Source organism: Allobosea sp. 05T439 (assembly GCF_056396005.1).
The window spans coordinates 1-56814 of sequence record NZ_JBFTKP010000039.1 but is presented as its reverse complement, the minus strand read 5'-3'; the positions used below and the strand labels follow the sequence as shown (position 1 = coordinate 56814).

Here is a 56814-nt window from a genome sequence, read left to right as displayed (position 1 = left end):
GTCGCGGAGCTCGAGGTCGGCACCGTCAACCTCTGGKAGGTTCCCGGCTACCGCATCGAGATGTCGCCCTTCGGCGGCATCAAGGATTCAGGCCTCGGCTACAAGGAGGGCGTCGTCGAAGCCATGAAGAGCTTCACCAACGTCAAGACATGGTCCCTGCCCTGGTCGAGTTGATCTCCGCCGCCGCAACGCGCGCGGATCGTCCCGTGCGCGTCCGGAACAGACCGCCTGTGCGTGGATTTAGCCGGCTCGCCAGCCATGCCGTCCACAATCCAGCTTCATCCCCCGCTAGCGGACGCCCCAGGTCTCTCTGTATGGTTGCGTTAGGTCAGGGGAGACTGTCGTGGCTATCGCGTTCGGGCAATTCATCGGCGCCTTTCTGTTGGCCGTCATTCTGACGACGATCATCTCCGCGCTCATTCGCAGATTCACCACCACCTCCCGCGTGTTCATCGCCAATGGGCTCTCACTGACCATCGCAACGTTGCTGGGCGGTCTGGGAATGGCCGATGGCGGCGATCCAGATTTTTTCAACTCCTTTGGAACATACGTCCTTCCCCAACTGGCGGTATTTGCCATCGACTTCCTGCGTAGCCGTGGCGCGGCTGCACGCGGGCGGACAAAGCCCAAATCGATGGCCCTCAATCGGGCTGATCCGCCCATGCGCGGTGCTGCGCGCGATATCGCCGCGCCTGCTGCGCCTTCGTCCGCTGCGGCGGCATCCGGCCCCGAGGCCGATCGGCAGGCGCGCCTCCTGCCACCACCGATCGAGCCGGCTGGCCCCACCAATCCCCGGAAGAACTTCATCGTCCGGCACTGGCGCGGCGAGCTGAGTCTCGGCTGGTCCTTCTGGGGCATCGCCGTCCTGGGCAACATCGTCGCGCTGATCACGATCCTGGTGCTCAACCTGATCTTCTCCACCGACACGGGATACGATCCGGCACCGCTCTTTTGGCTCAATGTTCTGACCTGGCTTGTCGTGACGCTCATCGCGGTCTGGCAGGTCGTCGGCACCTGGAGGTCAGCGACACATCACGCGGAGCGGCGTGCGGCCTTGAGCCTGGGCGCTTTCTGGTCCAGGGCCGCCAAGGTCAGTCTCGGTCTCGGCGTTCTCAGGTTCCTGAGCGATCTGGTCAACGGGGCAGCGCCTCAGCTCGCCGAGCTCTACGACATGGCCTGGAGAGGCGACCCTCGGCTTCCAGCCTATTCCTTGCGGGTCATGCGAGATGGGACGGAGATCGAGATCACAGGCGGGATCAAATTCGGACTGGCTGCGGATTTCGAGCGCGTGATCAAGGCCTCGCCTCGGATCAAGGTCGTCCATCTGCACAGTTTTGGAGGGCGCCTCGGAGAGGCCGAGAAGCTGCGACAGAACATCGAGGCGCGCGGACTGATCACTTATGTTTCCGCGCGGTGCGAGTCCGCCTGCACGCTTATCTTTGCAGGCGGCCGCGAGCGATGGGCGCCCCGGTCCGGTGGCCTCGGCTATCACGGCCCAGCCTTTCCCGGCATGACAGCGGCGGATCTGGCTCCGTCCGTATTGGCCTGGAAGGCCGCCTATGTTGAAGCTGGACTGTCCACCAGTTTTGTCGACCGCGGACTCGCCGTGCCCAGCGACAAGATGTGGCGGCCGACCATCCAGGAGCTTGTCGCCGCAAACGCGGTCACGCACCAAGCGACTGGGAGTGAGTTTGCGATATCGGGCTATGGTGCCAACCCTACGCCTGACCAGCTGCTATCACCGTACCGAAAGGGCTGGCCGGCTCTGGCAGCGATCCAGGCGCGCCTTCCTGACGACTACGAGCGCATCAGGCGCGTCTTCGCCGATGGGTTCACAGCCGGAGCCACCGAGGGCCAGATCATCGCGGACTACAGGGCTGTGCTGGCACGATTGTTGGCAGTCCACAGATCAAAGGCCGACGATCAGGTGCTGATCGATCAGGCGAATCTCCTGATCGATCAGTATCGGGCGCTTKGGCGCTCGGATCCTACGCTGTGCTATCAATATGCTGCCTTTGGTGGCGGCAAAGTGAACACAGCGGGAGCGCTCTCCGATGAGCTCACTCAGCGCGATCTGATGCTGCAGGAACGCATGATCATGACCTCCGGCCCGCATCCGCCGATTCCCGAAGCAGTCTCGGACGTCTTGCTGAGCAAAGTCCGGCAGTCGCTGATCCGTCGCTATGGCGCTGACCGGATTGCGATTTTTGCTGCAGAGACGGTCGCGCCTGCGCAGCATGCCGATTACTGCGCGATATCGACCGCGTTCTATCAGGAGATTGTCGCGATGCCCCCAGCGATGGCCAGCACGCTGCTCAGGGCGCTTGAAGCGCAATAGATCGTGCGGTCCCCTTTTGCAGGGCCGGTACGACGATCCCGTTCTACGAATACGCCGCGCGGGGCCGAGCGCAGATCCCGCTATTCCTCGGCAAAGCGCCGGGTTACTCTGGCCCGATGGAAGCCCCGCATCGCGCCTTTGGCCGGGTCGGCAACAGGGTACAGCCCTCGCGGCTGGCGCCGACCGCCTTTGCCGTCGCTGTGCTTGGCCTGTGCTTCCTTGCCGGCGAAATGATCGCAGGCGATCTCGCGCGCCTCGACATGGCGGTGCTGGCTGCTTTCAGAAGCGCCGGTGATCTGGGGCAGCCGCTTGGCCCGGCATGGCTGAAGGAGGCGGGCCGCGATATCACGGCATTGGGCAGCTTTGCCATTCTCGGCATTCTGTTCGCTGCGACGGTCGGCTATCTCATCCTGATCGGCAGGCGGGATGCGGCGAAGCTCGTGAGCGTGACCGTGATGGGCGGAGCTGTGGTCAGCGCCGCGCTCCAGCTCTGGCTCGACCGGCCGGGCCCCGACGGGCCCTATATCGTCTTCACCGCGAGCTTTCCGAGCGAGCATGCGACACTGTCCGCGATGACATTCCTGACGCTTGGCGCCTTGCTATCCCAGCTGGCGACCGACAAGCGGGTCAGGGTCTATCTGATGTCCCTTGCGATCATCCTGACTTTGGCGGTCGGCCTCAGCCGCATCTATCTCGGCGTGCATTATCCCAGCGATGTCCTGGCAGGATGGTGCATCGGCAGTGTCTGGGCCGCGCTCTGCTGGACTCTTGGACTTCGTCTCCAGCAACGCCGCGACGATCAAGAGCCGGCGGCGGTGCCGGCTGAATCATAGCCCTGCCTCGGCGTTCGACAGACGGCCTCGCGCTTCCACGTCCAATGGCGCCGACATTCGCTGCCTGGGCGCGCTGAAGCGCCGGCTATTCAGGCACCGCCCTTGCGGCCGGCAACGGGCAGGTCGAGCAATAGCTGCGCTCGGGAACGAGATAGCGGATGCAGCAGATCCGGCGCCGCCGGCCGCTTCCCTCATCCGGATCGGTATAGGACACGGGCTTGAAGAGCGGGTTGGGCTTGCCATTCGGCAAGCGTGCGCTCTCCAGAAAGCTCAAGGCCTCGGCGACGGCGTCATTGACGCCCATGGCGCGTTCGATGCGCCGCACGACGAATTCGAACATGTTGCCGGCATTGCTCCAGAGCACTTTTCGCGAGACGCCGGCAGCCGCCGACAGCGCCAGGACCATGGGCTCGATATGTCCCTGGATCAGCGGCATGAAGCGCGGGCCTTCATCAGCCGGGGCCGCATTGCTCCCGATGCCGCGCAGGTGGATGTGGCGTGTCGCGCCATCGGGACCGAAGGTGCAGCCAATGGCGGCCAGGTCGATATCGACCGCCCTTTGCGCCATCAGCGCGAGCGCCAGATAGGGCGGCAGCAGCGTGGCGAAATGCTGTTTCGACCAGAGCGAGGCGATCGCGCGGCGGTCGCCTCCAGGGCATTGCTGGGAATAGAGCGCGAGCAACTCGGCCAGCCGCGCGGCATCGCCGAGATCGCTGCCCGGCGAAGGGGCCGGCGCATCCGCCGCCAGGACGAAACGGTCGCCATAGGCCGCCAGTTCGCCAGAAAAGAGCGGCGCAAACGCCGGAATGGTCATTGTGCCGCTTCGGATGCTAGGTCGGTATCACCTGGCGCGCGGGCGGGTCATAGGCCTGGATCGGCGGCAGATTGCCGTCGAAACGCTCGACCTGGACGGTCGTCAGCTGCCCCGTGCAGCCCTGCGCCAGCGCCGAGGTTCCGACATCCCGGGTCAGGACATTGGGGTTGCCGTGGACGCAGAGCGATTTGTCCTCGCTCGGGTCGGCGGGATCATACCAGGCACCGGTCGGGAGCTGGATCACGCCCTGGCGGATGCCACCGGTGACGCGTATGCCGGCAAGGCAGGCGCCCCGCTCGTTCGAGATCCGAATGATGTCGCCATCGGCGATGCCGCGCGCGGCCGCGTCCGCGGGATGCATGCTGGCGACCTCGCGGCCGCGGTGCTTGGCCTCGCTGCTATGGCCGCCGAAGTCGAACTGGCTGTGCAGCCGCGTGCGCGGCTGGTTCGCGACCAGCACATAGGGCGAGGCCTTGTCCGGCACATTGGTCGGCCCGAGCCAGGTCGGGTGGCCCGGGCAATCCGCCTCGCCAAAGCTCGCGATCGTCTCCGAATAGATCTCCAGCTTGCCGGTCGGCGTCGGCAGCGGATGCCCCGCGGGGTCCTCGCGGAATTTCCGCAGGCGGCCGCCATCATCGGGCAGTTGTGGCAGCTCAAAACCCTCGCCCGCCCAGAATTCCTGGAAGCTCGGTGCCGGCAGGCCCTGGGCCGCGAGTTCGACGCGCGTCGGCTCGTAGAGATGCTCCAGCCATTGCCGCACCGTACGGCCCTCGGTGAAGGCCTGGCGTGTGCCGAGCCGCTCGGCGAGATCGGCGAAGATCGCGTAGTCGTCGCGCGCTTCCCCATAGGGCTCGACGACGGGCTGCATCGGGACGAGCAGCGGGTCGTTGGAACTGCCGCCGATATCCTCGCGCTCGAGCGTCATCGTGCAGGGCAGCACGATGTCGGCATGGCGCGCCGTCGCCGTCCAGGCCAGCTCGTGCACGACCAGTGTGTCGAGCCGGGCGAAGGCCTGGCGCAGGCGGTTCAGGTCCTGATGGTGGTGGAACGGATTGCCGCCGGCCCAGTAGACCAGCTTGATCTCGGGATAGGTTCGGGTCTGGCCGTTATAGCGATAGCTGGTCCCCGGGTTCAGCAGCATGTCGGCGATGCGGGCGACCGGAATGAAGTCGGACACCCCATTCCGACCCTGCGCGAAGGTCGGCACCGGCACGGCATTGTAGCGCCGCCCGTAATAGGCGATTGCGCCCAGCCCATAGCCATAACCGCCGCCCGGCAGGCCGATCTGGCCGAGCGCAGCCGCCAGCACCATGCCCATCCAGACCGGCTGCTCGCCGTGCTCGGCGCGCTGCAGCGCATGGGCGACGACGATCAGCGCGCGCCGGCCATGCAGCCGTGTCGCCAGCGCCGTGATCGCATCGGCCGGAACGCCGGCAATCGCCGCGGCCCAGGCCGCATCCTTGGGCTGGCCGTCGGTCTCGCCCAGGAGATAGCGCTCGAAGATCGGCCAGCCGACCGTGCAACGCGCGAGGAATTCGCGATCATGCAGGCCATTGACGACGAGGGTGTGGACCAGCGCCATCATCAACGCCGTGTCGCTGCCGGGATTGGAGGAGACCCACTCCGCACCTGCCTCCTCCGGCAGGTCGCCCCGGAGCGGCCCGACCAGCACGAACTGGCAACCGCGTGCCCTCGCCCGGTCCATGGCGCCGCGCTCGACATGCTTGCTGATGCTGCCGCCGGCCACCATGCTGTTCTTCAGGGCCATGCCGCCAAAGGCGAGCACGATCTCGCTGTGATCGGCGATCTGCTCCCAGGAGACGTTGCGCTTCACCAGGTCCTCGTAGTCGCCGATGACATGGGGCACCAGGACCGAGGACGCGCCCGAGGAATAGCTATTGACCGAGCGGACATAGCCGCCGACCGAGGTATTCAGGAAACGGTGGATCTGGCTCTGGGCGTGGTGGAAGCGCCCTGCGCTTGCCCAGCCATAGGAGCCACCGAAGATCGCACCCGGGCCGTGATCGTCGCGGATGCGCGCGAGCTCGCCCCCGAGCAGATCGAGCACGGCCCCCCAGGACATCGGCAGGTACTCGTCGCGTCCGCGCCGATCGTCCGGCCCCGGGCCGCGCTCGAGCCAGCCGCGGCGGACCATGGGCTGTGCGATCCGCGCGCGATGGCGCAAGGCGGCCGGGAAGTTCTGGATGATTTCGTTCGGATCGGGATCGCCCGGGTGGGGCCGGACTTCGAGCCGGCCATCCTGCATGCGGGCCGAGAACACGCCCCAATGCGAGGTATGCGGGCGAAAGGCGTCATCCGCCGCAGAAGGCTCGGTGATCTGGTCGTTCGAATGGGTCATCACATGTCTTCCCAGGCGCCAAAGCCGCCACAGCGATCATGGCATCCGGCATAGTGCCCCTGGATCGCAAGAGATTTCTGCGGCCCTCCCCGATGAGTGCCGCCTCAAGCCGAACTGACGCGCCGGCCCGAAGGCCGGCACGCGTCATCCGGCGGCCTCAAACCGCCACAACATATCCATCGCGGCGCGGGTCGGCTGCGCCGGTCATCACGCCGGTTGCGGGGTCGATCGCCACGGCCTGCATGCCGCCGCATCGCATCGTCCAGCCGGCATCAAAGGCCTCGATCTCGTGGCCGCGCCGCCGCAGCTCTTCAATCGTCCCGGCTGCGATACGGTTCTCGGCCTGGATGAAGCGCCCGTCCCAGAGCCGTGCCCGCGGCGCCTCGATCGCCTCCTGCAGCGGCAGGCCGAAATCGAGATGCTGCACCATAGCCTGGGTCTGGGTCTGCATGATGCCGTAGCTGCCGGGCGTGCCGAGCGCGAGCACCGGCTTTCCGGCGCGCGTCGTGATGCTGGGCGACATGCACATCGGCAATTCGTCGCCCGGCTTCGAGCGGTTCGGACTGCCGGGCTGGACATCGGCCCAGTACAGGAAATTGTTGAGGCAGAGCCCGGTGCCCGGCACGACGATGCCGCTGCCGAAGGGGCTGCCGAGGCTGTTGGTGATGCAGACCAGATTGCCCTCGGCATCAGCGGCCGAGAACGAGGTGGTATGGGCGGGATCCTCCTTGTCCTGCGGCGTCCATTGCTCGGTCGGGCCTTCGATCGGCTCCCCGTCGCCGATGCGCTGGCGCAGGCCCGCGATCGCGGCATCGGAGAAGATCTCGGCCAGGATCTCGGCGGAGGGATTGTTGCTGGCGATCCTGAGGCCGGCCGCGAGCCTGATGGCCCGATAGACCAGGTCGAGATGCTCCGGCCCATCCTTGCTCAGGCCTCCCAGATCGAAACCTTCGAGGATCTTGAGGCTCAGCAGGAACTGGAATGCCTCGCAGGGCGGCGGCGGAACATGGATATCGAGGCCGCGATAGCTCACGGCATGCGGCTCGCGCCAGCGCGGTTGCACGGCCGCGAGATCGGCCATGTTCATCTTGCCGCCGAGCCCGCTCAGATGTCCGACGATCCTTTCGCCCAGCGCGCCGCGATAAAGATGGTCCGGTCCCTTGGCCGCGATCTCCGCGAATGTGCCCGCGAGATCGGCCTGGCGCAGTACCTGGCCGAGCTTCACCGGTCCGCCATCCGGCAGGTAATTGGCGCTGAAGGCGGGATAAAGCTCCGGCGAGGCCGCGAGGAGCGGCGCCTGCTCGTTGAACTCCTCCACACCGAATTCGGAGAGCGCGAATCCGTCCCGGGCGAGCGCGATCGCCGGCGCCAGGATCTCACTGAGGGGCTTCCTGCCATAGCGCGCCGCCAGCTCGCACCAGCCCGCGAGATTGCCGGGAACCGCGACCGCATGCGGGCCGCGCTCCAGTTCGGCCCGCTTGGTGAAGCGTTCGKCCAGGAAGCTCGCCTGGATCGGCGGTACGAAGTCGAGCACGCGGACGCGTTGCTCGGCGGCGCTCCAGAGCGTCGCCGAGCCCATGCCGGTCAGGCTCGACATGAAGGGCTCGACCACGGTCAGGGCGGCAGCGGTTGCTGCAATCGCGTCGAAAGCGTTGCCTCCCTGGATCAGGAGCCTGGCGCCGGCCTGGGCGGCGAGCGGGTGCGCCGCGGCAACCATGCCGTGGCGAGAAAACAACGTGGGGCGGCGGCCATGCATCGTCAGTCGTCCTTGCGTCCCTGTCCTCAGGCTGGATGCGATCAGAGCACAGTTCGCCGGCAAGGACAGGCCGCCAGCCCACGCTTTTCGAGGGGGTGCCGCCGGAGCTACATGCATGGCTGGGGCGATGATCGCCTCAGCCATGCGCTTCTGGAAGGAAGCAGGAATTGGAGGGGGAGCCGATCGTCGTCGGGGCTGATAACGGCGCTTCTGTCGGCTCGTCATCCTCTCCTGGTGAGAAAAGCCTCGAAAKGAAGCGGTTCCCGCTGGTGCTACCGAGATAGGTTGCCTGCCCGGCCGCTACGGTTCAGAGCGAACAGGCGTGATCACCGCTGTTCGCCGCTCCTCCTCCCGCTCTTCATCGAGTGCGCCCGCCCGCTGCCTGGTTCAGGACGCAAAGAGGGCTCGCGCTGCAGCGAGGATTTCCGCCGTCGAGGGGAATTTTCCGATACCGGCGAGCCCTTCGGAGCCGCATTCGATGTTCGCCCAGCGGATGACTCCATGCGGATCGATCAGGAACTGGCCCTTGAGCTGGGGCCATTGCTTCTCCATGTCGGAGTGGTCGGTCGGGCTCTCCCTATAGCCGTCGAGCCTGGTCAGACTGTCAGCGGCCTCCCTGATCGGCACGGGCTGCGGGAACTCATCATTCGGATTGATCCGCAGCGTCGCAAAAGCCTCCAGTAACTCCGGGGTCGCAGGCGGCTTCGGCACACCATAGGCGCGATGGGTGGAGAGCTCCGGATCGACCGCCAGGCGCAGGTTGCTCGGGCGGAATTTGAAGTAGAGCTGCGCGTTCTCCAGCGGCGTTGCCACAATCCCAAGCGTTTCCACACCGATGGCCTTGAGCTCGCGATCGGTCGCCGCCATGTGCGCGATCGCCCGCCGGCAGAACGGGCACCACAGCCCCACGAACAGCGCAAGAAACACCGAATGCCTTTCGCGGTAATCGGAGAGCGACGCGATCCCGCTTCCGTCGACCGTAGGGAGGACAAAATCAGGCGCCAATTCGCCTGGCGAGGCCGGGGGCCGGAATCCATTTGCCATACGAAGACTCTCCGCCTGACGAACTGGATCAGTTGAGAACCGGCAGGATCATGCCGGGGCCTCGGCCGGCAGGCAGGAACCTATTCCGGCCGTTCAAGTATAACTCTGCCGCAGCCCGGTTCCCAGCCTTACGGTGCAGTGCGGCGGGATTCCGTACGCGTCGGCGCGGCCCGGAGTCTGCTCCGCCCCGCTTCGCCGCTCACTGCAGATGCGGCTTCTTCAGAAAGCTGCCCCTGTCGGCCGACCGGATGCGAAGCCATGTCTCGCGGCCGTCGCGGACGACCCTGATCGGGACCTCGGCGCCTGCCGGGCCGCTCGCCCAGAGCTTCCGATAGAAATCGGCCAGGCCGTCGATCTCGCCATCGCGAACATCCGAGATGATGTCGCCGGGACGCAGGCCCGCCTGGGCTGCCGGCCCGCCTTCGGCCACGMTCATCACCACGACCTTGCCATTGCTCTCGGCCGAGAAGGCGCCGAGCCAGGGGCGTGGCGGCTTGTCGACCCGGCCCCGGGCGAGCAGATCGTCGAGGATCGGCGGAAGCAGATCGATCGGCACGACCATATTGACGTCAAAGATCTCGCCGGCCCGGCCCATCCGCAGGTGCAGCGAGCCGATGCCCAGGAGCTTTCCATCCGGTCCGAACAGCGCCGCACCACCCCAGGACGGGTGCGCCGGGGCGGTGAAGATGGCTTCGTCCAGCAGATATTCCCAGTAGCCGGCGAATTCCTGCTTGGCCACGATATTGGCCTCCACGACTTGCCCGATGCCGTCTGCAAGCAGGACGGACTCGCCGATTTCGGCATCAGTGGCGGCGCCGAACGCGACCGCCGGCAGGTCGAGCCGCTCAAGCGCCTGGACCAGGCCAAAGCCGGTCTCCTGATCATAGGCCAGCGCATGCGCTGGCACCACGCGACCAGTCCACGTCGTCAGCCAGACGTCCTCAGCTTCGGTAATCAGATAGCCGATGGTGAGCACCAGCCCATTGTCCCGAATGACGACACCGCTGCCTTCCCGCCTTGTACCCAGCGCGGAGGCCGTAAAGGCATCGGCAGGAATGGACGAGCGAACGCCCACGACGGACTGCAAGATCGGGCCGATGCTCATCGTTACATCCTGAAAGGGCGCGGCGCTGAGATCGAGGCGGTGCGCCGGCCGGCAGAAACTGGATAGCTCTCTCAAAAGGTATGAACCGGCCTGATCGACACAAGGCCCCGACGGTGATTGAGCGGTCGGTTACCCGAATGTGATCGACACAGACCGGCCGCTTGGAGACGCCTCCGCCCTTCTCGTCCAGGTTGTATTCCTCTAAATTGCGGATGGACACGGGAGACAACAAGGGATCGGGGCCCTGTCCGGACAAAGCTCGACATGCGGAACAGGGCGAGAGTGGACCACAACCMATTTCTCAGGAAACAGCTCTAAGGCACTCATCATGCGAATCTATGTGAGCAGCGTTTTCGTCGACGACCAGGCCAAGGCCCTGGACTTCTATACCGGCACGCTTGGCTTCATCGAGAAGAACGATGTTCCCGTCGGCGACTACCGTTGACTGACGGTCGTATCACCGGAGGAACCAGGAGGAACCAGGAGGAACCGAACTGCTGCTGGAACCCAGCGCGCATCCGGCGGTCAAGCCCTACAAGGACGCTCTCGTCAAGGACGGCATTCCCGCAACCTCGTTCCAGGTCCAGGATCTGAATGGAGAATTTGCAAGGCTTAGCGAGCGCGGGGTCGTGTTCACGCAGGAGCCGACGGATGCAGGCCCTGTGCGGATGGCGATCCTGGACGACACCTGCGGCAATCTCATCCAGCTGATCCAAATGAAACAGGGCTGAACGCCATTAATCTTCCCGAAATCCGGCATCCGCCTTTACGACAGATGCCTAGCTTGTCGGTGATCATGCGCCGGGGCACACCCTGTCGCAGGCACGGCCGCATGGGCCAACAGGCGCACCGACGACAACAGTGCTCTCCCCCAGTCCAAGCTCGGTTGGCACAGGCCCACGTGACGTTGCCCCTCGGTCCCAATCCAGTTTGACGTTMGTTCGGTACGCAAACAGAGGCGCCAAAGCGTCTTAGCCGCTACGGTCAACAAGTGGTAGGAACGACCGGTTACCGGGGCATGGCGGCGTGATGACGAAGCTTGGTCTTGATTGCAGAATGTCGGAAGCAAGCTGCCGCTCGCAAAGAACCTGGCTCCATCGAAAGAGAGGTCCTGTGGCCCGCTCGGTGCTGATCACGATCGCCGTTGCGTTCGCCGGTGCGGCCCTGTCCGCCGAACCGCAGCCGAGCAAGGCTCTTCCGCCTGCATCGGCAACGGCCGCCTGCCTTGAGCAGAACAGCCTGCCAAACGACGTTTTCGGCTTCAATTCGGGAAGTGACGTCAATGATCTCGGACAGTTTTCTCTCTCGGGAGCATATGGCGGTTCGTTCGGAGCGCGCAGCGGCCCACTCGCGTCGCACAACCTCAATGTCCAGGCGACCTACTCGCCATGGCGCTGTGTCGAGCTCGATCCCTTCGCCTTTGCGGGGGTGACCAATTCGAAGACGTTCGGTGCGAAGGCCAACGGCTCCACCGTCGGCGGCGGTATCGAGATGAAGTACAAGCTGCTCGGGCGCGATACAAATGGCGTCGGCCTGACCTTCGACGCCGTGCTCCAGGGCGCGGCAACCGATGGCGCGTTCTACACGCTCACCGGACGATCGCGCAGTGTCTATGACGGCGTCTTCTCKGTGTTCCTCGACAAGGAACTGGTCGCCGGCAAGCTCTACGGGGCTCTCAACGTCAGCTACGACTGGAACTATCAGGACCTCGGCTCGCCAAGCGGCGGCTATGCCAGAACCTCGATAGCTCGCATTGGCGGCGCGCTGACCTATCAGCTTGCGGACAGTTTCTTCATCGGTGCCGAGGCAAGCCATTTCCGGCGTTACGATAACCTTGCCTTCGGTCATGTCCTCGGTCAGGCGACGTTCGCGGGGCCGAACTTCTATTGGGCCTTCACGAAAGATTGGGCACTCTCCGGTGCCTGGAGTATCCAGGTGGCCGGTCGCGCCACCGGTGTTGGCGGCAATGTCGATCTGACCAATTTCTCCCACCACATCGCCAAGCTGAAGCTCAACCATGATTTCTGACGTGGTTCACGCCGCTTTGGCTTGCGGGGCGGATGGCTCGCACCCAGAGCCGATGACGACGGCTCATAGCGGATGATGGCGAAGCCCTCGGAAGCGCGCCGCGCTGCTCGGCGAGGTCGAGGGCTTGAAGGCCAGGATACAGCCGATCGACGGTCAGGTTTCGGCAATCGAGCAGCTAGCTGACGAGGCCGAGATAGCCCGCAAGTTCGCGCGCCGCGGCAGCGCCCGCCCGGTTGGCGCCGATCGTCGAGGCCGAGGGGCCATAGCCGACCAGATGGATGCGCGGGTCCTTGGCGACCTGGGTCGCGAGCCGGCCTGTCATGACGATGCCGCCCTTCTCGTCCCGGATCTGCAGCGGCGCCAGATGGTCGAGCGAGCTGCGAAAACCGGTGCACCAGAGAATGACATCGGCCCTTTGCTCGGCTCCGTCGGCCCAGCGCACACCCTGTTCGGTGATCTCGCTGAACATCGGCACACGCTTCAGCACGCCGCGCTCGCGGGCGGCAAGCAAGGCCGGTGTCAGTGGAATCCCGGTCACCGACACGACGGAGCCGGGGATCAGGCCCTGCCTGACCCGGTCTTCGACCATGGCGACGGCGGCGCGCCCATCTTCTGCCGTGAAGGGACGGTCCCGAAACTGCGGCTCCCGCCTGGTGACCCAGGTGGTCGAGGTGACGCGGGAAATCTCATCGAGCAATTGCAGAGCGGAGATGCCGCCGCCGACCACGATGACATGCTTCCCGGCGAACGCGTCGGCTGTGCGGTAATCGCGGGTGTGAAGCTGCCGGCCCAGGAAGCGGTCGGCTCCCGGATAACTCGGAATATAGGGTGTCTCCCAGGTGCCGGTGGCATTGATGATGCTGCGGGCCGAGAAGGTTTCGCGATCGGTCTCGATCCTGAAGCGGTCGCCGCGGTCGCAGACGACCTTGACCGCCACCGGGCGATAGACCGGCAGCTGAAACTTGCGTTCATAGGCCGCGAAATACCGGGGAACAGCCTCGGACGCCCTCACCTCGGTCAGGCCGGGTTCGATCACATCGGAGAACTGCATGCCCGGCAGGTCATGGATCCGGTTGACCGTGCTGAGCGTCAGCGACGGCCAGCGATATTGCCAGGCGCCGCCGGCTTCCGGGGACTTGTCGAGAACGAGATAGTTCCTGCCGGCCAGAAGACCGAGATTCTGCAGGTGATAGGCGCTGGACAGCCCCGCCTGGCCGGCGCCGATGACCATGATATCGACCTTGATCACGGCTCGGACATCGCCCCTCAGTGGGGACGACTCGGTCGTATCGGGCGGGTCGGAAGGCTCGAGATCGGCGCTCATTCCCAAAGCCATGAGACAGGAAGCGCGCGAACTCAAGCCATCCTCCCAAAGCGCAGGCACGACACCTGCCGCGGCGCGGTCGACGCCGCTTGCCGCGAAGGGTCACCCGAATTCCGGATCATCCCGGGTGCGTTCCAGGATGAGGGGGATAATCAGATCCTCTTCATCCCAGAGATGCCGCAGCAGGGTTCGGTCGAAGCCCTCGATCTCTCCGGCGATCCGCTCGGCCACGCGCAACGCGTCCCCGTCGCGCCCCGAGACCTCGCCCGACAGCGCTGCGATGAGCTCGCGGCTGGCGCTTCCGAGCCGGTCGATCGCGCCATGGATCACATCGTGGTCATTGTCGAGGATATCGAACCCCTTCTGCAGCCTCGGTGCCGCTGCGGCAAAGGACGGGAAGTAGTGCTCATCCTCGACGCGGTGATGTCCATCGAGCTCGCCGAGCAAAAGGCCCATCCGGCGCTGGAAGAGCGGTAAGAACGCGGCTGGGGACGTGCGACCTTCCCTGAGATCGGTTGTCATGCCGCCGATCAGCACCGAGAGCTCCCGAAACAGATCATGCCTCTGGAGCCAGCCTTCGGCCAGCCCGTGCAGGCTCGGATCATTCGCCCACTGGTCGCGCGGGAACTTGCGCAGCAATGCGAGTAGCTMATCCGGCAGGCCGCCCCTCACCTCGACATTGAGTGCCCTGTCGATGTCCTTCATTTCGTCGCTCTCCTTTCCGCATTGGGGCGCTGGGCCGGCCGTGGCCGAGAACCACGGCCGGCCCAGGCCTATCAGCGCGTGCCTTCCTTCAGGCCGAGCAGCTGCCATTCCCAGCGCAGCCCCTGTCCGAAGCCACCGCCATGTTCGGCGAAAAGCTTGGCGACCTCGTCAGCCGTCGGGCGCGCCCAGTCGCGCTGCAGCTCGGAGACATAGGCAATGGTGGTGAGCGGCTGCGCGCCGGCCTGGACCATGCGCTGCACGCCGCGCTCATGGCCCTCGGTGCTGCCTCCGCCGGATGCATCGGTGACGATGTAGACCTCGTAGCCGTCGGCAAGCGCGTCGATCACCGGCATGCTCAGGCACACTTCGGTCCACAGACCCGCCATCACCAGCTTCTTCTTGCCGGATTTCTTGACCCAATCGAGGACGCGCTGATCATCCCAGGAATTCAGCCCGGTCCGGTCGACCGGCGTCTGATCCGGGAAGACGGCCTGGACCTCCTCGAACAGCGCCTGGCGCTCGGCGAAGGCCGTGGTGAGCAGGGTCGGCACCTTGAACAGCTTCGCCGCCTTGGCGAGGAAGGTCGTGTTGTTGACGACCGCTTCGCTGGTGTGGGAGCGCAGCGCCAGCAGCTGCAGATACTGGTGATCGATCAGCAAGAGCGCGTGATCATCGGGGGTGAGCAGAGAACTCTTGGCCATATCGATATCTCCGTAGGGTTCGATCGAGGCCGCGGCCCCGATGCCTCAAGAAATATTCGTGGAACGAATTTGCCTGTAGTCGGCCATAACGGTACTGTCCGTTCCAAAAATGGAACGACGCGATGCAGGATCTCAATGACCTCTTCTATTTCGCCCGTGTCGTCGAGCATGGCGGATTCGCACCAGCCGGGCGCGCGCTCGGCATGCCTAAATCGACGCTGAGCCGCCGCATCGCGCTGCTCGAGGACAGGTTGGGGAGCCGGCTCCTGCAACGTTCGACGCGGCATTTCGGGATGACCGAAGTCGGCGAAGTCTATTACCGGCACTGCGTGGCGATGATCGCCGAGGCAGAAGCCGCCCAGGAGGCGATCGACAACACCAGCGCCGAACCACGCGGGATGATCCGCGTGACATGCCCGATCTCGCTGATGCTGAGCTTTGTTTCCCCGGTCATGTCGCGTTTCCTGATCGCCCACCCGCAGGTGCGCGTGCAGCTCTCTGCAACGAACCGCCGCGTCGACGTGATCGAGGAAGGGGTCGACATCGCCCTGCGCGTCCGGTTTCCTCCGCTCGAGAATGAGGGGCTGGTGATGAAGCGGCTCGCAGAGAGCCGGCAGCTCCTGGTCGGAAGCCCGGCTCTGCTCGACCGGTTCGGCCGGCCGGAAACGCCTACGCAGTTGAGCCGGCTGCCAGGGCTGGATCTGATCCGGTCCCCCCCCAGACATGCCTGGGAGCTTCGCAACGCTGCGGGCGAACCTGTCAGCATCGCGTTCGAGCCGCGATACGCCACCGACGACATGGACGCCCTGCGGCAGGCGGCCGAGGACGGCGTCGGCATCGCTCAGCTCGCGGACTATCTCGTCATGGACAAGGTCGCCTCCAGCGCGCTGGAAATCATCCTGCCGGATTGGACGCTGCCGAGCGGAATCGTGCATGCGGTCTTTCCCTCGCGCCGCGGGCTGTCACCGGCTGTGCGCGGCTTCATCGACTTTCTCGCGGCGGAATTCCAGGCGAGATGACCCCGGCCAGCCTGCGGCAGCGCCCCTGACGCGCACTGCCTTGCCATTCCCGAGGGCCGGACGATCCCGCCTTCCCTTGACTGCATCGGGCTGCGACTGTGCAGCCATGCCTGCACCAATACGCTCCCTTGCACGCTTCCTCGCACGCCCCCTGCGCCTGGGTCTCCTCGCCATCGCGCTCCTCGGCAGCGGCTGGGGGAGCGGCGCCCATGGTCAAGCCAGAACGGGCGTGCCGGCAACTGCGGATGTCGCTGCCCCCTACGGACCGGGCGGCGTCTATGCGCGGATTCCGGCTGTCGATGAATACGGACGGGATCAACTGGCGATGTTCCGCGCCTGGAACCCCGATCCGGTCGGACATCACGATGCCAATCTCCGGGCGATCCAGCCGGCGCTCGCCAGGGTGGTGCGCCGGGCCCGGGCCGACAATCCCGATCTGCGCTTCGTGATCGGCTCAGGCCGGCGCGACCGCACACTGCAACGCCAGGCGGTCGCCTGGGGCTGGTCCAGGGTGCATGCGAGCTCACACCGTTCGGGTAATGCCGTGGATCTGTGGCCGCTCGATGCGGAGGGCCGGGTGATCTTCGATCCGAATGCCCAGAACCGGATCGCAGTTGCACTCAAGCGTGCCGCCACCGAACTGGGCGTATCGCTGCGCTGGGGCGGCCGTTTCCGCGGCTACAAGCACATGGACCGCTCGCATTTCGAGCTGTCGCTCGGGGCAAGGGCGTCACGGAAGGTGGGTTCCGCCTCCCGGTGATGATCCGCTGGCCGGACAGAGTGCAGGCGGGCAAAGCCGAGAATGGCAACCGCTTCATTGACCAACCCCGGTGGCTGGCTGTGCGAGAAGGCCAAGGTCCACGTTCGCCTCGGCCCCGTTCGAGCGTACGGGTTGGCCCGACAGCGGAACCAAGTATGGTGCGCGGCAATACCTCTCTTGGTTCATATCTGAATTCTGGCGCTTCGTCTTCGTTCAGCAGCAGGTCGAGAAACCTGTCACGAGGACGTTTGAATTTTCACCGATGCAGAAGGGCGCGGGCTTCAACCTCGATGCGGTGAAGGCGAAAATCGACGTCGCCCGAACCGACATGGTCAAGTAAGGGCCAAGCCTACGGCCAAAGCCATATCACGGCAGGCGGATCAAAGCTGCCCGACGTGACTTATCCGCAGATCGCGACGCTTTCTGGAAGGGCGCCATGAAACCCAAATACGCTGCAGCCCCACTCGCGCCCCTAAGGGCCCCGCAGGGCCGTCACGCCCCGCACGTCAAGCAGACGCAGCGGGCACGGTGAAACGGTGCTTTCCGAGCTGCCCTCCGTCAATCACCTGTCGCTGGTCATAACCCAGGCAGCGGCCCCCGCCTTCCTCCTTGGCGCGGTGGTCGGCCTCATCTCGGTCTTGATCAACCGCCTCGAGCGCATTCTCGACCGGTCGCGAACATTGAACGCGCTGGATCGTTCGATCGCCCCGGATCTCAAGGCGGACTTGCCCCGCCTCGAACGGCGAGCAGGCTTGATCAACAGCGCCATCGTGTTCGCGATTTCCAGCGGGGTGACGACGATCCTGCTGATGGTTGTTGCCTTCGCCCTCGCCTTCCTGGGCTTAGCTCACGAGCGCGGCGTAGCGTTTCTCTTCGTCCTGTCCGTTGGACTGTTCGGCGCCTCGCTCACTCAATTCCTGCGCGAGGTCCAGATGGCGCTTCAGAAGATCGATCTCATCAGTTGACCGAACGCCCGGGCCAGATCATCGGACCGGATGCGGATCCGGTCCGATGATCCAATCTTTCTTAATGGGCATCAGCTTTCCCGAAATCCGCAATCCACTTTTCGGGCCCATGCTTCAGGTCCTCACCGCCTCCGAAGAGACTGTAGCCCCTGCGCTATCGGCCCGGCCCGAACAGCCGACCGCGTCGTGCGCGTTCGACGCCTCCAAGGCATTCTATTTGAGATGTCACAAAGCACTTGTGAAATCTCAGAATCTGATCCAGCATGCCTGCCATGCTCGATACCTCGCCTGCGTTCGCGCCATCCTCGTCGCTCCCGGTTGCGGAGACGCAGCTCGATGTCGCAAGCCGGCGGCTGCGCAAGGCGGTCGTCTCCTGCGAGCTTGCGCCGGGCGAATTCGTCCATGAGGCCGCCCTGGCCGAACGCTTCGCACTGGGCCGCGCCGGTATCCGCGTCGCGCTGACCGAGCTCACCGCGGCCTGCTTCGTCGACCGGCACGCCCGCCAGGGTTGGCAGATCGCACCCGTCGACGGCGCCCTGATCGCGAGCGTACTGGACGGCCGCCGCAGGCTGGAGCCGTCGCTGGCGACGCTGCAGCCGAGCGGGCAGACCCAGGCTGCACTGGCCGCGCTGCTTGGCGTGATGGACTCTGTCCGGGGCCGGACCGAGCCGGTGGCGCTTTCGACCGCGCGCTCCGCCGAACGGCAGCTGCGCAACCTGCTGGCCGCGGCGACCGGGACGCTTGCCCGCCGCTGGCTCGGCGACATCTGGGACCATGCCGATCGGATCGTGCGCATGCTMGACCTCGCCGGCCATCCGATTGCGCCGGCTGAGCTCGGCGATCTCGTGAGCGCACTTGCCGCTGGCGATGCCGAGGCGGCGAGCCTCGCCATCGCCGCGGAGCACCGGCGCTTCACCGAGGCACTCGCCCAGGGCCTGATGCTGGCGGCATCGCGGCCCGCGCCACCACCGGCCCGCTCGGCAAGGCGCTCGCGACGGACGACGACCATCACCACCGACCAGCCCCGCCCCCTCTCGAAGGAGCAGCAGCGATGACCCCTCTCTCACGGAATGCTCGTCTTGCTGCGCTGGCCGCAGCGCTCGCTTTCTCTGCCGCCCCCGCCCATGCATCGAAGGAGCGCTTCGTCGTCGACCTCGTCAACGAGCCGTCCTCGCTTGATCCGCAGGTGCAGTGGAACCCCGACAGCTACTATGTCTACCGCAACATCTTCGACAATCTCGTCACCCGCGACGACAAGGGCGAGATCGTCCCGCAGGTCGCGACGAGCTGGAAATACCTCTCCGACACCGAGATCGAATTCGAACTGCGCTCCGATATCCTCTTCCACGACGGTTCGAAGCTGACCGCCGAGGATGTCGCCTACAGCGTCAAGCGCATCACCGACCCGAAATTCGGCAGCCCGCAGCTCGGCCAGTTCGACAAGATCACCGATGCCGTCGCGCTCTCGCCGACCAAGGTGAAGCTCACCACCAACGGCGCCTATCCCGCCCTGCTGGCCCAGCTGGTCAAGCTCTCGATCGTGCCGAAGGCGGTTGTCGAGGCCGTCGGCAAGGATGCGTTCAACCTGAAGCCCATCGGCAGTGGCCCCTATAAATTCGAAGGCTGGCAGCGCGGCGTCCAGGTCTCGCTCACCCGCAACGATGCCTATTGGGGCGACAAGGGTCCGTTTCCGGCGGTGATCTTCCGCGCCGTGCCGGACGGAGCGACCCGGGTCGCCAATCTCCAGGCCGGCACCAGCGATCTCGGCGTGACGCTCGACAGCGATCAGGCGGCCCAGCTCAAGTCGTCGGCCAAGGCCAAGGCCCTGATCGGCCTGACCGAGCGCGTCGCCTATCTGCGCCTCAACACCACCAAGCCGCCGTTCGACAACGTCAAGCTGCGCGTGGCGGCGGCCCATGCCATCGACAAGGAAGGCATGGTTGACGGCCTGCTCGGTGGCTTCGACAAGCCCGTCTCGCAATTGCTGACGCCTGCGAGTTTTGGCTGGATCGAGGGCATGAGCGGCCCTGGCTTCGACCTCGCCAAGGCCAAGGCCCTAGTCGCGGAGGCCGGCCCGGCGGCAAAGGCCGAGATCGAGCTTGCGACCGCACCGGTCTTCGATCAGCGCATCGTCCAGGCGATCCAGCAGCAGCTCGTCGATGCCGGCTTCACCGTCAAGATCGCGATGACCGACATGGCGACCTATCTCAAGCGCTCGCAGGCCGGCCCCGAGGCCACCTCGACGCTGAGCTTCGGGCGCTGGTCCTGCGCCTGCCAGGATGCCGATGGCGTGCTCTTCCCGCTGGTCCACAAGAGCAGCGGCTGGTCGGCCTATCGCAACCCGAAGGCCGACAGCCTGCTCGAGGAGGCGCGCCAGACGCTCGACAAGGACAAGCGGCTTGCCGCCTACAAGCAGGTTCACGAGATCATCGCGACGGAAGCCCCGCTCGTGCCGCTCTATCAGGCGGCCGTGCTCTACGGCGCGACCAAGAACCTGCAGTTCAAGCCGACGCCGAATGAAAGCATGTTCCTGAACCGCATGAGCTGGGTGGACTGAGGCTTCGTGCAGGGCTTTCTTCTCAGGCGTGCCGGACAGGCGCTCGTCACCATCCTCGGGGTGGTGACGCTGATCTTCTTCGTCCAGCGCCTGACCGGCGATCCGACCTATCTGCTGGTGCCGGAGACCGCGACCAAGGCCGATGTCGAGGCGCTGCGCCATGCGCTCGGCTTCGACCGGCCGCTTCTGCTGCAATATCTCGACTTCCTGGCTGATCTCGCCCGTTTCGATCTCGGCCAGTCCGTGGTGCAGCGCGTGCCGGTGCTGACGATCATCGCCTCGCGCCTGCCCTACACGCTGATGCTGGCGGCGGGCGCGCTCGTCGTCGCCTGCGGCATCGGCGTGCCGATKGGCATCCTGCTCGCGGTGTTTCGCGACAGGCCGATCGCCAAGGCTGCTTCCGGCATCGTGCTGGCGGCCCAGAGCATGCCGACCTTCTGGAGCGGCATCCTGATGATCCTGGTCTTCTCGGTGCTGCTCGGCTGGCTGCCACCCTCCTCCACCGGCGATTTTTCGCATCTCATCATGCCCTCCTTCGCGCTCGGCCTGCTCAGCATGGCGACCTTTGCGCGGATCACCCGCTCGGCCCTGCTCGACGAGCTCTCGAAGGACTATGCCCGCACCGCCCGCTCGCGCGGGGTCCGCACCGGCCGGCTGCTGCTGCGCCATGTCGCCCGCAACGCCTCGATCCCGCTGATCACAGTCGCGGCGCTGGAAATCTCGAACCTGCTCGCCGGTGCGGTGATCGTCGAGACGGTGTTCGCCTGGCCCGGCATCGGCCAGGTGACTGTGCAGGCGATCCTGGCCCGCGATTTCATGATCGTGCAGGGCGTCGTGCTGATGGGGGCCTTCGTCACCGTGCTGCTCAACCTGCTCTCCGACGTACTCTACAGCATCATCGATCCGCGCATCGTGCTGGACGGGGCGCGATGAGCGCGATCGCTGCCTCCAGCCCTGGCCCGCGCCGCCGCCTCGCGCTTGGCCGCTGGTGGCCGGTCGCGATCATCGCGCTCGTGGTGCTGGTCGCGATCCTGGCGCCCTGGCTCGCGCCCTATGACCCCAATGCCCAGAACCTCGCCGGCCGGCTGAAGCCACCAGGCACCGTCTCGCGCAGCTTCCATTACTGGCTGGGCAGTGACGAGCTCGGCCGCGACCTGCTCAGCCGGATCATCCATGGTTCGCGGGTCTCGCTGATCGTCGCCTTCGCCTCGGTCATCCTGTCGGGGACCGTCGGCACGGTCCTGGGCATGATTGCCGGCTATCGGCGCGGGTTCGTCGAGGTCGCGGTGATGCGCGTCGTCGATGTCTTCCTCTCGATCCCGGCCGTGCTGCTCGCGATCATCACCGTCGCGGTGCTGGGGCCGAGCCTCGTCAACGTCATCATGGTGCTCGCGCTGACGCGCTGGCCGCGATACGCCCGCGTGGCCTATAGCCAGACACTCACGGTCGCGACGATGCCCTATGTCCGGCTGGCCGCGCTGATGGGCGCCGGCGCCGGGCGCATCCTCTTCCGCCATATCCTGCCCAACATCATCGGCGCGGTCAGCGTCGTCGCGACGCTCGAATTCGGGCTGATGGTGCTGTTCGAGGCGGGCCTTTCCTTCCTGGGGCTCGGCGTGCAGCCGCCGACCGCGAGCTGGGGGGCGATGCTCTCGACCGGCCGCAACTATGTCGCGACCGCCTGGTGGGCTGCGACCCTCCCCGGGCTTTGCCTCTTTGTGCTCGTGCTGGCCGTCAATCTGACGGGCGATGCCGTGCGCGACCGCCTCGACCCCCGTTTCCGCTAGGGATCATGACCATGTTCGACGACATCAAGGGAAGACGCGCGCTCGTCACCGGCGCCTGCGGCGTGATCGGACGCTGGATCGCGGAAACGCTGCACGAGGCCGGCGCGGTGCTGGCGCTGACCGATGCGCGCGAAGACGAGCTTGCGGCCCTAGCGGCTTCGCTCGGGCTCGGCGGCGAGAGCTTCACCAAGGCGGCCGACCTGACCGACGAAACCTCGATCAAGGCGCTTGCGGCCGAGATCGGTACGCGCTGGGGCGCGGTCGACATCCTCGTCAACAATGCCGGCATCTATCCCAGCGGCTTCCTGCTCGACACCTCGACGGAAGAGTTCGACCGGATCTTCTCGGTCAACCTGCGCGCACCCTTCATCCTGACCCGGGAGATCGCGACGCAGATGGTGCGCCAGGGCGTCAAGGGCTCGATCATCAACATCTCGTCGGGCGCCTCGCGCAAGATGCGGCGCACCGTCGTGCCCTATTGCACCTCCAAGACGGCGCTCGACCGGCTGACCAAGGGCTTTGGCGTCGAGCTCGCCGAATTCGGCATCCGCGTGAATGCGCTCGAGCCCGGCTTTGCCGCCGGCAGCAAGGTCAGCGACCTGACCGAGGCGCATATCCAGAGCACGATCTCCCAGATCCCGCTCGGCCGCCCCTCCTCGCGCGAGGATGTCGGCAATGGCCTGCTTTATCTCGCCAGCAGCGCCTCGGCCTATGTCACCGGCGCGACCCTGACGATCGACGGAGGCAACTCCATCGGCTCGCTCGCCGTCCATCAGGACAAGAAGAACCCGCTCTAGTGGAGGGCACGATGACAACCTCCCTTGCGCCTGCGCGCTTTCCCGTCTCGGATTACGAATGGCCGGCCGGCAAGAGCAGCGCCTTCTGCTTCAGCGTCGATGTCGATGCCGAGAGCCCCTATCTCTGGAACCTGTCCGAGGGCGCGCCCGCCACGCTCGGACAGATCGAGCAGCGGCTGTTCGGCCCGCGCATCGGCATCTGGCGCATCCTCGACCTGCTCGACCGCTACGGCATCAAGGCGACGATGTTCGTGCCGGGGCTGGTGGCGAAGAACCATCCGGAATTGCTGCCGGCCTTCGTCGAGCGCGGCCACGAGATCGGCCTGCACGGCTATTTCCACGAGATCGCGACCGAAGCCGGTCCCGAGGAATTCGCCCGCGCGCTCGATGAATCGCTGGCGCTGTTCAAAGCCCAGGCCGGAATCGTGCCGAAGGGGTTCCGCTCGCCGGCCTGGGAGATGACGCCGGCCATGCTGGCGGAGGTGAAGCGGCGCGGCCTCTATGACAGCTCGCTGATGGGCTTCGACCATCCCTACACGATCGACGGCATTACCCAGGTTCCGGTGCTCTGGGCGGTCGATGACGCGATCTATTTCCGCTTCACCGGCAGCCCGACGGACCGCGCCCCGCCCTCGCCGCAGGGCGGCATCCTCGAAGCCTGGCTCGACGAGTGGCACATGCTGCATCGCGAGGGCCGGATGATGATGCTGACGATCCATGACTGGATTTCCGGCCGGGCCGGGCGGATCAGGATGCTGGAGCGGCTGCTCGACGCGGTGACCTCTTCGCCCGGCGTCTGGATCGCGACCGTAGGCGAACTCGCGGCCCATCATGCCGCAAGCGCCAATGCCCAGCGCTTCAGCGTGCCGTTGCGCCTGGCCGAGCCAAGCGCGCCACGACGCTTCAAGACGCCGTGCTGATGCAGACCTTCACCGTCCGCCGGCCTGCCGTCCATTCGGCCCATGGCCTCGTCGCCGCACAGAACCGGCACGCAGCCGAGGCCGGCGCGGCCGTGCTCTCTCGCGGCGGCAATGCGATGGATGCGGCCATCGTCACCGCATTGGTGCTCAGCACGGTCGAGCCCTGGCTCTCCGGCATCGGCGGCGGTGGTTTCCTCGTCCATGCCGATGGTCGGACGGGGGCGACCGAAACGCTCGATTTCAATGTCCGTGCGCCTGCCGGCATCGACCCGGCGGATTATCCGCTCACCGATGCTCAGACCGGCAACTGGTTCGCCTGGCCCTCCGTGGTGGGGGACCGGAACGTCTCCGGCTATGGTGCGATCTGCGTTCCCGGCGCGATCGCCGGTTTCGCCGCGGCGTTGGAGCGTCATGGCACCCTGTCCTGGGAGGAAGCGCTGCAACCGGCGATCGAGCATGCCGAGCGCGGGCTGGAGATCGACTGGTTCGCGGCGCTCTGCATCGCGATCGAAATGGCGGGCATCGCCCGCGACCCGGTGCTCGCCGCCCTGCTGCTCGACAATGGCCATGCGCCCAAGGCCGGAGCCGATACGCGGCGCTTCAAGCCGATGGTGCAGAAGGCGGCCTTGCTCAGGCGGTTGGCGACGTCCGGCGCGCGCGACTTCTACGAGGGCGAGACGGCGCGCATGCTGGCAGTCGATCTCGCCGCCGGCGGCTCGGCCATCCGGCCGGGCGATCTCGCAGCCTATGACGTCACCTGGGCGCCGCCGCTGACCGGGCGTTATCGCGATTTCGACATCGCCGCCATTCCCGGCCTCAGCGGCGGGCCGAGCTTCCTCGATGCGGCGGTGCGTCTGGCGTCCGGCCCGCTCTCGCGCGAGACGACGCCTGCGCAACGGGCCCTGCTCTATGCCAGCGCCATCCGCGAGGCCTATGCCACGCGCCTGACCACGCTCGGCCATGCAGCGACACCGCAAGCGGGCTGCACCTCCCATGTCAGCGTGGTCGATCGCGACGGGACCATGGTCTCCTTGACCAACACCCTGCTCTCACGTTTCGGTGCCAAGGTCGCGCTGCCTAATGCCGGCATCATCATGAATAACGGCATGATGTGGTTCGATCCACGCCCCGGCCAGCCGAACAGCATCGCAGCCGGCCAGAAGCCGCTCGCCAATATGTGCCCGCTGGTGCTGAGCCAGGACGGGCGACCGGTGCTCGCCATCGGCGCGGCCGGCGGGCGCACGATCTTCCCGACCGTGCTCCAGCTGATCTCCGGCATCGCCGATCTCGGTCTGTCCCTGGAGGAGGCCTTCCATCGCCCGCGTATCGATGCCTCGACGCCGCGCATCAAGATCGACGCCCGCGCCGAACCCGACGTCGCCGCGACCGTCGCCACCGCCTTCCCGGTCGAGATCGTCGAGGACACGCTCTATCCCGTAAATTTCTCGATTCCCTCGGCGGTGATGACCTCTTCCGCCGGCGGCTTCATCGGCATGGCCCATCCGACCAGCGCCTGGGCGGCAGTCGTCGCGGCAACCGCATGAGCACGACCGAGGCCCCCGTCCTGGCGATCGAGGATCTCGTCGTCGAGATCGACGGCAACCGCATCATCGATCAGGTCTCGCTTTCGGTMGGTGCCGGACGGATCCTCGCCATCGTCGGCGAATCCGGCTGCGGCAAGAGCCTGACCGCGCTCTCGGTGCTCGGCCTGCTGCCGAAGGCGGCACGGTTCAAGGGCGGCGCGATCCGGCTCAACGGGCGCGACCTGACAGGGCTTGGCGAGGCCGCGCTCTCCGATGTCAGGGGCAATGAGGCGACGATCATCTTTCAGGAGCCGGTCGCCTCGCTGAACCCGCTGATGCGTGTCGGCGAGCAGGTCGAGGAGGCGCTGATCCTGCATCGCGGCCTCTMAGCCAGCGCCGCGCGCGAGGAGGCGACCGCGATGATGACGCGCGTCGGCATTCCCGATGCGACGCGGCGCGCGCGCCAATATCCGTTCGAGCTCTCGGGCGGGATGTGCCAGCGCATCATGATCGCCTCGGCACTGATCTGTCGCCCGGCCCTGCTGATCGCCGACGAGCCGACGACGGCGCTCGACGTGACGATCCAGGCCCAGATCCTCGACCTGATGCGCCGCCTGCGCGAAGAGGTCGGCACCGCGATCGTGCTGATTACCCATGACATGGGCGTCGTTGCCGATCTCGCCGACGATGTCTGCGTGATGTATGGCGGGCGCATCGTCGAGAGCGGCGCGGTCGAACCGATCTTCGCCGAACCGCACCACCCCTATACCAAGCTCCTGCTCGCCACGATTCCGACGCTGCAGGGCCAGCGCAAGGCCGTGCTGCGCACCATCGAGGGCATGGTCCCGAGCGCCGGGTCCTGGCCCGATGGCTGCCGCTTTCGGACGCGCTGCCCGCTGGCGGACGAGGCCTGCCTGGCGCCGCCGCCTCTCGCCTGCGTCGGAGAAAGCCATCGCACCGCCTGCTGGCATTCGGACCATGTCGAGGCGCTGGTATGACCGCATCGCCGCTGCTTCAGGTCCGCGATCTCAAGGTCCATTTCAAGCTGCGTCGCGGCGTCGGTACGCCGGGCGGCGTGGTCAAGGCAGTGGACGGCGTCTCCTTCGACGTTGCGGCCGGCCGCACATTGGCGCTGGTCGGCGAATCCGGCTGCGGCAAATCGACGACCGCCTATGCCGTGATCGGCCTCGAACAGGCGACGGGTGGCACGGTCGCGTTCGATGGCCGCGACATCACCGGGCTGAAGGGGCGCGAGCGGGCGCAACTCGCCCAGGAAATCCAGATCGTCTTCCAGGATCCGAGCGCCGCGCTCGACCCGAAGATGAGTATCGAAGCCAGCATCAGCGAGCCGCTCGCCATCGCCGGCTGGACGCGCAGCGACCGGCGAAAGCGGGTGGCCGAGCTGCTCGACCGGGTCGGCCTTCCCGCCGCCTTCGCGGAGCGTCTGCCGAGCGCGCTCTCGGGCGGGCAACGCCAGCGCGTGGTGATCGCACGCGCGCTGGCCCTGTCGCCGCGCCTGCTCATTCTCGACGAGCCGGTCTCGGCGCTCGATGTCTCGATCCGCTCGCAGGTGCTGAACCTGCTGCTCGAGCTGCAGCGCGATCTCAACCTCGCCTATCTGTTCATCTCGCATGACCTGTCGGTCGTCAGGCATATCGCCGACGAGGCGATGGTGCTCTATCTCGGCACGGTCATGGAAAGCGGGCCGATCGATACGATGTTCGAGGCGCCGCAGCACCCCTATACGCAGGCGCTGCTCTCGGCGATCCCGCTGCCGGACCCGCTGCTGCAACGCCGGCGCGAGAAGATCATCCTGACCGGAGACCTGCCGAGCCCGCTCTCGCCGCCGCCAGGCTGTCCCTTCGTCAGCCGTTGCCCGATCCGGATCGAGCCCTGCAGCGCGGCCCGTCCGCCCCTGCTGGAGACGGCGGCAGGGTCGCGCGTGGCCTGTATCCTGAGGCACTAGCAGCTGGCCCTTCGGAACGGAGGCTCGAACTGCCGGAGACGCAGGGCAAATGCGCTCTGTCCGCGGGCGAATTGCCGTATCCAACCCAACGGCCCATCGCTATTGAACGGTCCTTGTCGATCCGCCCGGAACCCATCGTGCGCCGCGTCCTGCCGTCTCTGCCTTCGTTGACGATCTTTGAGGCGTCGGCGCGCCATTCGAGCTTCACCCGCGCGGCCGAGGAACTGAATCTCTCGCAGAGCGCGGTCAGCAAACAGGTTCAGTCGCTGGAGGCCTTCCTGGGCCTGCGCCTGTTCGAGCGCGTGAGACAGCGCATTGTCCTGACCGAAGCGGGACAGCTCTATCTCGCCAGGGTGCGCGAGGCCCTCGAGATCATGGAATCGGCAACCATGGAAGCGCTCGCCTTCCAGGGCGGCGGCGGAATACTCAACATCGCCACCCTTCCCACCTTCGGTGCGCGCTGGCTTGCCCCGAGGATCGGCGGTTTCCGGGCTCTGCATCCGCGTTTCGCCCTCAGCCTGACCGTTCGGGCCTGGCCCTTCGACCTCGTCGAGGAGAACATCGATATCGCTGTCTATTTCGGCGAGAAGCCCTGGCCCGGCGGTCCATCCGACCTGCTGATGGAGGAAGAGATCATTCCTGTCTGCGCTCCGTCGCTGCTGGCTCCCCACGGGCCCGTCAGCACGGTCGCGGATCTCGATCGGCTCGCCCTGCTCCATCACCGCGCACGGCCGCGAGCCTGGAAGGACTGGCTGCAGCTGGCCGGCGCGAGCGAGGTCAACCCGTTCCACGGCGTTCGCTTCGAGCAGTTCGAAATGATCATCCAGGCTGCGATCAGCGGCATGGGAATGGCGATCGTGCCGCGCTTCATGATCGAAGCCGAACTGGCCGACGGAAGGCTGGTCGCACCATTCGCCCGCGCGATGAAGAGCGCGGAATCCTACTACCTCGTCTGCCCCGAGCGGAAACGAGATCTGCCGGCAGTCCAGGCGTTCCGACGCTGGGTCCTCGATGAGGTGAGCGTGTTCCGGCAGCGCCAGCGCGACGAAAACCGGCTCGCACCGAAGGGCTGAAACTTCATTCCCCGAAGGAATGAAGTGACGCGATCTTATCGTTATGGCCGGCGCTGGCAGCCACCTTACTATGCCGTTCGCGACCACCAGAACCGGGTTTGCGGGATCTGGCAGGGAGAGCGGCTCAATCGCACGGGAGCGGGTTTTGTTGGATTCTTTCGGGTCACGCGCGGCGAGCCTTGCTTTCGCGCTTCTTCTCGCCGCGCCGGCTGCTGCTTTGGCGCAAGAGAGCACGTTGACGGCCCTGCGAACGAGCGACGCCGATCGCTACGACCCCCAACGCACCACGACGCTCGCCGCAGCAGAAGTGCTGTACATGGTCGGCGAAACGCTGGTCACGCTCGACCGCGACCTGAAGACCGTTCGCCCCGGCCTGGCGGAACGCTGGGAGGTCAGCCCGGACGGCCGGACCTATACGTTCCATCTCCGCCGCGACGTGAGCTTCTGCGACGGCAAGCGCTTTACCGCTGCGGCTGTCGTGGGCACGGTCGAGCGCTGGCTCAATCCGGACTTCGCCGGCGTCAGCAAATGGAAGGCGGGCAAGGTCGAGAGCATCAAGGCGCTCGACGACTACACCGTGGAGTATCGTCTCAAGGAACCCTACTCCGAACTGCTCTATCAGATGACGCAGTTCAACTTCGTCATCATCGACCCGGAGCAAGCAGCGGCGCTGAAGGACAATTTCGGCATTTCCGCATTCAATGGGACCGGCCCTTTCTGCTTCCGTTCCTGGAAGCCGCGGACGGAGACCGTGCTGACCCGGCACGACGCCTATCGCTGGGGGCCGGCCTTCATGGAGAATGCGGGGCCGGCAGGTGTCGCCCGCTTTGTCTGGAAGATCGTGCCGGAGGCTGCGACGCTCGTCGCCGCCCTGCAGACCGGCGAAGGCGACCTCTCCTATTCGGTACCGGCCTGGGCCGTTGCCGAGGTGCAGGCGAACCCGAAGATCCGGCTCCTCAATCCCCTGGCCTTCCGCACCCATTATGTCGGCATGAAGATCACGCGCCCGCATCTGGCGGACAAGCGCATCCGCGAAGCCATCAGCCTCGCCATCGACGAAGGCGCGATCGCCGATGCCATCTTCTTCGGCGAAGCCGAGGCGGCGAACGCCTATTTCTCCAAGGCGACCCTCGACTTCAATCCCGGGATGAAGCTCGGCGCCTTCCGCTACGATCCGGTCCGGGCCAAGGCACTACTCGACGAGGCCGGCTGGGTCGCGGGTCCCAAGGGCGTCCGCATGAAGGACGGCAAGCCGCTCTCGCTGAATTTCTACGGTTTCACGGGCGACGCCAATCGCCAGATGGCCGAGGCCATCCAAGGGGATCTGCGCAAGATCGGCATCGATCTCAAGGTCGAGCTCTACGACGCGACAATCGTCTGGGGCAAATTGCGGACCCAGGATTTCGATCTCTACCAGATGAACTACCCCTATCTGAGCGCCGGCGAGGCGATGAACCTCTACTTCCTCTCCAGCAACATGCCGACGCCCAACCGGATGAACTGGAACGACCCGGATACCGATCGCCTGATCGAGGAGGGCAACCGCGCGACCTCGCCGGAAGCGCGCTACAGCGCCTTCGCCCAGGCCGAGGCGATCGTCCATGAGGCCGTGCTCTGGAAACCGCTGGTGAACGAGAAACTGACCGTCGTCTCGCGGACCACCCTCAAGCCGTTCAAGCCGCACGGCATCAGCGGAGCGGCGCTCTACAACGGGTTGGACCTCATGCCGGCGAAGTAACGGCGAGCAAGCCGCCTGCGCCGCTCGGCGCGCCGGATGTGGAACAGGCGACGGCAAGGGGCACCTGGATGCCCGGAAGCCGTGCGCCCAGGGACGAATTGACGTGACGCGACAGCTGTTTTGGCGCCTCCTGAGCTCGCTACCGATCCTGCTGGGGGTGCTCTTCGCCGGGTTCCTGCTCTTGCAGGTCATTCCCACCGACCCGGCAACCATCATCGCTGGCCCCACGGGGACGGCGGCCGAAATCGATGCCATCCGGCGCCAGCTGGGTCTCGACGCCCCGATCCTGGTGCAGTTCTGGCTCTACATCCTGCGGGTCGCCCAGGGCGATCTTGGCCGCTCGATCATCAACAACGCCCCGGTGCTCGACGAACTGGCCTCTGCACTGGGCCCCACCGTGGAGCTCATGGTGGCGAGCCTGAGCTGGGCGGTGCCGCTCGGCATCCTGTTCGGCACGCTTGCCGCCACGCGGCGCGGAAAAGCGTTCGATCGCGCGGTCATGGCGCTGTCGGTGGCCGGCGTGTCGGTGCCGGCCTTCTGGGTCGGGCTGCTGCTGCTGCAATTTGCGGCCTATCGCTGGCAGCTGTTTCCGCTCCAGGGCCGTGGCGGACCGCTCTGGACATTGCAGGGCCTGCATCACGTCGCACTGCCGGCGCTGATGCTCGGCGTCATCTTCATCGGCCCGGTCGCACGGATGACGCGGACGGCGGTGGTCGAGGTGCTGGGTGCCGATTTCATCCGTACCGCGCGGGCCAAGGGCGCATCCGAGTTCCAGGTCGTCACGCGCCATGCGCTGCGGACGGCGCTGATCCCGGTCGTGACGCTCATCGGCCTCCAGATCGGATCGCTGCTCGGCGGCGCAGTCATCGCCGAGACGATCTTCTCCTGGCCGGGCGTCGGCCGGCTCGCGGTGGGCGCCATCGTGTCGAGCGATTTCCCGATGGCGCAGGGCGCCATTCTCGTGATCGCCTGCGGCTTCATCGTCGTAAACCTGATCGTCGATACGCTCTACGGCCTGCTCGATCCGCGCATCCGGAGTGCCCTGCGATGAGCGCCCAGGGTCCCGCATCGACCGTAACAGCTGCTCGCCCGTCTCGGCCGGGCATGTTCCAGCGCCTCAGGAGCGACAAGGTCGCGCTCGCTGCGCTGATCCTCCTTCTCGTCATCGTCGCGGCAGCCGTGTTTGCGCCACTTCTGACGCCGTTCGACCCCTATCATACCAATCTCCGGCTCCGGCTGCGTCCTCCCGGCGGCGCTCACCTCCTCGGAACGGATTCTCAAGGCCGCGACCTGTTGACCCGCCTGCTCTACGGCACGAGGACGACCCTGATCCTCGGCTTTGCCGGGGTCGCCATCGGCACCTTGATCGGTGGCAGCATCGGGCTCCTGGCGGCGTTCTATCGCCGGCTCGAAGGGCCGTTGATGCGCATCGTCGATGTCCTGCTCTCGTTTCCCTCGATCCTGTTCGGCCTCGCGCTCGCAGCGATGCTCGGCATCGGGATGGACAGCCTCGTGATCGCGCTGGGGCTATCGGCCTCGCCCCGGATTGCCCGCGTCACCCGCGCGACGGCCGCGACAGTCATGCAGGCGGAATATATGGAGGCCGGCCGCGTGATCGGGCTATCCGACGCGACGCTGATCCATCGCTACCTCCTGCGCAATTGCGCGGCCTCGATCGTCGTCTACTGCACGCTGCAATTCGGCGAGACGATCCTGCTCGCAGCGGCTCTCGGCTTTCTCGGCCTCGGCCTGCAGCCGCCGACCGCGGAACTCGGCAGCATCGCGGCCGAGGGGCGGAGCTTCATCTTCCTGGCGCCGCATGTGTCGACCGCCGCCAGCCTGCTGATCTTCGTGATCGTGCTGTCCTGTAACGTTCTCGGGGACGCCTTCCGCGACCTCACGGATCCGAAATTGCGCCGATGACGACTGAGACACCCGTGATCGAGGTCCGCGGACTGCGCGTCTGCTTCAACACCGCTGCCGGCAAGGTGATGGCGGTCGACGCGGTCGACTTCGCCGTCGGCGCCGGCGAGACGCTCGCCATCGTCGGAGAATCCGGCTCGGGCAAGAGCATCATGTCGCTCTCGCTGCTGAGGCTCGTGCCTGCGCCGGGCGAGATCACGGCGGGGCAGATCCTGTTTCGCGGCGAGGACCTCGTCGCCAAGCCCGCCCATGCCATGCGCGACATTCGCGGCGGCCAGATCGGCATGATCTTCCAGGAGCCCAACACGTCGCTCAATCCCGTCCAGACGATCGGCGACCAGATCATCGAAGCGATCCAGTTGCATGAGCCGACGAGCCATGCCCAGGCGCATGCAAGGGCGATCGAAGTACTGCAGCTGACCGGCATTCCGTCGCCGGAGACGCGGGTCAAGGCCTATCCGCACGAGCTCAGCGGCGGCATGCGCCAGCGGGCGATGATCGCAATGGCGCTGGCCTGCCGTCCCAGGCTGCTCATCGCCGACGAGCCGACAACGGCTCTCGACGTGACCGTGCAGGCCCAGATTCTCGACCTGATGCGGGAGCTGAAGGCCACGACCGGAGCCGCCATCATCCTCATCACCCATGACCTCGGCGTCGTCGCGGAGATGGCCGACCGTGTCGCGGTGATGTATGCGGGGCGCATCGTCGAGACCGCTCCGGTCGGGGCTTTGTTCGACAGCCCCGAGCATCCCTATACCGTCGGCCTCCTCAGCTCGATGCCGGCGATCGAGGGCGACGAGGAGCCCCTCACGCCGATCGAGGGCGGCCCGCCCGATCCATTGGCCCTGCCTCCCGGCTGCGGGTTCCAGCCCCGCTGCCCGTTCGCCATTGCGCGGTGCAGCACGCAGGTCCCACCACTCCGCACAGTCAGGCCGGGGCATTCCTCCGCCTGCTGGCGCACACCGCTTCTGGAAACCCTCATGCAGGAAGGGCAGGCATGATGCCGGCTGCGGATGCCGCCACCACGCTTCTCACCGTCGACGGGCTGAGCAAGCAGTTCAGCGTCGCAGGCACATGGCCGTGGCAAAGGCGCAGGCTGAGCGCCGTCAACGACATCAGCTTCTCGATCGCGCCGGGCGAAACCCTGTCGCTCGTCGGCGAAAGCGGCTGCGGAAAGTCCACGGCGGGGCGAATGCTGGTCGGGCTGACGGCCCCCAGCAGCGGACGCATCCTGTTCGAGGGGCGAGATATCGCGACCCTGTCGTCAAGCGAGCGGCGCGCCCTGCACCGCAATGTTCAGCTGATCTTCCAGGACCCTTACGGCTCGCTCAATCCCCGCATGACGGTCGGCGAGCTGATTGCCGAGCCCGCCCTGCTCTTCGGCCTCGCCGACAGGCACAGCGTTGCCGCCCGGGTCTCCGAGCTGCTCGGCCTGGTCGGCCTCGCCGACAGACATGCAGATCGCTACCCGCACGAGTTCTCCGGCGGACAGCGCCAGCGCATCGGGATCGCGCGTGCGCTGGCCGTCGAGCCGCGGCTGATCGTCTGCGACGAGCCGGTCTCTGCGCTCGACGTCTCGGTCCAGGCCCAGATCGTCAATCTGTTGCGGAGCCTGCAGGAACGGCTCGGACTGAGCTATCTCTTCATTTCGCACGGGCTGTCCGTCGTCCGGCACCTGAGCCACCGCGTCGCCGTGATGTATCTCGGCAATATCGTCGAGATCGGCCCGAAGGACGCGATCTTCGCCCACCCGGCGCATCCCTATACGCAGGCGCTTCTGGCCGCCGCGCCGGTTGCGCGACCTGGCGCACGCCGAAGCCGCGCCGTGCTGTCCGGAGACATGCCGAGCCCGCTCAATCCGCCGTCCGGCTGCCGCTTCCATCCGCGCTGCCCATTCGCCGTCGCGCTTTGTCAGCGCGAAGTGCCTGCGCTCACACCGGGCGATGACGGGCGCTCGGTTGCMTGCCACCGCTGGCGCGAGCTCGCATCGACTCCGGCCGCGGCGCAACCCCCGCGGCATGCGCCGCGCACCGCCCAGCTGCTGTCGCTCTATCGCAGTGCTGCGGCCGCCTCCGGCTCTCGCATCGGGACCAACTGACCATGCCAGCAATCGAGGTCACGCGCATTCCCGGCGGCCAGGACGCGCCGCACGGCTTGCCGGCGGAGGTCACCAGCCGCCTGGGCCCTCTTCTGTCCGCACCCGGGCAGCTCATTCTCGTCGCAAGACAAGGGTCCGTGATTGTCGGAGTTCTCGCCGGGCTTCGCCGCCGGACGACCGCGATGCTGCGCATCGTCAGGTTCTGGGTCGATCCAGCGGACGCGAATGGCGCCGGCGAGGAGATTGGCCGCGCGCTGGTCGCCGCGCTTGAACTGATCTCGCTCGAGGCCGATATCCTGACCTGGCGGATTGCCAGTGCGACCGGAGATGACGAGCTGCCGCCGGCCCTGCGGAGGCTGACCGGTATTGCGGCTGCCGAACAGGGCTCCGTCTACACCGAGCGCAAGCTGCGCAACGCGCAGCGGCCGCCGAAGCCGGTCGCACCGCTCTACCCGCAATCGACCGGCTTCACCTGCGGCCCCGCTTCACTTGCCATGGCCTTTGCTGGCCTCGAGCCCGCGGTCGTTCCCGATCGCCAGCTCGAAATCGCCCTGTGGCGCGAAGCCACGACGGTCATCGGGCTGACGGGTCCGGGCGGCTGCGACCCGTATGGGCTCGCACTGGCCGTTGCCGCGCGCGGCTATGCGCTCCGGCTGTTCACGAGCGCTTCGGAGCCGGTCCTGCTTGACCGCGGCAACACGGAGGCCAAGCGCGAGCTGATGACCTTCGTCCAGGCCGACTTCAAGAGCCGGGTGCTCGCCTCCGGCATCGATGTCGAACATCGCGCCTTCGAGAGCTGGGAGCTGCGCGACGCCATCGCCGAGGGTGCCATTGCCGTCGTTCTGATCGACCAGATGGAAACGCACGGCCGGACAGCGCCCCACTGGGTTGTCGTCCACGCCGTCCATGACGACCTGTTCCTGCTGAATGATCCCTGGATCGAGACGGACGCACTGGAAACGGAGGCCGACGTGCTCGACCTTCCCATCCATATCTCAGTCCTGGAGCGCATGGCCCGGTATGGCGAACCGAGCTACCGGGCAGCGCTGCTGATCGGACGGAGTTCCTCGTAGGCGTCCACAACGGCAGGGGAAGGCCTAGGATGCCCCCTGCCCGTCCGCGACGCTGTCCGACCCGGTCCGGAGATGCTGACGATCGAGGGCCAGGGCGAGAAGGCTTGCGATGATTTCGACAAGGGTGCCGGGCTGCGGCGGGCGCTCTTCGGGATCGAACGCCAGCCCGATGACGGCGCGGTTTCCCACTGACGTCATCACCGGCCAGAAATCGAAGCGCGAGCCATTGAAGGGGTAGACGTCGGCCACCGAAACCGCGCCGGTGGTCAGCGACGAGCGCGCCGCGTCGATGTCGACCTCGCGAGGCTCGATGGCGCCGCGTCTCTCGACGAAATCGCCCAGGGGCTCGGACATCAGCATCACGATGACCGGGACCTGAAACAGGGTTTCGAGCGCATTGGCGGTGCGGGAGAAGACCGCCCTGGGTTCGCCGGCCGCGACGATGTCCCGGCTGTAGGACCGCACGATCCCGGCCTGCCGCCGCGCCAGCACCGCATCGTCTGCCCTGCGGCGGGCGGTCGAGGCCACGGCGCTTGTGATCAGACCGACGACAAAGAGCAGCCCGATCGCCCAGATGCTGGCGGGGTCGTCGACGCGCAGCGTGAAACGCGGCTCGGTCAGGAAGAAATTATAGGACAGCGCCCCGAGGACAGCCGCGCAGAGCGAGGGTCCCAGCCCGAAGAAAACCGCCGCGATCACCACCGGGACGACAAAGACGAGCGACAGGTTCGGGATCGTCACCGCGTTGTMGAGCCCGACCGCCACCACGGTTGCGATGACGGTCATCGCGACCGCCAGGACATAGCGAACCACCATCGGAGCCTTGAAGAGCTGCAAGGCCGTCAGCGTATCGGGGTCCGGCAGAAGCTCGAACTCACCCGGAGACCTGAGGGTGCTCATGGCAATCTCCCTGATGCCGGTGGGCATGCCCACCATATGGTGCGCCAATCCTGCATCGGCAGCCGCGCTTCCGGCCTGCGCCTAGTGCGGTGCCGTAAAATTGATCCGGACCGCCAGGATGCAGGCCAAGAGCAGCAGCAGGACAAGGGACTGCAACAGGTCGCGCGCGATCCCGCCGAACGGCCGATGGCGGCGCGAGGCACGATAGACTGCTTCGCGTCGCCGCCTCAGGGATGCCTCATAGGTGACCATGTTCGCCTCCGTCATGCGAAAAGCGGATGATCGGCCTTCTCCCCGTAAGCTCGCTATGCGAGCTCTCATCCAGCGGCATAAGGCAGGCGTAAGGGGCATCACCGGCACGGTGGTTCCTTCAGAGGCAGGGCTGGGTTCCGCGCCTAAAGCATCGGCCCGAAAAGTGGATTGCGGTTTTCGGGAAAGCCGATGCAAACACAAAGGGTTAGATCATCGGTCCGGAAGCGATTTCCGGTCCGATGATCTAGGCGGCGGAAAGCCGATGGACCGCGCGGCCGTTGATCGGCCGGGGCAGATCATCGAGCGCATAGGTCAGGTCCTCGACGAGCGACGCGGCCGCCGTGACAAGGGGCAGCCGACAGGCGGGGCTGATGCCGGGATGCTGGAGCGACAATGCCAGTTTGATGGCGACGGGGTCCGGCTCCCGGGCGGTGAGGCCGAGGAGCGGAACCAGGCGGCGCTGCAGGATCTGCGCCTGCTCGAAGGAGCCGATGCGGCAGGCCTCCCTGATCCGGCCCAGCAGCCGCGGCGCAAGATTGCCGATGCTGGTGATCGCACCGCAGCCGCCGGAGGCAAGATAGGCGGGGATGGTGTCGCCGGCACCGGTCAGGCGCATGAAATGCCGGCTGCAGCTGCGCATGATCCGGTCGCAGCGCGCGACGTCGCCGCGACGCTCGAGCACGCCCATGATGGTCGGCGTCGCCGCCAGTTCGGCCAGGGTTTCGGGCGCGAGCTCGACCGCGCAGCGCTCGGGATCATTGTCGATGATCAACGGCAAGGGGGTCGCGGCGGCAACCGACAGGATGTGCTGGACGAGACCGGCCTGGGTCGGCCTGTTGTAATAGGGCAGACGCAGCAGGATCGCATTGGCTCCCGCCGCGGTGGCGTTGCGGACATCGGCGATGCTCTGCGCCGTCGCGTTCGACCCGGCCGCCGCGATGATGGGATAGACCGGCCCCGCAGCGGCCCGCGCCAGCCTGAGCAAGCGCATGCGCTCCTCATCCGTCAGCGTCGAGCCTTCGCCGCTGGCAGAGCCGAGAACGATGCCGTCCGCGCCCTCCTGGATCTGCCAATCCACCAGTCGCAGGAAGGCTGGTTCGTCCAGGCTATTGCCGCTGAAGGGCGTCACCAACGGGGTGAACATCCCGCGAAGCCAGTGATCCATCGGAAACCTCACCCTGTCAGACCATCGATCGTGGCACGTCGCTGCGGGCCATCGTCCCGACAGGCTGTCCCGCTCGGGAGGACGGTCAGGCGCGACCACCGTCACAGTCTCGGCTGGTTCCGCATAAGGATTCGATGCGGATCGGCATGGGCCTCACGTAAGGGCGCCGCGTGCCCGGGAACGCCCGGCCGGGCTCGCATCGACAAGCCCAAACCCTGCTGACATGCCGGGCGCAGAACGGCCCGGCGGGTGGCTTATGGAGCGTTTATGGCGCGCTCTGCAGAAGCACATCGCAAGCAGAATGACGCGCAATATCTGTCAGGTACATCCCGTGAAGAGATGCGCACCGACAGAATGCGTGCCGTCATGAATGTTGCAGCGTACCCTCAAACTCCTGGCCCTGCTCCATTCCCTCGCCAAACGCTTCGACGCTCATCTCACGCGCGGCGTGGAGCGGCATGGCCGCTTCCTGGCGGGCCTGACGCCCCCAATCCGCCCCGCCATCGCGGTCGCGGTGCCTCGAAGCGCAGACCAGCCGCGCCCAATCCGGCCCGGACCATGCCCCCTCGCGCCCAGGGCGGGGCTCGCTGAAACGCCCCGCCGGCCGCTCCGGTCAGTCCCCCTGCAACCAGACCGGATCGCGCATGCGCAGGCCGATCGCCTGCGCATGCCTTGCGACGCTCAAAGCGATGCGGTCCTGGATCGCCGCATCGGCCGCAATCGTCGGAAACGACAGGCACAGGCCCATGATCTCGTTGCGGCCGGGATCGGCAATGGCTGCGCCGATCGAGGAGATGCCCGGCGTGATCAGGCTCGATGAGCGGGCGATCCGGTCCTTGCGGATGGCGGCGAACTCGGCCCTGACATCGTCGTCGCTCATGCTGGCGCGGATGCCGAGCTTGCCCTGGGCATCGAGCTGCGCCATCGCCTGCGCGTCATCGAGGCGAGCCAGGATCGCCCGTCCGATGATCGAATCGAAGGCTGGCTTGCGCTCGGCGACCGAGCCGGTGTGCTGCAGCGCATAGGTGCCCTGCTGCGCGACGAGCAGCACGCGCTCGTGACCCGCGACGATGCCGGCATGGCCGGTGAAGCCGAATTCGCGAACCAGATCGTCGATAGCGACCCGCACGAGATCGAGCAGGTTGTGCCGCGCGAGATAGAGCGCGGCCAGATCCAGCGCCTTTCCACCGACCACATAGCCCTGGTCACGCTCCTCGCGCTCCAGCAGGCCGGCCTCGGAGAGCGTCTTGAGCAGCCGCGAGACCGAGGCCTTCGGCATGTCGAGTTCGCGACAGACCTCGCCCACACGCAACACGGGTCGCTCCTCTCTGACGAGGGAGAGAATGCGCAGTCCATTTTCGAGCGAGCTCATTGCTGTTCCATTAGAGATAACAGTGTTGACATATATGGGACGACTCAGGATACATAACAACAGCGAGCACGTACTGCACAGCCGCGAACGAGAGAGCGGAGCCAATGATGATCGGGACAGCCAAACCGGCCAAGGGGGAGATCACCCGCGGCCATGTCGAGCTTGGCTCTTATCCGGATGGCGCGATCTACTCGCCGGTCCTKATCGCCGAAGGGCGCAAGGACGGCCCGACGCTCTGGCTCCAGGCCTGCATCCATGGCCCGGAAGTGGTTGGCCCGCTCGCGATCCAGCGCTTCCTGAAGACGGTGGACCTGAACGAGCTCTCCGGCCGGGTGGTCTGCCTGATGCTGGCCAATCCGCTCGGCTTCCGCGGCTACAACCGGCTCACCCCACAGGACGGCTACAACCTCAACCGCGTCTTCCCCGGCGATCCGCGCGGCCACCACACCTATCAGCTCGCCCACCGGCTGCTCGATCTGTCGCTGGCCCATTCCGACGCGATGCTGGACCTGCATTCGGGCGGCGATCTCACGATCACCTGCCATTACACGCTGTTCCACAATAACGGCACGCCCGAGGGCATCGAGTCCGAGCGGCTGGGACGCGCCTGCGGCGCGCCGAATGTCTGGAACTCGCTGGAAGAAGGCCTGTCGGGCTGCCATTTCACGCATTACACTAGGAGCGGCAAGCCCTCGCTCATCGTCGAGAGCGGCGGCGGCGCCCGCGTGACCGCCGAGGATCTCGATCGCCTCACCCTGGCGATCTTCAATGTCTGCAAGGCGCGCGGCATGCTGCCGGGCGCGCCGGTCCTGCCGGCGCAGTTCCGCCTCGGCGGCGACGCGATCCATCACAAGGCGATCAAGGGCGGCCTGTTCATTCCAAAGGTCGGGCCTGGCGACGACGTGGTGAAGGACCAGCATCTCGCCGATATCGTCGATCTCTTCGGAGATGTCGTCGAGGAGGTGCGCTGCCCGGTTGAGAAGGCCTGGGTCGGCTCGATCCGCCGCCCGCATATGCMGATCTACAATGGCGACCAGGTTTTCGAGCTGGTCGGGACCAAGGGATATGACGCGGCCTGAGCCTTGCACTTGAACTCGGTAATTCCAGACCGGGTTCGGATGCCCGGTCCAACAAACAGGGGATCGTGATGGGTACCAGCTCTCTTGACCGGCGCCAGCTTCTTGCAGCGCTCGCCGCCTCGACGGCATTGCCGTTTGCCTCGGGCCAGGCCCAGGCTCAAGCCTTCGCCGGCCGCAAGCTGGTGAGCTCCGGCTTCGGCGGCTCGACCATGGACATCATCCAGTCGGCCGTCTTCACCCCCTTCGACAAGGCGACCGGCGCCTCGTCGACGCAAGTGCCGATGCAGTCGGCGGCTGCGCTCGCCCGCATGAAGGCCGAGGCCGGCAACCCGCAGATCGACCTGTTCCAGTTCTCGGGCGGCCAGGAAGCCTTCGCCAAGAGCGAGGGCTTGAGCCAGCCGCTCTCGGGCGTCTCCCGGCTTGGACAGATCCCGGCGGGGCTGAAGGATCCGGACGGCCATTGGGTGACCTGGGCAGTGATCGCCGAAGGAATCGTCTACCGCAAGGACAAGATTCCTACTCCGCCAACGAGTTACAAGGACTTCCTGAAGCCGGAATACAAGGGTCACATCGCCTTTCCGGCGATCACCAACGGTTATGGTGTCGATTTCCTCGTCATGCTCGCCAAGGCCTTTGGCGGCAGCGAGGACAATATCGAGCCCGGCTTCGAGGCGATGAAGCAGATCAAGGGTGAGACGATCTTCAAGGCGGCTTCCGACCTGCCGACGCTGTTCGGCCAGGGCGATATCTGGATCATGCCCTACGACACCGGCAATACGTTCAAGCTGCAGCAGGCCGGCCTGCCGGTCGCCTTTGCGACGCCGAAGGAAGGCAGCCCGGCGGTCTTCATCACAGCCTGCGTCGCCAAGGGCGCCAAGAATGCCGACATCGCCAATGCCGCGATCGACGCGATGCTGAAGCCTGAGGCACAAATCGAAATCGCCCGCACGATGCGCTGGACCGCCTCGAACCCCGAGACCAAGCTCCCGGCCGATCTGACCGGCGAGGTTCCCTCGGTGGACAAGCTCGCGCAGCTCGACCGCGACAAGATCAACGCCAAGCGCGCCTCCTGGATCGAGCGCTGGAACCGGGAAATCGCACGGTGACCAAGGCAGCGACGCGCAGCAGCGGGCCGCGGTGGGCGCTCTTCGCGCCCGTCCTCCTGTTTGCTCCCTGCGCCTTCGTCTACGCGGTCTTCTTCATCTGGCCGCAGGCGTCGCTGCTGGCGATCAGCGCGAGCGACGCAACCGGCATCACGCTCGCGCATTATCAGCGCTTTGCCGGGGATTCCTATTACTGGGAAATCCTGGGGCGCACCCTCGGGCTCGGTGCGGCCGTGACCGCGATCACGCTGGTGCTCGGCGTGCCCACCGCCTATCTGCTCGCCCGCGCACAGTCGCGCTGGGCGGGCTTTCTCCTGCTGCTCACGACCTTCCCCCTGCTGGTCAGCGCCGTGGTGCGCTCCTTCGGCTGGATGGTGCTCTTCTTCCGCGACGGGCTCCTCAGCCACGGCCTGATGGCGCTTGGGCTCGCCGACCGGCCGGTGCAGACGATGTATACGATGTCCGGCGTCATCATCGCGCTGGCGCAGGTGCTGCTGCCCCTGATGATCCTGACGCTGCACGGCGTCTTCAAGTCGATCGACCGCGATCTGGAATATGCCGCGATGAGCCTCGGCGCCCGGCCAAGCGTCGCGCTCGGCCTCGTCACGCTGCGGCTTGCGAGCGGCGGCATCGTCGCCGGCTCGCTCCTGGTCTTCTCGCTGGCGATCAGCGCGTTTGCGACCCCGAGCCTGGTCGGCGGCGCGCGGGCCAATGTGATGGCGACGGCGATCTACGAACAGGCGATCGAGCTGCTCGACTGGCCCTTTGCCGCGGCGCTGGCGACCATCCTGCTGGTCACCGTGCTCGCGCTGTCCCTGGCCTATGGCGCCCTGCTCGAAGGCCGTGGCGAACGCGAGGCGGCGCGATGACGATCTCCTTCCGTTCACCGCTCGGCTTCGTGCTGCTGCTGCTGGCCGTACTCGCCTTCGTCTACCTGCTGCTGCCGATCCTCGTCGTCGTCGCCGCACCGCTCGGCGATACCGGCTACCTCGCCTTCCCGCCCCGGGGACTGACGTTCAAATGGTACGCCGCCGCGCTGCATGACACGCGCTATCTCTCGGCGCTCGCCGTCAGCCTGCGCATTGCGCTCGTCAGCGCGCTGATCGCCTGCACCATTGGCGTCGCGGCGGCCTATGCGCTGACCCGCTTCAGCTTTCCCGGCCGGCGGCTGCTCGAAGCCATCTTCCTCTCGCCGCTCATCCTGCCGACCCTGGTGCTCGCCGTCGGGCTCACGCTGTTCTTCACGCGCACCGGGCTTCTTGCCGGTTCCTGGAAGCTCGTTGCCGCGCATGTGATCGTCTGCACACCCTATGTGCTGCGCGTCTCGCTGCCGGTGCTGCGCCGCTTCGACCGCAGCCTCGAGGAGGCCGCGCGCAATCTCGGTGCCTCGCCGGTCGCCGCCTTCTTCCTGGTCGTTCTGCCGGTGGTCCGACCCGGCATCGTCGCCGGCACGGTTCTCGCCTTCATCACCTCCTTCGACGAGGTGGTGCTGGCGCTGTTCCTGGCGGAGCCCGGGGCTCCGACGCTGCCGGTTATGATCTACTCGGCGGTCCAGCTCGGCTTCGAGCCATCCGTTGCAGCGGTCTCTGGCCTGCTCGTCCTGGCGACGCTCGGCCTGATGATCCTCTATCACCTGCTGGGCACCTTCGGAGGCCGCCGGAACTGACCATGGACATCCAGCTTCAAAACCTGCGCAAGACCTATGGCTCGGCGGTCGCCGTCGCCGACATGAGCGCAAAAATCCCGCAAGGCCGCATGCTCGCGCTGCTCGGCCCTTCCGGCTGCGGCAAGACGACGACGCTGCGGATGGTGGCGGGCTTCATCGCGCCGACATCCGGCTCGATCCGCGTCGGCGACAGCGACATCACGACCCTTCCGGCGCATAAGCGCGACACCGGCCTCGTGTTTCAGAACTACGCCCTGTTCCCGCATCTGAGCGCCGCCGAGAACATCGCCTTCGGATTGCGCCGACGCGGCGTGGCGCGCGCCGAGCGCGAACAGCGCGTCACCGCGATGCTGGGCAAGCTGAAGCTGTCGGGCCTCGCAGACAGGCTTCCACGCCAGCTTTCGGGCGGCCAGCAGCAGCGTGTGGCGGTCGCCCGCGCGCTCGTCATCAACCCGTCGATCCTGCTTCTCGACGAGCCCTTCTCCAATCTCGATGCCAAGCTGCGCGAGAGCACAGGCCTCGAAATGTCGCGTCTGCAGCGCGAGTTCGGGCTGACCTCGATCTTCGTGACGCATGACCAGACCGAAGCCATGAGCATCGCCGACACGATCGCGGTGATGAAGGACGGCCAGCTGCAGCAGATCGGCTCGGCCAGCGAGATCTACGAACGGCCGGCCAATCGCTTCGTCGCGGATTTCATCGGCAGGGCGAACTTCCTCGCCGGCCGGATCCTGCGCCGTGAGGGACAGGACGCCGTCGCGGAGCTTGCGGCCGGGCTGGAGATGCGCCTGCACGATCCCGGCGCCGCCGCGGTACCCGGTGCCCAGGGCGAAGCCCTTCTGCGGCCGGAGGCGATCGCGCTTGCCGATCACGCCTCCCCGGGCAGCCTCAAGGCCACCGTCGAGCAGATCTCCTATCAGGGCGCGATCGCCAATCTCCATGCCCGGCTCGGCGACGGCAGCGCGATCGTCGCCAGCGTTCCGCCTGAGGATGCCAGGGGATTGGAGCCCGGCAAGCCAATCGGCCTTATCCCGAAGCCGGCCGGGCTGATCTGGTTTCCGAAGGCCTGAAGGGACAATCCCCTATCGCGCGCGGCTGGGCATCGAAAGCCGCCCATCCGCGGACGAAGACAAGGGGCCACGCGCAAGCGGCCACCCGACGCCGGAGTGACCTCAGGTCTTGGTCAGCCCGAGAGCGATGGCGCAGGCTTTGGCGACATCGGAATCGGGTGACGAGCTACCCGGCATTGTCGCCCATCCCCCCTTCGCGATGAACTCGCCCTGCTGCCATGAGCCGATCTTCTTCAGCTCGACAAGTTGTTCGGTCGCGTTGGCCTGCTGCTGGAACCTGACCACGCAGATCGGCGAGAGGGCGGAGATCACCGCCGTGCTGGAACGCGCCGCGGCGTCGCGCTCCGCCCTACCCTGCGTGACCCAGCCGCCCCAGCTGAAGCCGATAATTGCAAGCGCGACAGCTCCACCGACGGCGCCCCAGGCGGCCGGCTTCAGTTCTGCTGGGATTTTCATGATTTTATCTTTCCTCATCGGAATAAAATTGTCCGATGACCAACAGTATCATCTTTTTCGATCACAGATTTTCTTTTCACCGCAGTGCCATTCTCTGCTGTTTTTTGAAATTTACATTGAGGCCTCGTCAACTCACGGGTCAGCCCGTGCTCCCCGTMAGCGAGCGCAGCGGCTCAAGCGGGCGCTCCGCCAACCCAGATCATCCTCAGGCGGACTCTCAGCTTTCCGGGCTTCCTCGGCAATTTCGGCATCATCGGCACCGATATTTCACGTCATGACGAACGGGCATCGCTGAACAGGGTCAATTCTTTCTCGAGCCAAGCACCTTGTTCTTTGATTTCTTCCGTAATGAAACTTGTTGTTTACTTTTTCGATAATTCATTTACTGTCTGATTGTCGATAATTTTTTGGCTGTTTTCTCCGCGTGTTTATGCGCGCCTGACGAACCCCCTTCGAAAATCGTGGTGAACCCATCGGGCATTCGCTCGGTGGCCGACAAGTATTGCCAGAAGGAGAGTTCGTGATGAGCACCGGCACAGTAAAATGGTTCAATTCCACCAAGGGCTTCGGCTTCATTCAGCCAGATGACGGAAGCCAGGACGTCTTCGTCCATATCTCCGCCATCGAACGCGCTGGTATGCGCGAGATCGTMGAAGGCCAGAAGCTTGGCTATGAAGCGGTCCGCGACGCCAAATCCGGCAAGATGGCCGCCGAGCAGCTGCAAGCCGCGTAATCGCTATTCAGCTTCACCGATAGCCACGGATGTACTGGTGTCGGTCATGAGGTTGGAAGGAAGGGCCAGGTTCAACGCCTGGCCTTTTTCATATCCGCCGGTGGTATTGGCTTAGCGCCGATCGGGAGAAGCCGCTGTCCGAAAAAACCAGAGCCCGCACCCAGGCGGAAGCCGCATCCCTCAAGACGCAAACCCGATCCCTGTCACGCAACCGGATCAGCTCAGAGACTGAGGCCATCATTCAAGCCCGCGACGCCAACTCCGCCAGGTTCAAGGATCAGCGGCTGAACAAGGAAGCGCTCGACCGCGCCGCCGCTGCGGCCGCTCCTGGCATCCCGCTCCCATGACCGCGCCTTGGTGGCAGAGCGGCGTGATCTACCAGATCTATCCCCGCTCCTTTCAGGATGGGAATGGCGATGGCATGGGCGATCTCAGGGGTATCGGGCAACGGCTCGACTATCTCGCCGGCCTCGGGATCGACGCGATCTGGATTTCCCCGATCTATCCCTCGCCGATGGTCGATTTCGGGTATGACGTTGCCGATTACTGCGACATCGATCCGCGTTTCGGCGCGCTCGCCGATTTCGACGATCTGCTCGCCCAGGCCCATGCGCGCGGGATCAAGATCCTGCTCGATTTCGTCCCGAACCACACCTCCGACCGGCATCCCTGGTTCGTCGAGAGCCGCTCCTCGCACGATAATCCGAAACGCGACTGGTATCTCTGGCGCGATGCCGCTCCCGATGGCGGGCCGCCCAATAACTGGGTGAGCGATTTCGGCGGTTCGGCCTGGGAATGGGACGAAGCCACCGGCCAATATTACTACCACGCCTTCCTGAAGCAGCAGCCGGACCTCAACTGGCGCAGCCCCGCCGTCCAGGCTGCGATGTACGACGTGATGCGTTTCTGGTTCGACCGTGGCGTGGACGGTTTCCGTATCGACGTACTCTGGCACCTGATCAAGGCAGGGAGCTTCCCGGACAATCCGCCGAACCCGGCCTATCACCCCGCGCTCGCCGAGATGCACCGCGTGCTCCAGCTCCATTCGACCGACCAGGCGGAAGTCCATGTGATCGCTGCCGAGATGCGCGCGATTGCCGACGGGTACGGCGCGGCCGGGCGCGGTGAGCGCGTGCTGATCGGCGAGATCTATCTGCCGGTCGATCGCCTGATGCACTATTACGGACGTGAACGGCCGGAAATGCATCTGCCTTTCAACTTCCAACTGATCGAGGCCGTCTGGGAGGCGCGCGCGATGGCTGCGCTCATCGCCACTTACGAGGCGGCACTTCCGCCGGGCGGTTGGCCGAACTGGGTGCTTGGCAATCATGACAGGCCCCGCGTCGCCACCAGGCTTGGACAGGCTCAAGCCCGCGTCGCGGCGATGCTGCTTCTGACGCTGCGGGGCGCTCCGACGCTTTACTACGGGGACGAACTCGGTCTGAGCGATGTCCCAATCCCGCCCGAACAGCTGCACGACCCGCGCGGCCTGCGTGAACCCGGGCTCGGCCTGGGCCGCGATCCGGTGCGTACGCCGATGCCGTGGGATGGAAGCGCCCATGCGGGCTTCAGCACGGCCCAGTCCTGGTTGCCACTCAATGCGGACTGGCCGACGCGGAATGTCGCGCGGATGATGCCGGAGCCTGCCTCGATCCTCCGGCTCTATCACCAGCTGCTGGCACTCAGGCGCGACCATCCGGCCTTGGCGGTCGGCGCCTTCGCGCTGCTGGAATCCGACGGCGACGTCCTTGCCTATGAGCGGCGCGAGGGCGCTCAGCGGCTGATCATCGCGCTCAATCTCGGCGGACAGCCGCAGCGCCTGGCGTTACCCAGGGACACAACCGGTTGCCGTTTGCTGCTTTCGACGCTCGCCGCGGCGCCCCTCATCGAGAACGATGTGCTGCTGCTCCGGCCAGACGAAGGCGTCATCCTTGCCGCTTGATCCTGAACGAGGAAAGGCCGATCGCTTGCGCATCGCAATGCTGGCGCCGATATCCTGGCGGACGCCGCCCCGCCATTACGGTCCATGGGAACTGGTGACCAGCCTCCTGACTGAGGCCCTGGTGGAGCGCGGCGTCGATGTCACGCTTTTTGCCACCAGGGACAGCCTGACCTCCGGCACGCTCGCGGGTCTTTGCCCGGCGCCCTATTCCGAGAACCCTGCCATCGACGCCAAGGTCTGGGAGATGCTGCATGTTGCCCATGTCTTCGAGCGCGCAGGCGAGTTCGACCTCCTCCACAATCAGGCGGATTTCGTGCCGCTCGCATTCTCCAGACTGGTCGAGACGCCGGTCGTGACGACGATCCACGGCTTCTCGTCGGACCGCATCCTGCCCGTCTTCAAGACCTATGAGGATCGCGTCCATTATGTCGCGATCAGCGAGGCCGATCGCCATCGGGACCTGCGCTATGCTGCCGTGATTCATCATGGCATCCGGCTCGAGGACTTTCCCTTCGACCCTGATGGCAGCCAGGACCTGCTCTTCTTTGGTCGCATCCACCCCGATAAGGGCGCGGCGGAAGCGATCGCGACGGCGCGGCGGGCGGGTCGGCGGCTGGTCATGGCCGGCATCGTCCAGGATGAGGGCTACCACGCGGCGCAGGTGGTTCCCGCACTCGACGATCGTTCGGTCGTCTATCTCGGCCCGGTTGGCGGGGCGCTACGCACGAAAACCCTGGGCTCGGCGCGCGCGCTGCTTCACCTCATCAGTTTCGAGGAGCCTTTCGGATTATCCGTCGTCGAAGCGCTTGCCTGCGGCACGCCGGTCATCGCCTTCAACCGCGGCTCGATGCCGGAGTTGATCGAGCATGGCGTTACGGGCTTCCTGGTCGACAGCGTCGATGAAGCCGTCGCGGCTGTCGACCGTATCGGAGAGATCGATCGCGCAGMCTGCCGGGCGTCAGTCGCCGCGCGCTTCACGGTTGAGCGGATGGCCGACCGGTACTTGAGCTTGTACCGATCCCTCCTCGGCCACTGACGCCGGATGCGGCGGCGCCCGACAGGGCGACCGCGGTCGACGAGAGCGGGAATGGCAGCGCGCCTTCGCCTTTGAATGGCGCGCCGAATGGTCAGACCACTGCCGCGCTATCGCCCGAGCGCCGGCCTCAGTCCGACGATCCTGTCGGAATTCCAGGCCCGATGGCTTGAACGACGCGCCGGAAGGATCGGACTGACAAGCCCATCGTCCGTCGAGCCTCACCCGCGCGCCTTGCGGCGCGCGTAGTGGGCGCGCGCCTTCGCGCGGTTGCCGCAGCCCTCCATCGAGCACCATTGGCGTGACTGGTTGCGCGTTTCGTCCAGGAAGACCCAGCCGCAGCTCGGATCGGCGCAGCGGCGCAGATGATATCGCCTGCGCGACGCCGCCAGTTCCAGCACCGAGACCGCGACCGGCAGCAGCGGCAGCCGCAGATCCGGCGGTGATCCGCTGGGGTGCCAGTGATGGATGCGGGCGGCACCAGTGTCGACGAGCTGCCCCACGCGTTCGATGTCGCGCAGCAACGCTTCGACCTCGACAAGTCGCGCCAGGCCGGCATGCGCCGGATCGAGGGCCTGTTCGATCTCTCCCCGCAATCGCAGCGCCAAACCGTGGACCTGCTCTGCTGCCCGGACTTTCGCCTCGGCCTCATCCAAAAGCAGCGCGGCGGAGCGCGTGTCGATGAGTTCCAGCCCGGTGGCCCAATGCACCAGTTCGGCATAGTCGTGCAGCCGCTCTGCGCTTCGCGCCGGGTCGCCCCGCCAGGCCGTCGTGTTGATGAAGTCGAGACAAAGCGCTCCCCCCAACGCTAGCGGGGGATGGGTCGCATAGGAGCGCGGGTCGGTGGCCGGCTGGATCAAACCAGATTTCCCTTCTTGCCGGACGTACTTGACAGCTGCGATGGCTGCTCGACAATACTAACCTTGTAAAAGGTTAGAAAGAGTTGACATGGCATCGGGTGCGCGATCGCCTTTCACCCTCTCCGGCTTCAAGCACGGCTTCGTCCGCGCCCAGGCATTGGCTCCCGGCGTGCTCCTCTACGGCGTCGTGTTCGGCATCCTGGCAACGGAGGCACGGCTTTCCGCGCTCGAATCCGTCCTGACCAGCATCTTCATCTATTCCGGTTCGGCGCAGATGGCGGCTCTTCAGGTCTGGCGGGACGGGGCGCAGCTGCTGCCATTATTCGCCGCTATCGTGCTGATGAACGCGCGCTACGTGCTCTATGGCGCGGCACTGCGCCCCTGGCTCGCGGGAGCGCCGCCGCTCGCAAGCTACGGAACCCTGTTCTTCCTCGGCGATGGCAACTGGGCGCTGGCGATGGCCGAGCGGGAACACGGTCAGGACGATGCGGCCTTCGTGCTGGGTTCGGGGATCGCGATGTTCGCGCCCTGGATTTTCGGCACCTTGATCGGCCGCCTCAGCGGCGGCCTGATCGGCGACCCGGCGCGCTACGGCCTGGACTTCATGCTGATCGCCTTTTCAGCAGCGCTCCTCATCGGGATGTGGAAGGGCAAGGCCGATCTCGGACCGGTGCTCGCTGCCGGCCTTGCGGCTGTGATGCTCGCTCCCTTCGTCTCCAGCGGCTGGATCATCGTCGCCGGCGGACTTGCCGCAGCCGCAGCCGGCGCCCTGCTCTTCCGCAATCCGGCCCCGAGCGAGGCCCTGCCGTGAGCCTCGACCAGCGCTTCGCGATCGCGCTCGTGGTGATGGCGACGGCCTCCTATCTCTGCCGCGCCGGCGGGTTCTTCTTCATGCGCTTCGTTGCTTTGACGCCCAGGCGCGAAGCGGCGCTGCGAGCCCTCCCCATCGGCGTCATGACGGGCATCATGGCGCCGGTCGTACTCCAGGGACGCGTCCCGGAATGCGCAGGTCTCGCCGCGGCCATCCTGGTCATGAAAGCGAGCGGCAGCGACCTTGCGGCAGCGCTCGCCGGGGTCGCCGTCGTCGCGCTGCTGAGACAAAGCCTCTAGTAGAAGTTGCGTCCATGCCGGTACAGCCTCGCCTTTCCCAGGTCGCGCTGCGTCGGATACAATCGTCGATCTGAGCAAAAGCCTGTTCCCGCTGCGGGAGGTCGCTGCCCATGGTCATGTCGCCGCCCCCGGCAGTCCCGAGGCGGCCGCCGTTCGTCCCGACGCATTGCCACTGTCCGCCGTGCCGCCCAGAACCGGAAGGGACCGATCGATGGAACGCCGAGATCTGCTGAAGGCCATCGCGCTCGCCTCCTCCGCCGGCGCAGCCGGCGGGCTCTCGCTTGCCGCGGAAGCCCAGGCCCAGACGGGCAAGCGCGGCATCGGTACCAGGGACGTCGCGCCGCTCAGCCCGGATTACTTCATCCCCGAGCGCTTCAAGGGCAAGACGCTCATCGTCACCGGCTGCGCGCGCGGCATGGGCGCGCTCGCGGCCCAGCGTGCCGCCCGCGAGGGCGCCAATGTCGTCGGTGCCGACTGGTTGCAGGAACAGGGCTCCGAACACATGAACGCCATCGCGAAGGCAGGCGGAAAGGCGGAGTTCGTCTTCGGCGATATCTCCGACACCGAGACCTGCGAGCAGATGGTGAAGGTCGCGGTCGCTCGCTTCGGCCGGCTCGATTACGCCATCAACAATGCCGGCGTCATGGACGGCGTCTATTCCGGCGCGCCGATCGAATACGAGCGGCAAAAACACCTGCTCTTCGCGCCGATCCATGAGGCCACGGACGCCTACTGGGACAATGTCTTGCGCACCAATGCGACCGGCGTGTTCAAGTCGATGCGCGCCGAGCTCAAGCAGATGGTGAAACAGAATCTCGGCGGCGCCATCGTCAATGTCGGCTCGGTCACCGGGCTAACCGGGTTCGGCGGAAATCCGGCCTATGTCGCCAGCAAGCACGCGGTGACCGGCCTCACCCGCTCGGCCGCGATCGACTATGCCGCCTATGGGATCCGCATCAACTCGGTGAACATGGCCCAGACCGCAACCCCGATGGTCGAGCGCGCGCTGGAGCTCGTGACCAGGAAGCTGCAGGACACAGGCGGCGGCCCGAGCATGAGCATGCTGAAGGCCGACAGCCTGCTGCAGGCGGCCGATTCCCATAAGCGCGACGCGACGCCGGCGGAACAGGTCGCGATCATGCTCTTCCTGCTCTCGGACGAAGCCTCAAACCTCACCGGCGGCACCTACGCGACCGATGGCGGCTGGACGGCGTATTAGAGTGGTGGCGACGCCGCACGCTGCTCCCGCCAGGGGCGATTCCGGCTCTTCTCACGAGCAGGATGCCCGCCTATCCTGACGCGATGCGCTTCAAGGCGGTGATGGTCGATGTCGACGGCGTGCTGATCGTACATCCCGATCCAAGGGGATGGGCGGCTCATCTCGAACGTGATCTCGGTCTCTCCAGGGAGACCTTGCAGGCGGAGTTCTTCGCCCCGCATTGGCCCGACATCATCCATGGCCGTGCTGATCTCCATGCGCGACTTGAGCCCGCATTGGCGAAAATGGGCGCGACAGTGAATGCGGGCACCCTCGTCCGATATTGGTTCGAACAGGATTCCCACGTCGATCGGGACCTGCTGGGACAATTGGCGGAGCTGCGAGCGCACGGCCTGGAATTGCATCTCGCGACAGTCCAGGAGCATGAGCGCGCACGATATCTCTGGCACACGCTCGGCTTCGAGCGCCATTTCGACGCCATCCACTATGCGGCGGCGCTGGGCTGGGCGAAGCCCGCTCAGGGCTTCTTCGCCGCCATCGAGGCGCGAACAGGTTTTGAGCCGCACGAGCTGTTCCTGATCGACGACGCCCCGGCGAATGTTGAGGCCGCAATCGCGCGGGGCTGGAGCGCGGCTCTGTGGACTGGGCAAAGCCGGCTTGCCGACCTGCTGATGGAGTCCGGTTCTTAGGTTGGCATGGGCGTCGAACCGGCAACGCCAGGATGCTGGCCCTGCCATCCCGGCGTCTCCGGGCCAGGAAGCGGAGCTTTGCAACCCCAGCCTCTCGGCCCAGTCCCGGATGAAAAGCCGTCCGGGCTTGGACAGCTAGTGGGCCATGGGTTCGGAAGCGTGCCGCGATGCGTCGCGGGCAACAAGCCGTGTGACCTCGCCGAACAAATCCTTCGGCGCTCTCAGCGCCAAATCGGACAGAGAGAGAATGCCAGTCATCCGCTTCTGCGTGTTCATCACCGGCATGTGATGGATCTCCTTGTCCGTCATGCGGCGCGTCGCATCCCTGATGTCATCGTCCTCGAAGCACCAGGTGATACCCKCCGTCATGACCTTTCTCGCTTTTGTCGTGTTGGGATCGGCCCCTTCGGCGCAGCCACGGCAGGCAAGGTCTCTATCCGTGATCATTCCGATGAGACGATCATTTTCTCCCACGGGGAGGCATCCGATATCCGCGTCGCGCATCTTGCGCGCGACCTCGGTCAGCGAGATGTCCGGAGAGATCCATTCCGCATGCGCGGTCATAGCGTCACGAACGAGCATGGCTACCTCCTGCTCTGCGCGGTTTCAGATCCGAGGCATGTCACTCGCCGTGGGATTGCCTGGTGGTCTCCCTGTCGCGCCGGAATGCGCTGCGACCAGCCGAATACGCTTGCGGGAATACTGCTTCGCGCGCCGAAAGCATGGTCTGGGAGAGGGCTTTGGCGAAGACCCGCCCCAGAGAGCGGCATGCCCGTGGATGATACCGGATCATCGCGGGGCCGGCCAGCATCCTGTGCTGGTTGGCCGGAGTTCAGGCGCCGCGCAGCCGCTTAAGTGGTGTTCAAACGCGCGCATAGCGCCTCCTGCTGGGCTATGATGCAGATGATGGGTCCGACCAGCAGGAGCGGAGCATGATCCACGCGACGTGCCACACAGCCGATGAGGCGATGCGGGCGGAGTTCGACGCCACCCCCTGGTTCGAGGAGGCCGATCCGGCCAGCATTGCGCTTCTCGCCAAACGGGGCTGGTCGACGCCCTGGATCGCCGACGCCCTCGAGGGCCGGCCCGGATATGAAACGCTCCGCGAGCTGATCCGCTATGCCCGAGACCGGCTGGAGATCGAGTCGCGAGAGGACCCGTCCTGGCCGACCTTCGAGTGCCGCGTCGATGGCGCCGAGGCGACCGCATGGCTCGACCGGCACCGATCCGATATCGCTGCGGACGTTCGCCGCGCCGCTTCCTAGATTGGCATTGGCGTCCGCCGCCGAGATCTGGCGCGACGGTCCATCATCGCAAACGGAGCTTCATTCCGGGTTTGGCGCGGCCCGGTCGCGCCAACTGAGCCGCGCCAGCTCAAGCTCACGAAGACGAGCAGGACAACGACCACAATCCTGAGAGAGACGGAATTCAGCAGGAACGCAAAATTGAACGGCGCTATATACTCCCCATTGAAAATAACAGTCCATCTTATGGCCCTCTCACCAAAGTTGATGAACTGATCGTTGCTCAATGACCATACGATCCACCAGATCGTAAATACAGCACAAGCCGCACTTCCGATCGCTATCTCCAGACGGTTGCTGTTGCCTGGGCGCAGCACATCTCCGGACAAGATCCCGGATTGCGCGACCAGAAGGACTGCGAGCACGGCCGTGGCGGCGAACGCAACAAGGCCGGCCGTCGTGAGGTCGGTGTGCAAGGCTGCGAAACACTCCGAAGACAACCGTCGCAAGGTCTGCACATCGCGCCACGCTGCGGGGAAATAAGCCTCCAACCAGCTTTCGCTCGTCGCACGATCCCATGGCAAACCGAGGCCGCAGCGCTGCTGCTCAAATGCTCGCCGCGCCTTGATTCCAAAGACGCTCGTGAACACAAACGAGACGAGGATCGGGATAGCCAAAGCCCATCCAAAGCGGGCCCTTGCCTTACTCTTGGTCGTCTCGCGCATGAAGCAGTGCTGCCATAAGCGGAACCCGGCGCCAAGAGCTCTGGGCATCGCGCTTTCCGCTGTGCGTCAGCCGATGACCAGGTTGGCGTCGAGAGCCTCCTTCCCTGAGTCCCAGGAGCACTGACCCTGCCCTGCACTGCCGATGCGATTGCCCTGCGTGTTGCCGGCTTGACCGCAACTCGCGATTGCAGGACGGTCGGATCGACCGATGGTGATCGGGCCGGCGGAGTTGCATTTTTGAGACCTGCACTTTTGCCGCACGTTTGTGGCGCCCTTACCTTTCCGGCTCCGTCCGCGATCCCCTCGATCCTCCGTCCTGTCACCGTCGCTGCCGGCCCCGTGCCGATCGTTTGGCGCGATGGACGGCCTGAGTGATCACGAAGCCTCGAAGGGCGCGCCAATGACCCTGCACCGCAGACATGTGGCGACGCTGCTCGCCTTCCTGGCGTTCAGCCCCCTGCTGAACGGGCCGGGCCTCGCGCAAGCCCCGGCGCGCACGGCGGAGCCGGACGAGAAGACGATCGCGGACGCCTATGTCTATCTGCTCGGCCGGGCCTTCGTGATCCGGCAGGAACATCTCGACCGGAAGGGGCCGGGCTTCGCCTATAACGCGATCAAGTATAACCCGCTGGGCTCCGCCGATTTCGTCAATCCCAATTTCGACGTCGCCTATCTCGAGGCCTGGTTCGCCGTCGACGACAAGACGCCCGTCCTGCTCGAGGTGCCCGAGGTCAAGGGACGCTACTACACCGCCGAGATTCTCGATGAATGGGGCGAGGTGATCGTCAACATCAACGAGCGCTCCTTCCCCTCAAAACCCTTCGGCACGTTTGCGCTGGTCAAACCCGGCTCGACGGCGAAGATTCCGGCCGGTGCGGGGCGCATCGAGCTGCATTCCGGCAAGGCCAAGATGCTGGCGCGGGTCGAGCTCAAGGGCGATCCCGAAGGGGCCGTGAAGCTTCAGCGCCAGTTCAAGGTCAGGTCCCTCGGCAAGCCGGTGATCCAGCCGCCGCCGGCCATGCCCCTGTTCGAGAACAAGGACCTGATCGGCGTCGAGATCTTCGACAATGTCGATGCCAGGCTCGCAAGCGCGCTCGATGTCGCGCCGAACGCCGCCGAGATGCAGCAGAAGGTCCGGGTCGTCGCAGCCTATGCCGCATCCGGCAAGGAGGCGCGCGCCGCCATCGACACGCAGCTGCGCAAGGTCATTCCCGCCTTCCAGGAATACGCCCTGACCAGGAGCGCGCCCTATAGCAATCACTGGATCGGCGCCGGCCAGGCGGGCAATTACGGCAAGGATTTCTGGCTGCGTACCTCGGTCAATTTTGCCGGCATCTGGGCCAACACACCAGATGAAGCGGTCTACCTGATCGCCACCCGCGATGCCGACGAGAAGCCGCTCAACGGCAGCAACAGTTATGTCATGCACTTCCCCGCCGACAAGCTTCCGCAATCCGTGGTCGATGCCTATTGGTCGGTGATCCTGGTCGGCGTGCCGGATTACCGCGTGGTGGCAAACCCGCTCAATCGCTTCAACTTCAACACCAATTCAAGCCTAGCGAAGGAGCCAGACGGTTCGCTGAAGATCGGGATCGGCCCCAAGCCCGTCGCCGGTGTTCCGGACTCGAACTGGCTTCCGGCCCCCGACAGCAAGCCGTTCTCGCTGACCTTCCGAACCTATGTCCCGAAGGACGTGGTGAAGCGCGGCGCGTGGCAGCCGGCACCGGTCACCAAGGTCGATTGAGCGCTCCCGCGCCGCGAGAGGCGCGCCGGGTCAGGTCCCGACCGTCGCGCCATGCATTCTCCGTTCGGCGCGGCCCGGCATCGAGAGCGTTCCTTGCCGGGCAATCGCTCAAATGCGAGCGGTCCCATTTACAAAACGCTCGTCCTTTGGCGCGACCCTCTCGCTGCAAGGGAGGCGGCCATGAGCACCAATTACCCACTGGCCCGGGCCTATCTGATCAACGCCTTCCTGACGCTGGACGGGGACAACCCCGAGGATGACCGACTTCGGCGCGCCGTCGAGTTGCTCCTCGAAGCGGTTGCCCGCGCTCAACGCAGCAGCACGCACTCCAACGTCGTGCGCTTTCCAGGTGCAGAGCCTGTCGTCGCTGGCGGCCCGCCGCCACGACCGGCGTCGTAAGGCAGCGGGCGAAACGCGGGCTTGAGCCTGCGACGCCCCGATCTCAGCCGCTGCGGCCCGCCTTGGCCTCGGGGGCCGTTGCGGACTGGTTGCCGGTCGCGCGATCGAGGCACTCGGCCATCTCCGAAGTGCCCCATTTGTGCTTGGAACACTGCGCCGTCCCCTGTGTCAGGTCGCGGGCGACGCCCCGGGGTTGCGGGGAGCCGCTGCAGCCCAGCAGTGAAAGAGCGACAAGGGCGAGCATCATCGATCGCATCTGGTTCCTCCATTGAACGCGCCAGACCGGATCACGCCGGTTGGGCAAGAATGTGAGGAAGGCGCAAGACGGGTCAATCGGCGGGGGATATTGGCCAATGGCGGCCCTCGCGGCATCAGCGCTGCGTCGATTGGCCTTTCTGACATGAACCCGGCGGATGTTCGCGACGGCAAACGGCGGGCGCCCAGACCATTTTCCGGCTGAGTTTCGTCAATGGACGACGCCGATTCGACCGGCCTGATGGCGGACTGCAGGTGACTGGTGCTGAGCCATGGGCGCGGGTTAGGCCCTAGTACGCCAAGTGGTATTCTGATGCCGCGCAGACGCCCGGCCGTCACTCAACCGGCCCGCATGCGCGGAGCGAGTGCGTTCGGCGGCGGGGCGGTCATTGCCTATCTCGCCGACCTGCATATTAATGGGTATCTTCTTGACAATGCCGGCCACCAATCTGGCGGCTCTCGACAAGTATTCACTGGCTGACGCGGTCCGGATTTCGACCTTCCGGTCCCTCTCTCGAGCACCGCGAGCCGCGCTGTGTGATGACCGGGGGGAGAGCGAATGGTTGCCGGGCTGACTGTCGCAGAACGCCAG

At 65.8% G+C, this 56814-nt stretch carries 57 protein-coding genes; 40 read left to right on the top strand and 17 right to left on the bottom strand.

What is annotated here, in order from left to right:
* From AC1DIO_RS29025 to AC1DIO_RS29015, 3 genes are all read left to right on the top strand, one after another.
* Nucleotides 1-174 (top strand): aldehyde dehydrogenase family protein (locus AC1DIO_RS29025; protein WP_476854454.1); only part of this gene is annotated, 174 nt, incomplete at its 5' end.
* A 169-nt stretch (nucleotides 175-343) separates the two neighbouring features.
* Nucleotides 344-2338 (top strand): COG3904 family protein, encoded by a 1995-nt coding sequence (locus AC1DIO_RS29020; protein ID WP_476854452.1) that lies wholly within the window; start codon nucleotides 344-346, stop codon nucleotides 2336-2338.
* Between the two features lie 116 nt (nucleotides 2339-2454).
* Nucleotides 2455-3171 (top strand): phosphatase PAP2 family protein, encoded by a 717-nt coding sequence (locus tag AC1DIO_RS29015; RefSeq protein ID WP_441508113.1) that lies wholly within the window; start codon nucleotides 2455-2457, stop codon nucleotides 3169-3171.
* Between the two features lie 85 nt (nucleotides 3172-3256).
* Here AC1DIO_RS29015 and fhuF read toward each other — a convergent pair whose 3' ends face one another.
* From fhuF to AC1DIO_RS28990, 5 genes are all read right to left on the bottom strand, one after another.
* Nucleotides 3257-3985 (bottom strand): siderophore-iron reductase FhuF, encoded by a 729-nt coding sequence (gene fhuF / locus AC1DIO_RS29010; RefSeq protein WP_441508114.1) that lies wholly within the window; start codon nucleotides 3983-3985, stop codon nucleotides 3257-3259.
* A 16-nt stretch (nucleotides 3986-4001) separates the two neighbouring features.
* Nucleotides 4002-6344 (bottom strand): molybdopterin-dependent oxidoreductase, encoded by a 2343-nt coding sequence (locus tag AC1DIO_RS29005; protein WP_441508115.1) that lies wholly within the window; start codon nucleotides 6342-6344, stop codon nucleotides 4002-4004.
* 157 nt (nucleotides 6345-6501) lie between these two features.
* Nucleotides 6502-8100, bottom strand: a complete 1599-nt coding sequence (locus AC1DIO_RS29000; RefSeq protein ID WP_476854451.1) for a gamma-glutamyltransferase family protein — start codon at nucleotides 8098-8100, stop codon at nucleotides 6502-6504.
* Between the two features lie 387 nt (nucleotides 8101-8487).
* A complete protein-coding gene (locus AC1DIO_RS28995; RefSeq protein ID WP_441508117.1) occupies nucleotides 8488-9144 on the bottom strand; it encodes a redoxin domain-containing protein in 657 nt (218 codons plus the stop codon).
* A gap of 199 nt (nucleotides 9145-9343) precedes the next feature.
* Nucleotides 9344-10249, bottom strand: coding sequence for a S1C family serine protease (locus AC1DIO_RS28990; protein ID WP_476854450.1), 906 nt, complete (start codon nucleotides 10247-10249; stop codon nucleotides 9344-9346).
* A gap of 328 nt (nucleotides 10250-10577) precedes the next feature.
* Between AC1DIO_RS28990 and AC1DIO_RS28985 the strand changes: the two genes are divergently transcribed.
* The 3 genes from AC1DIO_RS28985 (at nucleotide 10578) to AC1DIO_RS28975 (ending at nucleotide 12277) form a co-directional block, all read left to right on the top strand.
* Entirely contained in the window at nucleotides 10578-10694 is a 117-nt protein-coding gene (locus AC1DIO_RS28985) for a VOC family protein (RefSeq protein ID WP_476854449.1), read from the top strand.
* Between the two features lie 49 nt (nucleotides 10695-10743).
* Nucleotides 10744-10980: a VOC family protein gene (locus tag AC1DIO_RS28980; protein ID WP_476854453.1), complete on the top strand. Its 237-nt coding sequence runs from the start codon at nucleotides 10744-10746 to the stop codon at nucleotides 10978-10980.
* Nucleotides 10981-11362: 382 nt separating this feature from the next.
* The gene (locus AC1DIO_RS28975) at nucleotides 11363-12277 is read left to right on the top strand and encodes a hypothetical protein (RefSeq protein WP_441508119.1); all 915 of its coding nucleotides are present in this window, start codon (nucleotides 11363-11365) and stop codon (nucleotides 12275-12277) included.
* A 175-nt stretch (nucleotides 12278-12452) separates the two neighbouring features.
* On the opposite strand, the gene AC1DIO_RS28970 is transcribed toward AC1DIO_RS28975, so the two are convergent.
* The 3 genes from AC1DIO_RS28970 to AC1DIO_RS28960 all read right to left on the bottom strand — a co-directional run bounded on the left by AC1DIO_RS28970 (nucleotide 12453) and on the right by AC1DIO_RS28960 (nucleotide 15007).
* Nucleotides 12453-13601 carry an NAD(P)-binding domain-containing protein gene (locus AC1DIO_RS28970; RefSeq protein ID WP_441493715.1) on the bottom strand — a complete coding sequence of 383 codons (1149 nt, stop codon included), beginning with the start codon at nucleotides 13599-13601 and terminating at the stop codon, nucleotides 12453-12455.
* A 102-nt stretch (nucleotides 13602-13703) separates the two neighbouring features.
* Nucleotides 13704-14306 carry a hemerythrin domain-containing protein gene (locus AC1DIO_RS28965; RefSeq protein ID WP_476854448.1) on the bottom strand — a complete coding sequence of 201 codons (603 nt, stop codon included), beginning with the start codon at nucleotides 14304-14306 and terminating at the stop codon, nucleotides 13704-13706.
* Between the two features lie 71 nt (nucleotides 14307-14377).
* Nucleotides 14378-15007 (bottom strand): hydrolase, encoded by a 630-nt coding sequence (locus AC1DIO_RS28960; protein WP_441508120.1) that lies wholly within the window; start codon nucleotides 15005-15007, stop codon nucleotides 14378-14380.
* Nucleotides 15008-15129: 122 nt separating this feature from the next.
* On the opposite strand from AC1DIO_RS28960, the gene AC1DIO_RS28955 reads away from it, so the two are divergent.
* The 19 genes from AC1DIO_RS28955 (at nucleotide 15130) to AC1DIO_RS28865 (ending at nucleotide 35206) form a co-directional block, all read left to right on the top strand.
* Complete coding sequence (locus AC1DIO_RS28955; protein WP_441508121.1) at nucleotides 15130-16026, top strand: LysR substrate-binding domain-containing protein; 897 nt, start codon at nucleotides 15130-15132, stop codon at nucleotides 16024-16026.
* 106 nt (nucleotides 16027-16132) lie between these two features.
* Complete coding sequence (locus AC1DIO_RS28950; protein ID WP_441508122.1) at nucleotides 16133-16786, top strand: M15 family metallopeptidase; 654 nt, start codon at nucleotides 16133-16135, stop codon at nucleotides 16784-16786.
* A 536-nt stretch (nucleotides 16787-17322) separates the two neighbouring features.
* On the top strand, nucleotides 17323-17751 hold the full coding sequence (locus AC1DIO_RS28945; protein WP_441493719.1) for a DUF2721 domain-containing protein: 429 nt from the start codon (nucleotides 17323-17325) through the stop codon (nucleotides 17749-17751).
* A 272-nt stretch (nucleotides 17752-18023) separates the two neighbouring features.
* The gene (locus AC1DIO_RS28940; protein WP_441493720.1) at nucleotides 18024-18806 is read left to right on the top strand and encodes a GntR family transcriptional regulator; all 783 of its coding nucleotides are present in this window, start codon (nucleotides 18024-18026) and stop codon (nucleotides 18804-18806) included.
* Nucleotides 18803-20308, top strand: a complete 1506-nt coding sequence (locus AC1DIO_RS28935) for an ABC transporter substrate-binding protein (protein ID WP_476776858.1) — start codon at nucleotides 18803-18805, stop codon at nucleotides 20306-20308. The genes AC1DIO_RS28940 and AC1DIO_RS28935 overlap by 4 nt, the downstream gene beginning before the upstream one ends.
* A 6-nt stretch (nucleotides 20309-20314) precedes the next feature.
* Nucleotides 20315-21241, top strand: coding sequence for an ABC transporter permease (locus tag AC1DIO_RS28930; protein WP_476854447.1), 927 nt, complete (start codon nucleotides 20315-20317; stop codon nucleotides 21239-21241).
* The gene (locus tag AC1DIO_RS28925; protein WP_441493723.1) at nucleotides 21238-22095 is read left to right on the top strand and encodes an ABC transporter permease; all 858 of its coding nucleotides are present in this window, start codon (nucleotides 21238-21240) and stop codon (nucleotides 22093-22095) included. The genes AC1DIO_RS28930 and AC1DIO_RS28925 overlap by 4 nt, the downstream gene beginning before the upstream one ends.
* A gap of 11 nt (nucleotides 22096-22106) precedes the next feature.
* Complete coding sequence (locus AC1DIO_RS28920; RefSeq protein ID WP_441508124.1) at nucleotides 22107-22892, top strand: SDR family NAD(P)-dependent oxidoreductase; 786 nt, start codon at nucleotides 22107-22109, stop codon at nucleotides 22890-22892.
* Nucleotides 22893-22903: 11 nt separating this feature from the next.
* Nucleotides 22904-23812 carry a polysaccharide deacetylase family protein gene (locus AC1DIO_RS28915; RefSeq protein ID WP_476776859.1) on the top strand — a complete coding sequence of 303 codons (909 nt, stop codon included), beginning with the start codon at nucleotides 22904-22906 and terminating at the stop codon, nucleotides 23810-23812.
* Nucleotides 23812-25356, top strand: coding sequence for a gamma-glutamyltransferase family protein (locus tag AC1DIO_RS28910; RefSeq protein WP_441508126.1), 1545 nt, complete (start codon nucleotides 23812-23814; stop codon nucleotides 25354-25356). The genes AC1DIO_RS28915 and AC1DIO_RS28910 overlap by 1 nt, the downstream gene beginning before the upstream one ends.
* Nucleotides 25353-26333: an ABC transporter ATP-binding protein gene (locus AC1DIO_RS28905; RefSeq protein WP_476854446.1), complete on the top strand. Its 981-nt coding sequence runs from the start codon at nucleotides 25353-25355 to the stop codon at nucleotides 26331-26333. The genes AC1DIO_RS28910 and AC1DIO_RS28905 overlap by 4 nt, the downstream gene beginning before the upstream one ends.
* Nucleotides 26330-27301 (top strand): ABC transporter ATP-binding protein, encoded by a 972-nt coding sequence (locus AC1DIO_RS28900; protein WP_441508128.1) that lies wholly within the window; start codon nucleotides 26330-26332, stop codon nucleotides 27299-27301. The genes AC1DIO_RS28905 and AC1DIO_RS28900 overlap by 4 nt, the downstream gene beginning before the upstream one ends.
* Before the next feature lie 137 nt (nucleotides 27302-27438).
* Nucleotides 27439-28374, top strand: a complete 936-nt coding sequence (gcvA, locus tag AC1DIO_RS28895; RefSeq protein ID WP_476770911.1) for a transcriptional regulator GcvA — start codon at nucleotides 27439-27441, stop codon at nucleotides 28372-28374.
* A 235-nt stretch (nucleotides 28375-28609) separates the two neighbouring features.
* Entirely contained in the window at nucleotides 28610-30112 is a 1503-nt protein-coding gene (locus tag AC1DIO_RS28890) for an ABC transporter substrate-binding protein (protein WP_476776861.1), read from the top strand.
* Between the two features lie 103 nt (nucleotides 30113-30215).
* Entirely contained in the window at nucleotides 30216-31163 is a 948-nt protein-coding gene (locus tag AC1DIO_RS28885; protein ID WP_441508131.1) for an ABC transporter permease, read from the top strand.
* Entirely contained in the window at nucleotides 31160-32035 is an 876-nt protein-coding gene (locus AC1DIO_RS28880) for an ABC transporter permease (protein ID WP_441508132.1), read from the top strand. Before AC1DIO_RS28885 ends, AC1DIO_RS28880 begins: the two co-directional genes overlap by 4 nt.
* Nucleotides 32032-33036 (top strand): ABC transporter ATP-binding protein, encoded by a 1005-nt coding sequence (locus AC1DIO_RS28875; RefSeq protein WP_476768951.1) that lies wholly within the window; start codon nucleotides 32032-32034, stop codon nucleotides 33034-33036. Before AC1DIO_RS28880 ends, AC1DIO_RS28875 begins: the two co-directional genes overlap by 4 nt.
* Entirely contained in the window at nucleotides 33033-34133 is a 1101-nt protein-coding gene (locus AC1DIO_RS28870) for an ABC transporter ATP-binding protein (protein ID WP_441508134.1), read from the top strand. The genes AC1DIO_RS28875 and AC1DIO_RS28870 overlap by 4 nt, the downstream gene beginning before the upstream one ends.
* A gap of 2 nt (nucleotides 34134-34135) precedes the next feature.
* The gene (locus AC1DIO_RS28865) at nucleotides 34136-35206 is read left to right on the top strand and encodes a peptidase C39 family protein (RefSeq protein ID WP_441508135.1); all 1071 of its coding nucleotides are present in this window, start codon (nucleotides 34136-34138) and stop codon (nucleotides 35204-35206) included.
* A gap of 24 nt (nucleotides 35207-35230) precedes the next feature.
* Here the strand turns inward: AC1DIO_RS28865 and AC1DIO_RS28860 are convergent, their stop codons facing one another.
* The 4 genes from AC1DIO_RS28860 to AC1DIO_RS28845 form a co-directional block, all read right to left on the bottom strand.
* The gene (locus tag AC1DIO_RS28860; RefSeq protein WP_476854445.1) at nucleotides 35231-36106 is read right to left on the bottom strand and encodes a DUF4118 domain-containing protein; all 876 of its coding nucleotides are present in this window, start codon (nucleotides 36104-36106) and stop codon (nucleotides 35231-35233) included.
* An 81-nt stretch (nucleotides 36107-36187) separates the two neighbouring features.
* Nucleotides 36188-36358: a hypothetical protein gene (locus AC1DIO_RS28855; RefSeq protein ID WP_441508137.1), complete on the bottom strand. Its 171-nt coding sequence runs from the start codon at nucleotides 36356-36358 to the stop codon at nucleotides 36188-36190.
* A gap of 244 nt (nucleotides 36359-36602) precedes the next feature.
* Nucleotides 36603-37523 carry a dihydrodipicolinate synthase family protein gene (locus AC1DIO_RS28850; RefSeq protein WP_441492367.1) on the bottom strand — a complete coding sequence of 307 codons (921 nt, stop codon included), beginning with the start codon at nucleotides 37521-37523 and terminating at the stop codon, nucleotides 36603-36605.
* Nucleotides 37524-38136: 613 nt separating this feature from the next.
* Complete coding sequence (locus AC1DIO_RS28845; RefSeq protein WP_441508138.1) at nucleotides 38137-38895, bottom strand: IclR family transcriptional regulator; 759 nt, start codon at nucleotides 38893-38895, stop codon at nucleotides 38137-38139.
* 107 nt (nucleotides 38896-39002) lie between these two features.
* Between AC1DIO_RS28845 and AC1DIO_RS28840 the strand changes: the two genes are divergently transcribed.
* The 5 genes from AC1DIO_RS28840 to AC1DIO_RS28820 all read left to right on the top strand — a co-directional run bounded on the left by AC1DIO_RS28840 (nucleotide 39003) and on the right by AC1DIO_RS28820 (nucleotide 43813).
* On the top strand, nucleotides 39003-39974 hold the full coding sequence (locus AC1DIO_RS28840; RefSeq protein ID WP_476854444.1) for a succinylglutamate desuccinylase/aspartoacylase family protein: 972 nt from the start codon (nucleotides 39003-39005) through the stop codon (nucleotides 39972-39974).
* A gap of 68 nt (nucleotides 39975-40042) precedes the next feature.
* Nucleotides 40043-41080: an extracellular solute-binding protein gene (locus AC1DIO_RS28835; protein ID WP_441508140.1), complete on the top strand. Its 1038-nt coding sequence runs from the start codon at nucleotides 40043-40045 to the stop codon at nucleotides 41078-41080.
* The gene (locus tag AC1DIO_RS28830; RefSeq protein WP_441492362.1) at nucleotides 41077-41946 is read left to right on the top strand and encodes an ABC transporter permease; all 870 of its coding nucleotides are present in this window, start codon (nucleotides 41077-41079) and stop codon (nucleotides 41944-41946) included. Before AC1DIO_RS28835 ends, AC1DIO_RS28830 begins: the two co-directional genes overlap by 4 nt.
* Nucleotides 41943-42743: an ABC transporter permease gene (locus AC1DIO_RS28825; RefSeq protein WP_441508141.1), complete on the top strand. Its 801-nt coding sequence runs from the start codon at nucleotides 41943-41945 to the stop codon at nucleotides 42741-42743. Before AC1DIO_RS28830 ends, AC1DIO_RS28825 begins: the two co-directional genes overlap by 4 nt.
* A gap of 2 nt (nucleotides 42744-42745) precedes the next feature.
* Entirely contained in the window at nucleotides 42746-43813 is a 1068-nt protein-coding gene (locus AC1DIO_RS28820) for an ABC transporter ATP-binding protein (protein WP_441508142.1), read from the top strand.
* A gap of 102 nt (nucleotides 43814-43915) precedes the next feature.
* Here AC1DIO_RS28820 and AC1DIO_RS28815 read toward each other — a convergent pair whose 3' ends face one another.
* Complete coding sequence (locus AC1DIO_RS28815; protein WP_441492359.1) at nucleotides 43916-44269, bottom strand: hypothetical protein; 354 nt, start codon at nucleotides 44267-44269, stop codon at nucleotides 43916-43918.
* Between the two features lie 523 nt (nucleotides 44270-44792).
* On the opposite strand from AC1DIO_RS28815, the gene AC1DIO_RS28810 reads away from it, so the two are divergent.
* From AC1DIO_RS28810 to AC1DIO_RS28800, 3 genes are all read left to right on the top strand, one after another.
* Nucleotides 44793-45002, top strand: coding sequence for a cold-shock protein (locus AC1DIO_RS28810; RefSeq protein WP_113518820.1), 210 nt, complete (start codon nucleotides 44793-44795; stop codon nucleotides 45000-45002).
* A 343-nt stretch (nucleotides 45003-45345) separates the two neighbouring features.
* Complete coding sequence (locus AC1DIO_RS28805; RefSeq protein ID WP_441508143.1) at nucleotides 45346-46944, top strand: alpha-amylase family glycosyl hydrolase; 1599 nt, start codon at nucleotides 45346-45348, stop codon at nucleotides 46942-46944.
* Nucleotides 46945-46969: 25 nt separating this feature from the next.
* Nucleotides 46970-47980, top strand: a complete 1011-nt coding sequence (locus tag AC1DIO_RS28800; protein ID WP_476854443.1) for a glycosyltransferase family 4 protein — start codon at nucleotides 46970-46972, stop codon at nucleotides 47978-47980.
* Between the two features lie 218 nt (nucleotides 47981-48198).
* Here the strand turns inward: AC1DIO_RS28800 and AC1DIO_RS28795 are convergent, their stop codons facing one another.
* The gene (locus tag AC1DIO_RS28795; protein ID WP_441492356.1) at nucleotides 48199-48837 is read right to left on the bottom strand and encodes a CGNR zinc finger domain-containing protein; all 639 of its coding nucleotides are present in this window, start codon (nucleotides 48835-48837) and stop codon (nucleotides 48199-48201) included.
* Nucleotides 48838-48925: 88 nt separating this feature from the next.
* On the opposite strand from AC1DIO_RS28795, the gene AC1DIO_RS28790 reads away from it, so the two are divergent.
* The 4 genes from AC1DIO_RS28790 (at nucleotide 48926) to AC1DIO_RS28775 (ending at nucleotide 51855) form a co-directional block, all read left to right on the top strand.
* The gene (locus AC1DIO_RS28790) at nucleotides 48926-49648 is read left to right on the top strand and encodes an AzlC family ABC transporter permease (protein WP_441492355.1); all 723 of its coding nucleotides are present in this window, start codon (nucleotides 48926-48928) and stop codon (nucleotides 49646-49648) included.
* On the top strand, nucleotides 49645-49947 hold the full coding sequence (locus tag AC1DIO_RS28785; RefSeq protein ID WP_441508145.1) for an AzlD family protein: 303 nt from the start codon (nucleotides 49645-49647) through the stop codon (nucleotides 49945-49947). The genes AC1DIO_RS28790 and AC1DIO_RS28785 overlap by 4 nt, the downstream gene beginning before the upstream one ends.
* Before the next feature lie 211 nt (nucleotides 49948-50158).
* Entirely contained in the window at nucleotides 50159-51166 is a 1008-nt protein-coding gene (locus AC1DIO_RS28780) for an SDR family NAD(P)-dependent oxidoreductase (RefSeq protein ID WP_441508146.1), read from the top strand.
* 62 nt (nucleotides 51167-51228) lie between these two features.
* Nucleotides 51229-51855: an HAD family hydrolase gene (locus AC1DIO_RS28775; RefSeq protein ID WP_441492352.1), complete on the top strand. Its 627-nt coding sequence runs from the start codon at nucleotides 51229-51231 to the stop codon at nucleotides 51853-51855.
* A gap of 135 nt (nucleotides 51856-51990) precedes the next feature.
* On the opposite strand, the gene AC1DIO_RS28770 is transcribed toward AC1DIO_RS28775, so the two are convergent.
* Entirely contained in the window at nucleotides 51991-52437 is a 447-nt protein-coding gene (locus tag AC1DIO_RS28770) for a CBS domain-containing protein (protein ID WP_476854442.1), read from the bottom strand.
* Nucleotides 52438-52787: 350 nt separating this feature from the next.
* Between AC1DIO_RS28770 and AC1DIO_RS28765 the strand changes: the two genes are divergently transcribed.
* A complete protein-coding gene (locus tag AC1DIO_RS28765) occupies nucleotides 52788-53120 on the top strand; it encodes a hypothetical protein (RefSeq protein ID WP_441508148.1) in 333 nt (110 codons plus the stop codon).
* Here AC1DIO_RS28765 and AC1DIO_RS28760 read toward each other — a convergent pair.
* Nucleotides 53117-53824: a hypothetical protein gene (locus AC1DIO_RS28760; RefSeq protein WP_441508149.1), complete on the bottom strand. Its 708-nt coding sequence runs from the start codon at nucleotides 53822-53824 to the stop codon at nucleotides 53117-53119. The genes AC1DIO_RS28765 and AC1DIO_RS28760 overlap by 4 nt on opposite strands.
* Before the next feature lie 358 nt (nucleotides 53825-54182).
* On the opposite strand from AC1DIO_RS28760, the gene AC1DIO_RS28755 reads away from it, so the two are divergent.
* Together AC1DIO_RS28755 and AC1DIO_RS28750 are read left to right on the top strand one after the other, a co-directional pair.
* Entirely contained in the window at nucleotides 54183-55568 is a 1386-nt protein-coding gene (locus AC1DIO_RS28755; RefSeq protein ID WP_476836020.1) for a DUF1214 domain-containing protein, read from the top strand.
* A 180-nt stretch (nucleotides 55569-55748) separates the two neighbouring features.
* On the top strand, nucleotides 55749-55967 hold the full coding sequence (locus tag AC1DIO_RS28750) for a hypothetical protein (protein WP_441508151.1): 219 nt from the start codon (nucleotides 55749-55751) through the stop codon (nucleotides 55965-55967).
* Nucleotides 55968-56010: 43 nt separating this feature from the next.
* On the opposite strand, the gene AC1DIO_RS28745 is transcribed toward AC1DIO_RS28750, so the two are convergent.
* Nucleotides 56011-56223, bottom strand: coding sequence for a hypothetical protein (locus AC1DIO_RS28745; protein ID WP_441492347.1), 213 nt, complete (start codon nucleotides 56221-56223; stop codon nucleotides 56011-56013).
* Between the last annotated feature and the right edge of the window lie 591 nt (nucleotides 56224-56814).

Coding starts and splice junctions, on each gene's coding strand:
- AC1DIO_RS28850 (WP_441492367.1), bottom strand. CDS start 37,523: ATGGATCACTGGCTTCGCGGGATGTTCACCCCGTTGGTGACGCCCTTC.
- AC1DIO_RS28865 (WP_441508135.1), top strand. CDS start 34,136: ATGCCAGCAATCGAGGTCACGCGCATTCCCGGCGGCCAGGACGCGCCG.
- AC1DIO_RS28760 (WP_441508149.1), bottom strand. CDS start 53,824: ATGCGCGAGACGACCAAGAGTAAGGCAAGGGCCCGCTTTGGATGGGCT.
- AC1DIO_RS28935 (WP_476776858.1), top strand. CDS start 18,803: ATGACCCCTCTCTCACGGAATGCTCGTCTTGCTGCGCTGGCCGCAGCG.
- AC1DIO_RS28835 (WP_441508140.1), top strand. CDS start 40,043: ATGGGTACCAGCTCTCTTGACCGGCGCCAGCTTCTTGCAGCGCTCGCC.
- AC1DIO_RS28805 (WP_441508143.1), top strand. CDS start 45,346: ATGACCGCGCCTTGGTGGCAGAGCGGCGTGATCTACCAGATCTATCCC.
- fhuF (WP_441508114.1), bottom strand. CDS start 3,985: ATGACCATTCCGGCGTTTGCGCCGCTCTTTTCTGGCGAACTGGCGGCC.
- AC1DIO_RS28820 (WP_441508142.1), top strand. CDS start 42,746: ATGGACATCCAGCTTCAAAACCTGCGCAAGACCTATGGCTCGGCGGTC.
- AC1DIO_RS29015 (WP_441508113.1), top strand. CDS start 2,455: ATGGAAGCCCCGCATCGCGCCTTTGGCCGGGTCGGCAACAGGGTACAG.
- AC1DIO_RS28755 (WP_476836020.1), top strand. CDS start 54,183: ATGGACGGCCTGAGTGATCACGAAGCCTCGAAGGGCGCGCCAATGACC.
- AC1DIO_RS28825 (WP_441508141.1), top strand. CDS start 41,943: ATGACGATCTCCTTCCGTTCACCGCTCGGCTTCGTGCTGCTGCTGCTG.
- AC1DIO_RS28995 (WP_441508117.1), bottom strand. CDS start 9,144: ATGGCAAATGGATTCCGGCCCCCGGCCTCGCCAGGCGAATTGGCGCCT.
- AC1DIO_RS28750 (WP_441508151.1), top strand. CDS start 55,749: ATGAGCACCAATTACCCACTGGCCCGGGCCTATCTGATCAACGCCTTC.
- AC1DIO_RS28950 (WP_441508122.1), top strand. CDS start 16,133: ATGCCTGCACCAATACGCTCCCTTGCACGCTTCCTCGCACGCCCCCTG.
- AC1DIO_RS28955 (WP_441508121.1), top strand. CDS start 15,130: ATGCAGGATCTCAATGACCTCTTCTATTTCGCCCGTGTCGTCGAGCAT.
- AC1DIO_RS28745 (WP_441492347.1), bottom strand. CDS start 56,223: ATGCGATCGATGATGCTCGCCCTTGTCGCTCTTTCACTGCTGGGCTGC.
- AC1DIO_RS28910 (WP_441508126.1), top strand. CDS start 23,812: ATGCAGACCTTCACCGTCCGCCGGCCTGCCGTCCATTCGGCCCATGGC.
- AC1DIO_RS28765 (WP_441508148.1), top strand. CDS start 52,788: ATGATCCACGCGACGTGCCACACAGCCGATGAGGCGATGCGGGCGGAG.
- AC1DIO_RS29005 (WP_441508115.1), bottom strand. CDS start 6,344: ATGACCCATTCGAACGACCAGATCACCGAGCCTTCTGCGGCGGATGAC.
- AC1DIO_RS28790 (WP_441492355.1), top strand. CDS start 48,926: ATGGCATCGGGTGCGCGATCGCCTTTCACCCTCTCCGGCTTCAAGCAC.
- AC1DIO_RS28815 (WP_441492359.1), bottom strand. CDS start 44,269: ATGAAAATCCCAGCAGAACTGAAGCCGGCCGCCTGGGGCGCCGTCGGT.
- AC1DIO_RS28775 (WP_441492352.1), top strand. CDS start 51,229: ATGCCCGCCTATCCTGACGCGATGCGCTTCAAGGCGGTGATGGTCGAT.
- AC1DIO_RS28855 (WP_441508137.1), bottom strand. CDS start 36,358: ATGGTCACCTATGAGGCATCCCTGAGGCGGCGACGCGAAGCAGTCTAT.
- AC1DIO_RS28845 (WP_441508138.1), bottom strand. CDS start 38,895: ATGAGCTCGCTCGAAAATGGACTGCGCATTCTCTCCCTCGTCAGAGAG.
- AC1DIO_RS28925 (WP_441493723.1), top strand. CDS start 21,238: ATGAGCGCGATCGCTGCCTCCAGCCCTGGCCCGCGCCGCCGCCTCGCG.
- AC1DIO_RS28875 (WP_476768951.1), top strand. CDS start 32,032: ATGACGACTGAGACACCCGTGATCGAGGTCCGCGGACTGCGCGTCTGC.
- AC1DIO_RS28880 (WP_441508132.1), top strand. CDS start 31,160: ATGAGCGCCCAGGGTCCCGCATCGACCGTAACAGCTGCTCGCCCGTCT.
- AC1DIO_RS28780 (WP_441508146.1), top strand. CDS start 50,159: ATGGAACGCCGAGATCTGCTGAAGGCCATCGCGCTCGCCTCCTCCGCC.
- AC1DIO_RS28900 (WP_441508128.1), top strand. CDS start 26,330: ATGACCGCATCGCCGCTGCTTCAGGTCCGCGATCTCAAGGTCCATTTC.
- AC1DIO_RS28915 (WP_476776859.1), top strand. CDS start 22,904: ATGACAACCTCCCTTGCGCCTGCGCGCTTTCCCGTCTCGGATTACGAA.
- AC1DIO_RS28985 (WP_476854449.1), top strand. CDS start 10,578: ATGCGAATCTATGTGAGCAGCGTTTTCGTCGACGACCAGGCCAAGGCC.
- AC1DIO_RS28970 (WP_441493715.1), bottom strand. CDS start 13,601: ATGAGCGCCGATCTCGAGCCTTCCGACCCGCCCGATACGACCGAGTCG.
- AC1DIO_RS28920 (WP_441508124.1), top strand. CDS start 22,107: ATGTTCGACGACATCAAGGGAAGACGCGCGCTCGTCACCGGCGCCTGC.
- AC1DIO_RS28960 (WP_441508120.1), bottom strand. CDS start 15,007: ATGGCCAAGAGTTCTCTGCTCACCCCCGATGATCACGCGCTCTTGCTG.